The sequence below is a fragment of the Azospirillum sp. A1-3 genome (genome assembly GCF_023806445.1).
GTDB lineage: Bacteria > Pseudomonadota > Alphaproteobacteria > Azospirillales > Azospirillaceae > Azospirillum.
Genome location: NZ_JAMSLU010000006.1, coordinates 1 through 57288, shown reverse-complemented (window position 1 = coordinate 57288; position 57288 = coordinate 1). Strand labels below are relative to the sequence as shown.

Annotated in this window: 48 protein-coding genes (1 of these 48 only partly in view); 24 read left to right on the top strand and 24 right to left on the bottom strand. The window is 68.8% G+C overall.

Annotation, left to right across the window (positions count from 1 at the left end; translation table 11 throughout):
- From livM to ald, 3 genes are all read right to left on the bottom strand, one after another.
- A protein-coding gene (livM, locus tag M5E06_RS28090; RefSeq protein ID WP_252141076.1) for a high-affinity branched-chain amino acid ABC transporter permease LivM crosses the window boundary here: on the bottom strand, positions 1-555 show its 5' end (the start). Its footprint begins 942 nt before the window's first position; only the first 555 of its 1497 coding nucleotides appear in the window; it begins with the start codon at positions 553-555; its stop codon lies beyond the left edge, outside the window.
- 5 nt (positions 556-560) lie between these two features.
- Positions 561-1466, bottom strand: coding sequence for a branched-chain amino acid ABC transporter permease (locus tag M5E06_RS28085; protein WP_085092041.1), 906 nt, complete (start codon positions 1464-1466; stop codon positions 561-563).
- A 764-nt stretch (positions 1467-2230) separates the two neighbouring features.
- Complete coding sequence (gene ald, locus M5E06_RS28080) at positions 2231-3355, bottom strand: alanine dehydrogenase (RefSeq protein ID WP_252141075.1); 1125 nt, start codon at positions 3353-3355, stop codon at positions 2231-2233.
- Between the two features lie 206 nt (positions 3356-3561).
- Here ald and M5E06_RS28075 point away from each other — a divergent pair, with 206 nt between their 5' ends.
- Both M5E06_RS28075 and rnk read left to right on the top strand, forming a co-directional pair.
- A complete protein-coding gene (locus M5E06_RS28075; RefSeq protein WP_252141074.1) occupies positions 3562-4041 on the top strand; it encodes an Lrp/AsnC family transcriptional regulator in 480 nt (159 codons plus the stop codon).
- Between the two features lie 412 nt (positions 4042-4453).
- Entirely contained in the window at positions 4454-4876 is a 423-nt protein-coding gene (gene rnk, locus M5E06_RS28070; RefSeq protein ID WP_252141073.1) for a nucleoside diphosphate kinase regulator, read from the top strand.
- Between the two features lie 125 nt (positions 4877-5001).
- Here the strand turns inward: rnk and M5E06_RS28065 are convergent, their stop codons facing one another.
- The 4 genes from M5E06_RS28065 to M5E06_RS28050 form a co-directional block, all read right to left on the bottom strand.
- A complete protein-coding gene (locus M5E06_RS28065; RefSeq protein WP_252141072.1) occupies positions 5002-6177 on the bottom strand; it encodes a DNA polymerase IV in 1176 nt (391 codons plus the stop codon).
- A gap of 71 nt (positions 6178-6248) precedes the next feature.
- Positions 6249-6569, bottom strand: coding sequence for a hypothetical protein (locus M5E06_RS28060; RefSeq protein ID WP_252141071.1), 321 nt, complete (start codon positions 6567-6569; stop codon positions 6249-6251).
- A gap of 39 nt (positions 6570-6608) precedes the next feature.
- Positions 6609-7346: a response regulator transcription factor gene (locus M5E06_RS28055; protein WP_252141070.1), complete on the bottom strand. Its 738-nt coding sequence runs from the start codon at positions 7344-7346 to the stop codon at positions 6609-6611.
- 53 nt (positions 7347-7399) lie between these two features.
- Positions 7400-10966, bottom strand: coding sequence for a hybrid sensor histidine kinase/response regulator (locus tag M5E06_RS28050; RefSeq protein ID WP_252141069.1), 3567 nt, complete (start codon positions 10964-10966; stop codon positions 7400-7402).
- A 481-nt stretch (positions 10967-11447) separates the two neighbouring features.
- On the opposite strand from M5E06_RS28050, the gene M5E06_RS28045 reads away from it, so the two are divergent.
- On the top strand, positions 11448-11699 hold the full coding sequence (locus tag M5E06_RS28045; RefSeq protein WP_109076207.1) for a hypothetical protein: 252 nt from the start codon (positions 11448-11450) through the stop codon (positions 11697-11699).
- Between the two features lie 95 nt (positions 11700-11794).
- On the opposite strand, the gene M5E06_RS28040 is transcribed toward M5E06_RS28045, so the two are convergent.
- The 3 genes from M5E06_RS28040 to M5E06_RS28030 all read right to left on the bottom strand — a co-directional run bounded on the left by M5E06_RS28040 (position 11795) and on the right by M5E06_RS28030 (position 13296).
- Entirely contained in the window at positions 11795-12085 is a 291-nt protein-coding gene (locus M5E06_RS28040) for a hypothetical protein (RefSeq protein ID WP_109076206.1), read from the bottom strand.
- A 92-nt stretch (positions 12086-12177) separates the two neighbouring features.
- The gene (locus M5E06_RS28035) at positions 12178-12426 is read right to left on the bottom strand and encodes a hypothetical protein (protein WP_109076205.1); all 249 of its coding nucleotides are present in this window, start codon (positions 12424-12426) and stop codon (positions 12178-12180) included.
- Positions 12427-12756: 330 nt separating this feature from the next.
- Positions 12757-13296 (bottom strand): hypothetical protein, encoded by a 540-nt coding sequence (locus M5E06_RS28030; RefSeq protein ID WP_252141068.1) that lies wholly within the window; start codon positions 13294-13296, stop codon positions 12757-12759.
- Between the two features lie 268 nt (positions 13297-13564).
- Between M5E06_RS28030 and M5E06_RS28025 the strand changes: the two genes are divergently transcribed.
- From M5E06_RS28025 to M5E06_RS28015, 3 genes are all read left to right on the top strand, one after another.
- Positions 13565-14209 (top strand): DUF47 domain-containing protein, encoded by a 645-nt coding sequence (locus M5E06_RS28025; RefSeq protein WP_109153690.1) that lies wholly within the window; start codon positions 13565-13567, stop codon positions 14207-14209.
- 10 nt (positions 14210-14219) lie between these two features.
- Entirely contained in the window at positions 14220-15233 is a 1014-nt protein-coding gene (locus M5E06_RS28020; protein ID WP_252141067.1) for an inorganic phosphate transporter, read from the top strand.
- Between the two features lie 131 nt (positions 15234-15364).
- Positions 15365-15700 carry a hypothetical protein gene (locus M5E06_RS28015; protein WP_252141066.1) on the top strand — a complete coding sequence of 112 codons (336 nt, stop codon included), beginning with the start codon at positions 15365-15367 and terminating at the stop codon, positions 15698-15700.
- Positions 15701-15721: 21 nt separating this feature from the next.
- Here the strand turns inward: M5E06_RS28015 and M5E06_RS28010 are convergent, their stop codons facing one another.
- From M5E06_RS28010 to rimO, 5 genes are all read right to left on the bottom strand, one after another.
- On the bottom strand, positions 15722-18484 hold the full coding sequence (locus tag M5E06_RS28010) for a response regulator (RefSeq protein ID WP_252141065.1): 2763 nt from the start codon (positions 18482-18484) through the stop codon (positions 15722-15724).
- Between the two features lie 174 nt (positions 18485-18658).
- A complete protein-coding gene (locus M5E06_RS28005; RefSeq protein WP_042690341.1) occupies positions 18659-18910 on the bottom strand; it encodes a hypothetical protein in 252 nt (83 codons plus the stop codon).
- A gap of 121 nt (positions 18911-19031) precedes the next feature.
- Complete coding sequence (locus tag M5E06_RS28000) at positions 19032-19199, bottom strand: hypothetical protein (RefSeq protein WP_167393469.1); 168 nt, start codon at positions 19197-19199, stop codon at positions 19032-19034.
- An 81-nt stretch (positions 19200-19280) separates the two neighbouring features.
- Entirely contained in the window at positions 19281-19625 is a 345-nt protein-coding gene (locus tag M5E06_RS27995) for an HNH endonuclease (protein ID WP_252141064.1), read from the bottom strand.
- Between the two features lie 22 nt (positions 19626-19647).
- Positions 19648-20967: a 30S ribosomal protein S12 methylthiotransferase RimO gene (gene rimO / locus M5E06_RS27990; protein WP_109076221.1), complete on the bottom strand. Its 1320-nt coding sequence runs from the start codon at positions 20965-20967 to the stop codon at positions 19648-19650.
- A gap of 466 nt (positions 20968-21433) precedes the next feature.
- Here rimO and M5E06_RS27985 point away from each other — a divergent pair, with 466 nt between their 5' ends.
- Positions 21434-21886, top strand: coding sequence for a MarR family winged helix-turn-helix transcriptional regulator (locus M5E06_RS27985; protein ID WP_252141063.1), 453 nt, complete (start codon positions 21434-21436; stop codon positions 21884-21886).
- A gap of 70 nt (positions 21887-21956) precedes the next feature.
- On the opposite strand, the gene M5E06_RS27980 is transcribed toward M5E06_RS27985, so the two are convergent.
- Positions 21957-22916 carry an acetyltransferase domain-containing protein gene (locus tag M5E06_RS27980; RefSeq protein ID WP_252141062.1) on the bottom strand — a complete coding sequence of 320 codons (960 nt, stop codon included), beginning with the start codon at positions 22914-22916 and terminating at the stop codon, positions 21957-21959.
- Positions 22913-23797: a hypothetical protein gene (locus M5E06_RS27975; protein WP_252141061.1), complete on the bottom strand. Its 885-nt coding sequence runs from the start codon at positions 23795-23797 to the stop codon at positions 22913-22915. The genes M5E06_RS27980 and M5E06_RS27975 overlap by 4 nt, the downstream gene beginning before the upstream one ends.
- 148 nt (positions 23798-23945) lie before the next feature.
- Here M5E06_RS27975 and M5E06_RS27970 point away from each other — a divergent pair, with 148 nt between their 5' ends.
- Positions 23946-24536 (top strand): hypothetical protein, encoded by a 591-nt coding sequence (locus M5E06_RS27970; RefSeq protein WP_252141060.1) that lies wholly within the window; start codon positions 23946-23948, stop codon positions 24534-24536.
- Between the two features lie 56 nt (positions 24537-24592).
- Here M5E06_RS27970 and dnaE read toward each other — a convergent pair whose 3' ends face one another.
- On the bottom strand, positions 24593-28084 hold the full coding sequence (gene dnaE, locus M5E06_RS27965; RefSeq protein ID WP_252141059.1) for a DNA polymerase III subunit alpha: 3492 nt from the start codon (positions 28082-28084) through the stop codon (positions 24593-24595).
- A gap of 109 nt (positions 28085-28193) precedes the next feature.
- Between dnaE and M5E06_RS27960 the strand changes: the two genes are divergently transcribed.
- The 7 genes from M5E06_RS27960 to M5E06_RS27930 all read left to right on the top strand — a co-directional run bounded on the left by M5E06_RS27960 (position 28194) and on the right by M5E06_RS27930 (position 35781).
- Positions 28194-28862, top strand: coding sequence for a hypothetical protein (locus M5E06_RS27960; RefSeq protein WP_252141058.1), 669 nt, complete (start codon positions 28194-28196; stop codon positions 28860-28862).
- A 96-nt stretch (positions 28863-28958) separates the two neighbouring features.
- Positions 28959-29840, top strand: coding sequence for an EamA family transporter (locus M5E06_RS27955; RefSeq protein WP_252141057.1), 882 nt, complete (start codon positions 28959-28961; stop codon positions 29838-29840).
- Positions 29841-30055: 215 nt separating this feature from the next.
- Positions 30056-32239, top strand: a complete 2184-nt coding sequence (locus tag M5E06_RS27950) for a hybrid sensor histidine kinase/response regulator family protein (RefSeq protein WP_252141056.1) — start codon at positions 30056-30058, stop codon at positions 32237-32239.
- A gap of 68 nt (positions 32240-32307) precedes the next feature.
- On the top strand, positions 32308-32631 hold the full coding sequence (locus tag M5E06_RS27945) for a YgaP family membrane protein (protein ID WP_252141055.1): 324 nt from the start codon (positions 32308-32310) through the stop codon (positions 32629-32631).
- 195 nt (positions 32632-32826) lie between these two features.
- Complete coding sequence (gene ggt, locus M5E06_RS27940) at positions 32827-34596, top strand: gamma-glutamyltransferase (RefSeq protein WP_109153680.1); 1770 nt, start codon at positions 32827-32829, stop codon at positions 34594-34596.
- A gap of 234 nt (positions 34597-34830) precedes the next feature.
- Positions 34831-35226 (top strand): hypothetical protein, encoded by a 396-nt coding sequence (locus tag M5E06_RS27935; RefSeq protein WP_109153679.1) that lies wholly within the window; start codon positions 34831-34833, stop codon positions 35224-35226.
- 129 nt (positions 35227-35355) lie between these two features.
- Positions 35356-35781 (top strand): RT0821/Lpp0805 family surface protein, encoded by a 426-nt coding sequence (locus tag M5E06_RS27930; protein ID WP_252141054.1) that lies wholly within the window; start codon positions 35356-35358, stop codon positions 35779-35781.
- Positions 35782-35795: 14 nt separating this feature from the next.
- On the opposite strand, the gene M5E06_RS35925 is transcribed toward M5E06_RS27930, so the two are convergent.
- Positions 35796-36857 (bottom strand): HD-GYP domain-containing protein, encoded by a 1062-nt coding sequence (locus M5E06_RS35925; RefSeq protein WP_252141053.1) that lies wholly within the window; start codon positions 36855-36857, stop codon positions 35796-35798.
- On the bottom strand, positions 36854-37369 hold the full coding sequence (locus M5E06_RS27920; RefSeq protein WP_252141052.1) for a response regulator: 516 nt from the start codon (positions 37367-37369) through the stop codon (positions 36854-36856). Before M5E06_RS27920 ends, M5E06_RS35925 begins: the two co-directional genes overlap by 4 nt.
- Before the next feature lie 297 nt (positions 37370-37666).
- On the opposite strand from M5E06_RS27920, the gene M5E06_RS27915 reads away from it, so the two are divergent.
- From M5E06_RS27915 to M5E06_RS27895, 5 genes are all read left to right on the top strand, one after another.
- The gene (locus M5E06_RS27915; RefSeq protein WP_252141051.1) at positions 37667-38389 is read left to right on the top strand and encodes a response regulator transcription factor; all 723 of its coding nucleotides are present in this window, start codon (positions 37667-37669) and stop codon (positions 38387-38389) included.
- 221 nt (positions 38390-38610) lie between these two features.
- Positions 38611-40293 carry a hybrid sensor histidine kinase/response regulator gene (locus M5E06_RS27910; RefSeq protein WP_252141050.1) on the top strand — a complete coding sequence of 561 codons (1683 nt, stop codon included), beginning with the start codon at positions 38611-38613 and terminating at the stop codon, positions 40291-40293.
- The gene (locus tag M5E06_RS27905; protein WP_252141049.1) at positions 40293-43769 is read left to right on the top strand and encodes a PAS domain S-box protein; all 3477 of its coding nucleotides are present in this window, start codon (positions 40293-40295) and stop codon (positions 43767-43769) included. Before M5E06_RS27910 ends, M5E06_RS27905 begins: the two co-directional genes overlap by 1 nt.
- A gap of 198 nt (positions 43770-43967) precedes the next feature.
- The gene (locus M5E06_RS27900; RefSeq protein WP_252141048.1) at positions 43968-46049 is read left to right on the top strand and encodes a methyl-accepting chemotaxis protein; all 2082 of its coding nucleotides are present in this window, start codon (positions 43968-43970) and stop codon (positions 46047-46049) included.
- Between the two features lie 218 nt (positions 46050-46267).
- Positions 46268-47506 carry an MFS transporter gene (locus M5E06_RS27895; protein ID WP_109154662.1) on the top strand — a complete coding sequence of 413 codons (1239 nt, stop codon included), beginning with the start codon at positions 46268-46270 and terminating at the stop codon, positions 47504-47506.
- Positions 47507-47514: 8 nt separating this feature from the next.
- On the opposite strand, the gene M5E06_RS27890 is transcribed toward M5E06_RS27895, so the two are convergent.
- Entirely contained in the window at positions 47515-49395 is a 1881-nt protein-coding gene (locus M5E06_RS27890) for an FHA domain-containing protein (RefSeq protein ID WP_252141047.1), read from the bottom strand.
- Positions 49396-49521: 126 nt separating this feature from the next.
- Here M5E06_RS27890 and M5E06_RS27885 point away from each other — a divergent pair, with 126 nt between their 5' ends.
- From M5E06_RS27885 to M5E06_RS27870, 4 genes are all read left to right on the top strand, one after another.
- Entirely contained in the window at positions 49522-51006 is a 1485-nt protein-coding gene (locus tag M5E06_RS27885) for a D-alanyl-D-alanine carboxypeptidase (RefSeq protein WP_252141046.1), read from the top strand.
- 145 nt (positions 51007-51151) lie between these two features.
- On the top strand, positions 51152-51802 hold the full coding sequence (locus tag M5E06_RS27880; protein ID WP_109154659.1) for a chemotaxis protein: 651 nt from the start codon (positions 51152-51154) through the stop codon (positions 51800-51802).
- Positions 51803-51876: 74 nt separating this feature from the next.
- Positions 51877-52848, top strand: coding sequence for an endonuclease/exonuclease/phosphatase family protein (locus tag M5E06_RS27875; protein ID WP_252141045.1), 972 nt, complete (start codon positions 51877-51879; stop codon positions 52846-52848).
- A 197-nt stretch (positions 52849-53045) separates the two neighbouring features.
- Positions 53046-54185, top strand: a complete 1140-nt coding sequence (locus tag M5E06_RS27870) for an acyltransferase family protein (protein ID WP_252141044.1) — start codon at positions 53046-53048, stop codon at positions 54183-54185.
- On the opposite strand, the gene M5E06_RS27865 is transcribed toward M5E06_RS27870, so the two are convergent.
- From M5E06_RS27865 to hyi, 3 genes are all read right to left on the bottom strand, one after another.
- A complete protein-coding gene (locus M5E06_RS27865; protein ID WP_252141043.1) occupies positions 54157-55434 on the bottom strand; it encodes a glycerate kinase type-2 family protein in 1278 nt (425 codons plus the stop codon). The genes M5E06_RS27870 and M5E06_RS27865 overlap by 29 nt on opposite strands.
- A 104-nt stretch (positions 55435-55538) precedes the next feature.
- Positions 55539-56423: a 2-hydroxy-3-oxopropionate reductase gene (gene glxR, locus M5E06_RS27860; RefSeq protein ID WP_252141042.1), complete on the bottom strand. Its 885-nt coding sequence runs from the start codon at positions 56421-56423 to the stop codon at positions 55539-55541.
- Positions 56424-56458: 35 nt separating this feature from the next.
- A partial coding sequence (hyi, locus tag M5E06_RS27855; RefSeq protein WP_502802016.1) for a hydroxypyruvate isomerase occupies positions 56459-57288 on the bottom strand: 830 nt, incomplete at its 5' end.

Sequence of the window (57288 nt, the reverse complement as noted above, 5' to 3'; positions counted from 1 at the left end):
GATGTCCAGCAGCATGCGGTCGGCCAGCGGCGTCATCGGCAGGATGGCGGCGAAGACCACGGCGACCGGGCCGATGTAGCGGCTGGCGTGCTGCACCTTGGCGGCGATGCGGTCCATCCGCTTGTCGCGGTCGGCCTGGCTCAGCTTGGAGCGGCCGGTGGCCACCGTCATGGCGGCGCGCAGAGCGATGACGCCGCCGCCCAGCACCAGGACCAGCCGCAGCACCTGGGTCGGCATCGGCAGCACCAGCCCGACGCCGGCGCAGATCAGCGCCAGGATCAGCACCGGCATCGCCATGCCCTGGCGGATCAGCCCGAGGCCGAGGCGGCCGAAGAAGACCAGGAGGAGGGAGGCGATCACCTCCTCCGGCCGGGCTTCGATGCCGAGGCCGGTGGGGCGGTCGACGGTGCGCAGGCCGACCAGCGGCACGGTCAGCAGCAGGGCGACGAAGGCGGCGAGGCCGGCGTCCTTGACGGTGGCGGCCCAATCGACGCCGGGGCGCTTGCCGTTGATGTGGTAATGGGGGTGCGATTGCGCGTGGGAAGGGGTGGTCATGGCGCTTACACCTTCTCGATCTCGGGCCGGCCGAGCAGGCCGGTGGGCCGGAAGATCAGGACGAGGACGAGGATGGAGAAGGTGGCGACGTCCTTCCATTCGGAGCCGACATAGCCGGACCAGAAGGCCTCGATCAGGCCGATGACCACGCCGCCGAGCATGGCGCCGGGCAGCGAGCCGACGCCGCCGAGCACCGCGGCGGTGAAGCTTTTCACGCCGGCGAGGAAGCCGATGTAGAAGTCGATGACGCCATAGATCAGCAGAACCATCATGCCGGCGACGGCGGCGAGAGCTGCGCCCATGACGAAGGTCAGCGAGATGACGCGGTCGACGTTGACGCCGAGCAGGCCGGCCATCTTCTTGTCCTGCTCGCAGGCGCGCTGGGCGCGTCCCAGCGAGGTGCGGTTGATCAGGATGGTGAAGCCGACCATCAGGACCAGGGTGATGATGATGGTGGCCAGCCGCACGTAGCTGACGGAGACGGCGCCGTCCATCAGGGTGAGGTTGCCGGGCAGGATGGGCTGCAGCGGCTTGGAGCGGGCGCCCTGGAGGATCTGGATGTAGTTCTGCAGGAAGATCGACATGCCGATGGCGGAGATCAGCGGCGCCAGCCGGGGCGAGGAGCGCAGGGGCCGGTAGGCGATGCGCTCGACCGTCCAGCCATAGACGCTGGTGAACAGCATGGAGGCGACCAGCATGATCAGCAGCGCCAGCGGCACCCAGGTGACGCCGAGCGCACCGATGGCCAGGAAGGTGATCAGCGCCACGAAGGCGCCGATCATGTAAATCTCGCCATGGGCGAAGTTGATCATGCCGATGATGCCGTACACCATCGTGTAGCCGATCGCGATCAGGCCGTAGATCGCCCCAAGCGACAAGCCGTTGATCAATTGCTGTATGAAATAATCCATCAGACAGGCTTCTCCCACTCTCCCAGGACACCGATTAGGCAGGCACGCGAGACTTGGTGCTCAAGACTTGAATTAAGCCGTGTGCGGCAGCGGAGTTCCGATCCGGATGAACGGGGGAGAACATCCAGGACCGAGGCAGGGGACGCTTGGAACCCCGCCGCCGCACCCGGTTCTTGCCGAAGCCCCGCCGGATGCGGGATCCGGCGGGGCTTCGGGCGAATTCGTTATCGGGGACCGCTGCGGGTCTGCGTCTGGCCAGTCTGAATGTGTCGGCTCGGAATCGTCCGGCGGCCCAAGGTCGGGCCTTCCGTCGTCCGGATATGCGACGACAGCGCGGGGGTGCTGTTCCGCACCCGAGCGGCGTTCCGTCGTTCGACCATAGCCAACAGCTCCCACTTGCGCGGCACGGCCGGCGGCCGTGGCGTCCCCACCGGCATCGCTGCCGGACATCCTGTTTGTGAATCTCGGCTCAGATCGGACGGAATGACCGCCCGGTCCGGACCAGTCGGCGAAAGGCGCCGCGCCTTACCCTGTTCAAAACTGTTCTTTGTCTTCGGCCCCGGCACTTAGGTGCCGGTTGCGTATGCTGTCAGTTTTCTTGACACAGACAGGTAATGCAACTTCATCAGTAGGCGCAACACTCTCTTTCCGCGGGCTGAAAAAAACAACAATCATTCTGAACCCATGGAGCTGTTCCGATGAAAATTTCTCGGATTTGTGTGTGCGGGAAACATCGTTCAGATCCTTGTCAACAGCTGTTCACATCATCCGCCGACCAGATCTCGGGGGTCGGTGAAGGGCTGTCCCAGGGCCTCGGCCACCGCCCGATAGGTCAGCCGGCCGGCCTGGACGTTCAGCCCGGCCAGCAGGTGCGGATCCTCGGCCAGCGCCCGTTTCCAGCCCTTGCCGGCCAGCGCCTGGACGAAGGGCAGGGTGGCGTGGTTCAGCGCCTCCGTGCTGGTGCGGGCGACCGCGCCCGGCATGTTGGCGACGCAGTAGTGGACGACACCGTCGACCACATAGGTCGGGTCGGAATGGGTGGTGGCGTGGCTGGTCTCGAAACAGCCGCCCTGGTCGATGGCGACGTCCACCAGCACCGACCCGCGGCGCATGCCGGCCAACTGGTCGCGGCGCACCAGCTTCGGTGCTGCGGCGCCCGGCACCAGCACGGCGCCGACCACCAGATCGGCGTCGGCGACCAGCCGGTCGAGCGTGTCGGCGGAGGCGTAGACCGTCTTCAGCCGCGGCCCGAACAGATCGTCGAGCTGGGCCAGCCGCGGCATCGACCGGTCGGCGATGGTGACGTCGGCGCCCAGCCCCATCGCCATGCGGGCGGCGTTGGTGCCGACCACGCCGCCGCCGATGACCAGCACCTTGCCGGGCAGCACGCCGGGCACGCCGCCGAGCAGAATGCCGGAGCCGCCGTTGCTCTTCTGCAAGGCGACGGCGCCGACCTGGATCGCCATGCGGCCGGCGATCTCCGACATCGGCGCCAGCAGCGGCAGGCGGCCGGCACGGTCGGTGACGGTTTCATAGGCGATGGCGGTGCAGCCGCTTTCCATCAGCAGCCGGGCCTGTTCGGGATCGGGGGCGAGGTGCAGGTAGGTGAACAGCACCTGATCCGGGCGCAGCCTGCGACATTCCGCCGGCTGCGGTTCCTTGACCTTCACGATAAGGTCGGCCTTCGCGAAGACCTCCTCGGCGGAGGCGGCGATCTCGGCCCCCGCCGCGCGGTAGGCTTCGTCGGAAAAGCCGATCTCGGCACCGGCGCCGCTCTGCACCAGCAGGGCATGACCGTCCGCCGCCAGTTCGCGGACCGAGGCCGGCGTCAGCCCGACGCGGTACTCGTGGTTCTTGATTTCCTTGGGAACGCCGATGCGCGTGACCATGCGAGAACTCCCCGATCCAAGCGCCTGACTCAGCCAATCTGGGCCGACCCGATCTGGTATCCGGGGAAACCATCGGTGTGGCGGATTGTCTCAGTAAAGTCACTATACGGCGGGCGGACGGAGAGAATCTCTGCAAAGCCTTGCATGAATCCCCCATAGTGTGGTGGAGCTTTCGCACGATCCGCCACGTTTTCGAATAAAGTTGCATGCACGCCCTGGACGCCCTGGACCACAAGATCCTGCGCCTTCTCCGCAAGGACGGCCGGATGAGCAACGCCAAGCTGGCGGCGGAGGTCGGGCTGTCGCCATCGGCCTGCCTGCGCCGCCTGCACATGCTGGAACATTCCGGCGTGATCCGCGGCTATACCGCCATCATCGAAACGGCGGACGAGGAGCGGTCGGTGACGGTCATCGTCCAGATCACGCTGGAACGGCAGACCGACGACTACCTGCGCCGCTTCGACGCCGCCGTCCGCCGCTGTCCGGAGGTGCGGGAATGCTTTCTGCTGTCGGGCAGTTCCGATTATCTGCTGCGGGTGGTGGCGCAGGACCCGTCCGATTACGACCGCATCTACAAGGACTCGCTGTCGCGCCTGCCGGGCGTGGTGCGTATCCAGTCGAGCTTCGCCATCCGCAGCGTGGTCCGGCCGGGCAGCCTGCCGGCGCTGGAGGAGTCCGCCGACTGACCGTTGAGGGAACGTCTTCCTCTTGCCCAAGAGGGCACGTTCGCTCAGGACGGGCCTGCTTCAGGGAGTGGAAGGGCCGCGTGCCACCGTCGTGATCGTGTAATCCTTGAATTCCGGAGCGAACCTGTCCAAGTTCGGGGAACCATGACACTGCCGCCCCGCCATATCCGTAACCTCCTACGTGCAGGCCGCGTTCACGCAGGCTCGCTCGCCCCGGATCTGGTCGCCTGAGGCAAGGCTCCCGGACCGTCCGGGGCCAACATCGTCTCCGAATCCAAGAGAGCCGCTCGAACCGCATCCATGCGGTCGCGGGTTTATCACGTGCAACCGCTGCATGACCGATGAGGCGCCCACCGGGGGGCGTCGCTTGGCAGTCGGTTGCGCATGCCGAGAAAAGCGAAGGAAGACCTTGATGCGTCCCGCAGACCAGTTTCCGCCCATCGTGCTGACCGCCACCGACCATGACCGCCTCTCGGCTCTGGTAGAGGCGGTTTCCGAGAGGTTGCCCGATGTATACGCGTACCTCACGGTCGAACTGGAGCGCGCTGCGGTGATCGATGCCGGCGAACTCGTGACGACGGTGGTCTCGATGGGCGCGCGCGTGGCGTTCCGGGATGAGGTAACCGGACAGGAGCGGACTGTCACCCTGGTTTATCCGGGTGATGCCGACCTCGCGGCCGGTCGGGTGTCGGTGCTGACCCCTATTGGCGCGGCCCTCATTGGCGTCGCGGAAGGACAGTCGATCACATGGTACACGCGCGAGGGCGAGGCGAAGACCCTTACCGTTTTGGCCGTCGAGCCTCCCATTGCAGGCGGGCGCGCCGTCGCCGCATGATCCGTGGTCGGAAGATTCCATCGCGGTGCACGCCCATCCTCCAGCCTTGCGACGGTGCTCCGGTTCGTGCCGTCTGATGGGAAATACAGCCCTGTGCCAAGGGCGCTGACCTTTCATGATCCCTCTCACCCGAACAGGTCGAGTTCCGGGTCGGGGGCGGTTTCCGGGTGGGTCAGGTCGGTGCAGCCGATGCCGATCAGGCGGAAGGCACGGCCGTCGACCTCGCGCTCCAGGAGGGCGATGCCGGCGGCGAGGATCGCCTCGGCCGACCGGGTCGGCTCCACCCGGCGGGAGCGGGTCAGCTGCTGGAAATCCTTGGTCTTCAGCTTCAGCACCACGCTGCGGCCGAGCAGCCCCTCGCGCTCCAGCCGGCGGGCGACCTTGTCGGCCAGCGGGCGCAATTCCTGTGCCAGGGCGGGCAGGGTGGTGACGTCCCAGTCGAAGGTCTCCTCCGACGAGATGCTCTTGCTCGGCGACTCAGGATGGACCCGGCGGGAATCCTCGCCGCGGGCGTAGCTGTAGAGCACCCGGCCCATGGCGCCGTAGCGCTTGACCAGCCAATGCTCGTCCTTGTCCTGCAGGTCGCCGACGCGGGTGATGCCGTCGGCGAACAGCTTGCGCTCCAGCGCCGGGCCGACGCCCCACAGGATGGTGACCCGCTTGGGCGCCAGGAAGGCCGCCGCCTCCGCCCGGCCCAGCGCGGAAAAGCCGCGCGGCTTGTCGAGGTCGGACGCGATCTTCGCCAGCAGCTTGTTGTAGCTGAGGCCGATGGAGGCGGTGATGCGCAGTTCGCGCTCGAAACGGCGGACGATTTCCACCAGCGCCTGGGCCGGGCTGATGCTGAGGCGCTCCTCCACGCCGGTGAGGTCGAGATAGGCCTCGTCGATGCTGATCGGCTCGACCAGGGGGGTGAAGGCCTCCATGATCGCGCGGGCCTGATGGCCGACCTCTTTGTACTTGGCGATGTTGGGGCGGATGATGGTGGCGTCGGGGCAGCGGTCCAGCGCCTCGCGGATCGTCATGGCGGAGCGGACGCCCGACATCCGCGCGACATAGCAGCAGGCGGCGACCACCCCGCGGTGGTCGTCGCCGCCGACGATCACCGGTCGGCTGGCCAGCTCCGGCCGGTCGCGCTTCTCCACGGTGGCATAGAAGCTGTCGCAGTCGATGTGACCGATGGACAGGCTGTGCAGCTCCGCATGGCGGAACAGCCGCCGGCTGCCGCATTTCGGGCAGCGCGTGACTTCGCCCGGCAGGGCGGCGGCGCAGTCGCGGCAGACGCTGTGCAGGGCGGCGGTCATGGTGGCGGCAGCTTAGCAAAGCGGCATGCGAACCGCCAGCTTATGCGTACAAAGGAAGAACGGGATGGTTGTCAGCGCGACGGCGACTTCGCCCGGTCGCCGGCGGCGATGCGCGAGGCGAGGGCCTGCAAGCTGCCCAGCAGCAGCTTCGCCATTGCCCAGTGGTAGAGGGCCGACCCTGCCAGGACCGCCAACAGCGCGCTCCAACCGCCGATCCAGCCGGCGAGCAGGGAAACGACAAGGGAGGCGGCGGCGGAGACGATCAACGCCACCAGGATCGTCAGCCCGTTGGCGCCGTTGATCCGGCCGAGGATCGCCGCCCGCTCCATCGCCGCGGCACCGAGCAGGACGACCAGCGACAGGGTCAGCGACAGGCTGAGCAGTATGACCATGGTGGCGCTCGGGTTGCAGTCAGTGGAAAGAAACGGGCATCACCGCAGCACATCCCCGCCCACCGCCAGCCGGCCGGCGACGACGGCGGCCTGGGTGCGGCTGACCACGTTCAGTTTGCGCAGGATGCTGGAGACGTGGACCTTCACCGTCTGCTCCGACACGTTCAGCTCGCCGGCGATCTGCTTGTTCAGCTTGCCGTCGACGATCATCGTCAGGATGCGCAGTTGCTGCGGCGACAGCGAGGCGAAGCGGCGGGCGGCATCGGTCTCGTCGGCTTCCGACGAGGCGGCGGACAGCGGCGGCGCCCAGGTTTCGCCCGACAGGATGGCGCGGATGGCGTCGGCCATCGCCGGCATCGACAGCGATTTCGGGATGTAGCCAGAGGCGCCATAGGCGAGCGCCCGGCGGATGGTGTCGGAATCCTGCAGGGCCGACAGGATGGCGACCGGCACGGTCGGGTGATGGGCCAGCATCAGGAACAGGCCGGCGAAGCCGTTGGTGCCGGGCATGTTGAGGTCGAGAAGAACGAGATCGATGTCGTCCGGCCGCCGCCCCACCGCGGTCATCACCGAGTCGAGGTCCGGGCATTCGATCACCCGCACCTCCGGCATCGCCTTGCCCAGCGCGTCGCGCAAGGCGGCCTGGACCAGCGGATGGTCGTCGCCGATGACGATCGTCGTTTCAGTGGTGGATTCAGCGGTCGTTTCAGTGGCCGCTTCTGTAGCCGTCGCCTGTCCGGACGCCGTTGGTTCGCTTACCGCGCTGTCCTCGCCCATGGTTTCCGCACTCCCCCCATTTGCGGCCGCCCGGCTTTTGTCCGGTTCCGGCCTTATCGCTCGGCCACGGCCGCCGTCTGCAGCGCCGCCCCGTTCAGGAAGCGGCGCAACGACGCCGGCTTCACCGGTTTGTAGAGCACGCCGCAGCCGCAACGCTCCGCCTCGGCCCGCACCGCTTCGGAACGGTCGGCGGTCAGCAGCAGCCCCTTGACCGGACGGTCCCACAATTCCCGCAACCGCTCCAGAACCGCAAGCCCCGTCTGGCCGTCACCGACGTGATAATCGACACAGACCACATCGGGAAGCGCCCCGTCGAAGGGAACGAGCGCCGCCAGCGCCCCGGTGACGTCCGACGCCGTCGCCACCCGGCAGCCCCATTGGCCGAGCAGGGCGCGCAGGCCGGCCAGGATCGGCTCCTCGTTGTCGATGCACAGGACCAGCAGCCCGGCGGACAGGGCGGCGGGGGTGGAGACCGGGCGGTCGACCGGGGTGGCGCGCGCCTGCTCCAACGGCACCTCGACCGCAAAGCCGGTGCCGCGCCCGACGGTGGAGCGCAGGGTGACGGGATGGCCGAGCAGCCGGGCGATGCGGTCGACGATGGCGAGGCCGAGGCCGAGACCCTTGTCGGCCGGGTTGCCGCCGCCATTCTCGCCGCCCAGCCGGCGGAACTCCTCGAACACCTCGCGGCGCTTGGCCTCCGGGATGCCGGGGCCGGTGTCCCAGACCTCGATGCGCAGGCGGTCACCATGGACGGGGTCGCGGCGCCGCCGGCAGCCGAGCAGCACCCGGCCCTTGGGCGTGTAGCGGATGGCGTTGGACAGGAAGTTCTGCAGGATGCGGCGCAGAAGCTGCGGGTCCGACCGCACCACCGCGCCGCAGCCGACCACCTTCAGCGTCAGGCCGCGTTCCTGCGCCAGGGCGGAGAACTCCACCCCCAGCCCGCCCAGCAGCTCGTCGAGGGCGAAGCTGCGCATCTGCACCCGGACATTGCCGGCGTCCAGCGAAGAGATGTCGAGCAGCCCGCCCAGCAGCATCTCGGTCGAGCGCAGCGAAGCGGCGGCGTTGTCGATCATGCCGCATTCGGCAGCGCGCTGATCGGGCGTCGGCAGGGCCCCTCGCATGCTCTCCTCCAGCGCTGAGACGAACAGGCGGGCGGCGTTCAGCGGCTGCAGCAGGTCGTGGCTGGCGGCGGCGAGGAAACGGGTCTTGCTGGCGTTGGCCGTCTCGGCCTCCGCCTTCGCCTGCTGGAGAGCGTCGGTGCGCTCCTGTACGCGCTGCTCCAGGCTTTCGTTGGCCTCGCGCAGGGCCTCGGCGGCGCGGTAGCGCTCGGTCACGTCGGTGTAGGTGGAGACGTAGCCGCCTTCCGGCAGCGGGTTGGCGACGATCTCCAGAACCGTGCCGTCGGGGCGGCGGCGCTCGTAGCGGTAGGGCCATTGCTGGTTGGCGGTGTCGCGGTTGGTCAGCAGCGCCGTCATGTCGTGGGCGCTGTACTCGCCGCGCCGCTCGTTGAAGCGGATCAGGTCGGCGAAGGGCACGCCCACCCGCACCATGTCGGCCGGCAGGTCGAGCAGTTGCAGATAGCGCTGGTTCCAGGCGGCGATGCGGTAATCGGCGTCGATCACGCAGATGCCCTGGCCGATGTTCTCCAGCGTCGCCTGGAGCAGTTTCCGGTTGAAGCGCAGGGCCTCCGAGGCCTCGTCCAGCATCGCCATGGCGTCGCCGCGCGACAGCGAGCGGCCCTGCAGCGAGGCGGCCATCACCACCCGCGCCGACGCCGCGCCGATGGCGCCGGCGATCAGCGTCTCGGTGAAGCGGACGGCGTCGAGGTCGGCGGGACCGCCCTCGCCCTTGCGGCCGACCAGGTGAAGCAGGCCGCCTCTGGCGGCGTAGGCGTCGAAGGCGGCGTTGCCGCGCTCCGCCCCGACGAAGCGGATGGCGAGCGCGCGCAGGTCGGCCAGCTTGGCGAGGGCCTGGGGGGTGTCGTCCTCGTCCCGGTCGGCGGTGGCGGTGGTGTAGAAGACGGCCTGGGTGCGCTCCACCGAGCTGGGGCGGGCCAGCAGCGATCCGGCGACGAAGGCGATCAGGTTGGCCAGCAGGCTCCACAGGCTGGCGTGGGAGATGGGGTCCAGCCCGTCGATCCCGAACAGGGCCTGCGGGCGCAGCCAGACGATGCCCCAGGGGCCGAAATCCAGGAAATCGGCCGACACCGGGATGATGCCGCCCATCGACGGCACCAGCAGCGTGTAGACCCACAGCAGAAAGCCGGCGCCCAGCCCCGCCAGCGCCCCCACCCGGTTGGCGCGCGGCCAGTAGAGCCCGCCGAAATAGGCCGGCCCGAACTGCGCCACCGCGACGAAGGACAAGAGGCCGATGACGGTCAGCGGGTAATCGCGATCGACCAGCCGGTGCATGATATAGGCGAGCAGCAGGATCCCCAGCACCGACAGCCGCCGCACCAGCAGCAGCGTGCCGACCATGTCGCGCCGGCCGACGCGGGCGGCGAAGCGGGGGCGGCTGAGCAGCAGCGGCATCACCACGTCGTTGCACAGCATGGTGCTGAGCGACACCGCCGCGACGATGACCATGCCGGTCGCCGCCGACAGGCCGCCGATGAAGGACAGCAGGCTGAAGCCGCCGGCCCCCGCCGCGATGGGCAGGGTGATCATGAAGGTGTCGGGGTTGATGCCATCTCCGAAGGTGATCAGACCGGCCACCGCGATAGGGATCATCAGGGCGCTGAGCGCCAGCAGGTAGGTCGGGTACATCCAGGCGGCGGCGCGCAGATGGCGGGGGCTGTCATTCTCCACCGTCATCACATGGTACATCTGCGGCAGGCAGAGAAAGGCGATGATCGAGATCGCCGTGTTCGACCACCAGGTCGGGTCGGTGAAATCGGGCGACAGCAGCGGGTCGGCCTGCGGCCGGGCGAGCAGGTCGGTGTAGCCGTCGAACATGCCCCAGACGATGAAGGCCGCCACCGCCACGAAGACGGTCAGCTTCACCAGACTTTCGAAGGCGATGGCCAGCATCAGGCCGCGGTGATGCTCGCTGGCGTTGATGTGGCGGACGCCGAACAGGATGGTGAAGACCGCCATCGACAGCGCCACCGCGAAGGCGGTGTCGCCCCAGATCGGCGGCGGCAGGGCGGCCGGGGCGGCCAGCGAGGGGGCGGTCAGCACGTCGAAGCTGGCGGCCACCGCCTTCAGCTGAAGCGCGATGTAGGGCAGAACGCCGACCAGCGCGGTCAGCGTCACCAGCGCCGCCACCGCCTGGCTCTTGCCATAACGGGCGCCGATGAAGTCGGCGATGGAGGTGACGTTCTGCGCCTTGGTGATGGCGATGGTCTTGGTCAGCACCGGCCGCGCCGCCAGCAGCAGGATCATCGGCGCCAGATAGATCGGCAGGAAATCGAAGCCGCTGGCCGACGCCCGCCCGACCGAGCCGTAGAAGCTCCAGCTGGTGTTGTAGATGCACAGCGTCAGCGCATAGAGGATGGCGGCCGTCCGCGGCGACGCCGACAGCAGCCCACCCCCGGCGGTGCGGCGGTCGCCCCACCAGGCGATGGCGAACAGCACCCCCAGATAGGCCGCCGAAACGGCCAGCACCAGCCAACTCTGCACGACCGACGGACCTCTTGCCGGGGGAGGGGAAATGGTGCCTGACCCTATCCCAAGGTTCGACCCGCCAACAACGGCCGGTCTCGCAGTTGCCCAAAAACTGTGCAGCCCTGAACGAAGGTAGGGGGCGCGTATGGTTCGAAGTTCGAACTATTCTGCGCCTGCCGGACGCCGCCGTCCCGGTCGCCGCTGGTGCGACGGCCGGCGTTCCTGCTCCCGACCTTGGGCATCCGCTCAGGGTCCGGGACCGCCGAAGCGGCCGTTTCCGTCTCCTCCCTCGTACGGGGACGGCCGCTTCCGCGCTTCCTGTTTTGGGCCTGGAGCGTGGGGCAAACGGGGGTCCCGGTCGGTTTACTGCGTCGTCCTCGCTGGGAAAGCGCCACGAACGGTCCAATCTATGGCAAGATGGTCCATCGTGAGGGAGACCGGCCGTCGGTGCCGGACCCGGTGCGTGGCCTGAAACGGAAGACGGACGCCCAAGAGAATGCTGATCGACGCCTATTTGGGATTCCGGGTCGGGGACGTGGTCCTTGACCGTGCGGAACTGGCGGCCGGCACCGCCACCATCAAGGAAATCCACGTCGTTCCCTGTGACTGGGCGCATGGCCTGACCGGCATCGCCGTCATGGAGAATGGTGCCGAGCGTTTCATCGTCCAGCTGAAGAAGGTGCGCCCGGCCGAGGAAGAGGTCGAGACCGAAAGCAACGTCCGGCCGCTGCGGCATCGCGCACGCTGAACGGTTCCCGCAATCGCCGAAAACGAAAAGGCCCGCCGCCCCGGATCGGAGCGGCGGGCCTTCGCTTTTGCGGCGGCGGCGGAGTCGCCGGCCGCTCAGTGGCGAAGCTGGACGCGCCCGCCGTTCCTGCGCGCGTCGTCGACGCTGGCGATGACGGGAAGGCCGCGCAGGAAGGCGGCGCCGGTGTCGGTCGCCTCGAACAGGACATGGCCCTGGCGGTCCTGGCCGCGGAAGCGGGCCTCGGTCGCCATGCCGGCATTGCGGACGGCGGCCGACAGTTCGGACACGGCCCTCCAGATGCGGGCACGGTGTTCGGCGGCGCTGGCGCAACCGGTCGCATCCGCGACGGCCAGCGTTACGGTGAAGGAATGAAGCTCGATCGCCATGGTGGCACCACGGAACTTGGAGTGCGGGATTGGAAAACCCGGATCGTTCCGGCCATCGCCGGATACGGTGCCGGCCCTAGGGATCGAGAAACTCAGTCGTAACGGGGAAGCTTCGACAGGACGATGTCGCTGATGAGGCCGCGGAGCTGGCTGACCGGGAGCTGTTCGACCGGAATGCAGACGGCGCGGGCATAGGTCTCGCAAACATGCCAGGCGTGGTCGGGTTCGACCAGGATGTGCCGGGCGAGATCTTGGTCATCGGCGTTCGCCCGACCGGGGAGCGCCTTTTCACAGGCCAGGACGGTTTGAACCATGTCGCTGGCCAGACTGTGCAGATTCATGGATGGCACCTTCCCATGTTCGGGAATTTGTTGGGAACACGAACAGACTAGACCTTCGGACCAGATTCCACAACGGTGCCTATGACGTTCGGCTGTGACAATTCAACGATGGTGCCACATCGCACGTCCCGGCGCCCGTTTCGGCGAAAACGCTTTGACGATGCCGCCGCGGACCGGCCGATACCAGCATGAACATAGGTCGGGGCGAATTATTCCGCCTGTGACCGTTTCGCGGGTCTGACGCGGCAAATTCCGGGCCGGTCCTTCGGCAATCCCCTCTTGCGCCGGGCGCGGTTTTGCCCATGGGGTGGAGGCGGCGATTGCCGCCGGTCAGGTCCGGATCAGGCCGTCCTGCTTCGGCGGGGCCGGGGCCGGGGTTGGAGCCGGAGTCGGGGTGGCGGGCGGCGAAAGCTGCCAATTGTCCAGTGCCCGCCTCAGCGCGTCCAGCCCGGCGCCGGCGGAGGATTTCGCCTCGTCGGCGGCGCGGGTGATGGCGGCGCAGAGCGCGGCGCGGCGTTGCGGGTCGTCGCGGCTTTCCTCCAGCGCGCGGCCGAGATCATCGGTCGTGTCGCCGCCCCTGGCATCGGGCTGCGCCGTCTTCGGGTCGATGCCCAGCAGCGGCAGCAGATACTCCCGCCCCTTCTCGCGCGCCACCGCCACCGCCTTGTCGCCGAACCGCTCCGCCGCCGCCAGACCGGTGTCCCAGGCGCCGAGCGCGGCCGAGACGGTGGGGCTGCAGCGGCCGGCCGTTTCCTCCGGGGGAGGCGCCGCGGGAGGCGCCGTCTGGGCGTGCAGCGGCGCGGCGCTCAGCAGCAGGGCGGCGATGGCTGGCAACGCAAAGCGGCGGAGGGGATTGGTCGGGCACGTCATGCGGGAGGACCTGCGGTCGAAGAGGGGCCTTCGGGAGATTTGGGGAGGCGGCGGGCGGCTTTCCATGGCCCCCCTTATGGGGCGCGGTCCGGCCGGTGCGGTGGCGGGAAAAGCGGCGATATGCCGCGACCTGTGGCGATTTTGCTACCGAATGACGTTTTCATGGCGTTTACATGACATGCTGCCGCTGCACCGCACCGCGAAGCGTGGTAAGAGCAGCCCGAAATCTCACCAGTCCCCTATCCAGATACAGGCGAGTCACCGTCCCATGCTGCTGCGCGCATTCCGTTCGCTGATGCCGAAGGAGGAACGCTTCGTCGACCAGTTCGTCGAGCAGGCCCGTCACATCGTGGCCGCCGCCGCTGCCCTGGAAGCGGTGATGGACGCAGAACCGGACGACCGCACGCAGAAGATCGCGGCGCTGAAGCGGGTGGAGAAGGACGCCGACCGCGTTGCCAAGGATGCAGGGCGCGACCTGCACCGCGCCTTCATCACGCCGTTCGACCGGTCGGACATCCTGTCGCTGATCAACGCGCTGGACGACGCCATCGACCTGATGGACGAGGTGCCGCGCCATGCCGGCCTGTACGGCGTCGAGGTGTTCGACGAGCCGATGCGCCGCTTCGTCGCCCTGATCCGCCAGCAGGCCGACGTGCTGCTGGAACTGATGCCGCTCCTGGGCTCCATCGCCCGCAACGCCGAGCGGATCGACCATCTCTGCGGCCGGCTGTCCGATCTGGAGGACGAGGCCGACGATGTGCTGCGCGACGCGCTGAAGGCGCTGATCGCGGAGAAGCCGGACATGATCGCCTTCCTCGGCCGGCGCGAGCTGTACGAGATGCTGGAGGCGGTTACCGACCGCTGCGACGACGTCGGCGACCTTGTCGCGGGCATCACGCTCGATCAGGTCTGAGGCCGCGTCGATGGAGGCCCTGCAACTCGGTCTGCCGGCGATCGTCCTCATCATTCTGGTGGCGCTCGCCTTCGACTTCATCAACGGCCTGCACGACGCGGCGAACTCCATCGCCACCGTGGTGTCGACCCGCGTGCTGTCGCCCAAGCTGGCGGTCCTGTGGGCGGCCTTCTTCAACTTCATCGCCTTCCTGTTCTTCGGCCTGCATGTCGCCACCACCATCGGCACCGGGCTGGTCGATCCGCTGGTGATGGACCCGGCGGTGATCCTGGCGGCGCTGATCGGCGCCATCGGCTGGAACCTGATCACTTGGTGGCTGGGGCTGCCGTCCTCCTCCTCGCATGCGCTGGTCGGCGGCATCGCCGGGGCCGGCATCGCCAAGGCGGGGTTCGGCGCCATCGTCGCCAGCGGCTTCACCAAGACGGCGGTCGCCATCGTGCTGTCGCCGGGCATCGGCCTGCTGCTGGCGCTGCTGCTGATGCTGGTGGCGTCCTGGGCGCTGCGCCGCGCCGCCCCCTTCACGGTCGACCGGCAGTTCCGCCATCTCCAGCTGGTTTCGGCGGCGCTCTACAGCCTGGGCCATGGCGGCAACGACGCGCAGAAGACGATGGGCATCATCGCCGTGCTGCTGTTCAGCCAGGGCATGCTGGGCGATACCTTCCACGTCCCCTTCTGGGTCATCATCGCCTGTCAGGTGGCGATGGGGATGGGCACGATGATGGGCGGCTGGCGCATCGTCCGCACCATGGGCTCGCGCATCACCGACCTGAAGCCCTATCAGGGCTTCTGCGCCGAGACGGCGGGCGCCATCACCCTGTTCGGCGCGACGTGGCTGGGCATTCCGGTGTCGACCACCCACACCATCACCGGCGCCATCGTCGGCGTCGGCTCCGCCCGCCGCACCTCGGCGGTGCGCTGGGGTCTGGCGGGCCGAATCGTCTGGGCCTGGGTGCTGACGATTCCCGCCTCCGGCATCGTCGCTTGGCTGTCCTACCTGCTGGTCGCCGCCCTGCTGCGCCCGTAAGGGCGCCTTTCCGGGGGGAGAACGCCCGCAGAACGATGGGGCGAACGGATAAGCCCTTCGTGATGCAGCGCGGCCTTGACCCGCAAGGGCGGTAACGGCAGGATCGGTGCGGTGGAGACAGGATACCGGTCATGCCGCATATCGAACGCACCGATCAAGGTGAGCAGTATGTGTTTCCCGGCACCGAACGCCGGACGGTCCCCGGCTTGCCCTATGCGGCGGAAGCCGACGGCCAGCTGACCCTGCATTTCTACGCCCCGCCCGAGAAGTCCGAACGCCGTCCGCGCCCGACCTCGGCGCGCGCGCTGTCGTCCACGCCCCTGCCGGTGACGGCGCTGCCGGCCAACGCGGCGATGCCCCCCGGGATGGCGCAGGCGCAGACGGCGCCGGCGGCGACCGACTCCGCGCCGCAGAGCCTGTTCGGCCGCCGGCTCGCCCATTTCCCGCGGGTGTTCGACCAGCCCTGAGTGGCGTCGGGCTGAGCGGCGTCAGGCGGTGCCGGTGCGGCTCCGCGTGGCGTCGAGCATGCGGGCGACCTGACGCAGCAGAATTTCGCGGTCATAGGGCTTGCCGACATGCCCGTTCATCCCGGCCTCGCCGCATTCGCGCCGTTCCTCCTGGGATGAACCGGCGGTCAGCGCCAGGATCGGCAGGTCGCCGCGCGGCGGCGGCATCGCGCGGATGGCGCGGCTCGCCTCCAGCCCATCCATGCCCGGCATCTGCACGTCCATCAGCACGAGGTCGTAGTCGCCGGCCTCCACCGCCTCCACCGCCGCGGCACCGTCGGCCACCAGATCGATGGCGTAACCGCTGTCGCGGAACAGGGCGGCCAGCAATTCGCGGTTGATCGCCAAATCCTCGGCGATCAGCAGGCGCGGCGGTCCGGGGGAGCGTTTGGCGGGACGGTCGGTCGGGGGTGGGGAGGGCGGACCGGCGGCCGTCGCCGGACGTGCGGAGCCGCCTTGCCGGGCGGCGACGCGGGCGAGCTGCCGGCGCAGGTCGTCGATGGCGAAGGGCTTGGCGATCATCGCGACGTCGGGACCGAAGGCGGACGGGGTGCCGGCGGCATGGGCGGCGAAGCCGGAGGCCAGCAGCACCGGCAGGCCGGGGCGCATGCGGGCGGCGTGCCGTGCCAGCTCCGTCCCGTCCATGCCCGGCGGCATGACGACGTCGCTCAGCAGCAGGTCCAGCGGCTCAGGCCCGTCCAGCACCACCAGCGCCTCGTTGGCGTTGGCCGCCGCGATCACCCGATGCCCCCAGCCGCGCAGCAGCCCGGCCACCATGTCGCGCACCGTCGGGTCGTCGTCGACCAGCAGGACCGACAGCGGCCCGGAGGACGGCGCCCAGGACGGAACGGGAGCCGGACTGGGAGGCGGCGCGGCAAAATTCAGGGCGGTATCCGGGGTAAGGTCCGGAACAGAATCGGGGGTGGCGGCGGGCCCGACCGGCGGCGTCCTGGACGCCCTGGGGGCCGGCTCCGCCGGCAGCAGGCGGCTCGCCGGCAGGCGCACCGTCACCGTGGTGCCGACGCCCAGCGTGCTGCGCAGAGAAAGGGTGCCGCCATGCAGTTCGACCAGCCGTTTGGTCAGCGGCAGGCCCAGTCCGGTGCCCTCCGCCTCGCGACTGGCGGCGTTCCCGGCACGGGCGAAGGGCTCCAGCACGCGGTCGAGATCCTCGGCCGGGATGCCAAGTCCGGTGTCGATGACGCGGATCACCGGCATGCCGTCGTCCAGGGCGGCGGACAGGGTCACCGACCCGCCCGACGGCGTGTATTTCACCGCGTTGGCGATCAGGTTCAGCAGGATCTGGCGGATGCGGCGGTCGTCGCCGTGCAGGTTGAGCACCGCCGGTTCCACCACCGCCGATAGAAGCACGCCGGCATGCTCGGCCCGCGGGGTCAGCATGCGGACGGCGAAATCGGCGGCATCCTCCAGGTCGCAAGGTCCTTCCTCGAGCGTCAGCGCCCCGGCTTCCGCCCGCGCGTGGTCGAGGATCTCGTTGATCAATTCCAGCACATGCTGGCCGGAATCGCGGACATTGGCGGCATATTGCCGATAGGAGGGCGTGCCGACCGGCCCTTCCGCCTCGCGGGCGATCAGGTCGGAGAAGCCGATCACCGCGTTCAGCGGCGTGCGCAACTCGTGGCTCAGGCCGGCCAGGAACTCGCTCTTGTCGTGGTTGGCGGCCTCGGCGGCCCGGCGTGCGGTCTCCGCCATGTCGCGGGCCTTGTCCAGCTCGGCTGCGAGTCGCGCTGTCTCGTCGCGCTCGGCGCTGGTCCGCTCCACGGCGCTGCGCGCCTCGGCCAGCGCCACCTGCGCCTTGCGCTCGCGGTCGAGGTAGCGCAGGCCCCAACCCAGCATCGCCAGGATCGCCAGCAGCCCGACGATCGTCTCCAGCACCGTGTGCAGGGTGCGGGTGCGCCAATCGGCCATCGCCTCGTCCCGGCCGATGCCGGTCAGCACCACCAGACCATAATCGCGCACCGTCCGGTAGGCGGCGATGCGCGACACCCCGTCCAGCACCGACTGCAGCAGCAATTGGCCTTCCGGCGCCTCGCGCAACTTGGATTGGAACACCAGCCCGCCGGCCACCGATTTGCCGGCCGACTCCAGGGGAGCCGGGCGGCGGGCGATGACCTCGCCGGCCGGGCCGTAGACGCCGATCAGCGGATCGAACTCGACGCCAAGCAGGGCGTAGAAATCGGTCAGCGAGTCCACCCGGATCGTTGCCGACGCCATTCCGACGAAACGCCCTTCATCGTCATACAGGGGACGCGAGACCGGGAAGACCGGCGGCTGACCGCCGCTGCGGACGGTTTGCGCCGCACCGACATGCAGGCGCGTGCCGCCGCGCAGGGCCTCCAGCCCGGCCGGATCGGCGAAGTCGGCGATGCGGTTGGGAAAGCTGGCCGATTCCAGAACGGTCCGGCCATCGGCGTCATAGATCCAGATGGCGTCGGCGCCCTCGACCTGGGCGGCATATTCGCGCAGCCGGGTCCAATGCTTCAGGTCGCGGACCTTCTGCGGGCCGCCGGCTTCCGCCACCATCGCCGCGGTCTGGTCGAGCGCAACGTCGGCCGTGCGCACCGTGCGGTGGACATGGTCGTCGACCAGCCGGGCCATGTCCCGGACCATGGCGAAGCGGCGCTGCAGCGTGTCCTGGTAATCGTGGTAGATCCGGTGGCCCGCATTGCCCGCCAACGCGGCCAGCACCACGACCATCACCAGCGCGCCCCGTAGGAAGCGTCCCACGAATCCCCCTTCTTATGCCGCCCTCATGTGCCACCTTATGGTGACCATGCACGGTGCGGCCCGAACAATGCTTCAGGCTCAAACTATCACGAATCCGGGCGGTCGGATGCCGGATTCGACCGGGCGGCCCCTTGGGGTTTGTCCTGATGGTCCGCCGGTTTTCGGAAGGATCGGTCAGGCTTCCTGAACGGTTTCGATCTCCGACAGATCGGACAGGCGGCGGGCCAGACGTTCGGTGCAGCGGACTTCGAGGATGCCGAAGCCGGCGTTGGGGGCGATGGTGTGCAGGTCGCCGGCCATGCCGTTCTCGCTGGCCAACCGCCGCACCCGCTCCACCATCGCGTCGCGCTCCGGCCGTCCCGGACGCAAACCCGGCAGCGGGCGGGTGAAGTGGAGCTTGTAGCGCTTGAAGATCGAAGGGGCCATCAGGTCACGGGTGCGAAGTGGGGGCGGTCACTGGGGAAAATAGGGTCCCTGGATGCCGTCCCCCGGATCTCGCACAGGCCGGCGGTGCGATGCCAGCCCGAAAAGGCTCTATTCCGGCCGCTTACTTTTTGGGTTCGACGTTTTCGGCACCGGCGCGGGTGCCGCCGAAACGGTCGGCGCCCTTGGCGTCGGGGGCGTCCGGCTTCTTGTGGTTGCCGGTGTTCTGCTCGCCCTCGGTGTGGCGGACGGTCTGTTCGGTGTGGGGCTGCTTGTTCTGCTGGCCGGTCATCGGTTGAGTCTCCCTTATATAAGGTGTCCCCCCCTTAACCGGATCGGCCGGCATTGGTTTCGGTCGTGGTTGCGGTTGACCTCAGCTTTGCCGGGCAATCGCCTGCGCCACCGCCATCCACCGCTCCTCCTCCGCCCACCCGTCCGCATCGCGGAGCGCGCGCAACGGGGGCCAGACGCCGAGCCGGCTGGAGCGGCGCAGCGCGAAGAAGCGGTCGAGTTCCTCTCCGGTCGGCAGCCGGTCTTCCTTGCGCTGGTTGCAGCGGCGGTGCGCCAGCACGACGTTGGCCGGATCGTCGATCCCGCCGTATGCCTGGGGGATCAGGTGGTCGAAGGTCGCCTTCGCCCCCACCGGCCCGTCGCAGAAGAAGCAGCGCCCGCCCTGCTGGACGTCCATCAGTCTGGTATCGTCCGGCGTGACGGGCATGGCGCTCTCCAGTCCGGTTGGATTACAGGTCGCGTTCGACGCTGCCCCACAGGTCGTATTCGTCGGCATGCTCGATGGTGACGTCGACCATGTCGCCGGGCTTCAGGCCGGTCTCGCCGTTCAGGAAGACGTTGCCGTCGATCTCCGGCGCGTCGGCGTAGGAGCGACCGATGGCACCCTCCTCGTCGACCTCGTCGATCAGCACGCCCAGCGTATAGCCGACCTTCTGCTGGAGCCGCTCGGCGCTGATCGCCTTCTGCGTCTCCATGAAGCGCTCCCAACGCTCCTGCTTGACCTCTTCCGGGACGGCGCCGGGCAGGTCGTTGGCGGTGGCGCCCTCAACCGGCTCGTACTTGAAGCAGCCGACGCGGTCGAGCTGGGCCTCCTTCAGCCAGTCCAGCATGAACTGGAAGTCCTCCTCCGTCTCGCCGGGGAAGCCGGTGATGAAGGTGGAGCGCAGGACCAGATGCGGGCACTCGTCACGCCATTTGCGGATGCGGTCCAGCTGCTTTTCCTGGGCGGCCGGGCGGCGCATCGCCTTCAGCACGGTGGGCGAGGCATGCTGGAACGGGATGTCGAGATAGGGGAGGATCTTGCCCTCCGCCATCAGCGGGATGACCTCGTCCACATGCGGATAGGGGTAGACGTAATGCAGTCGGACCCACAGGTCGAAGTTCGCCAGTTCGTTGCACAGGTCGAAGAAGCGGGTGCGGACCTCGCGGTCGTACCATTTCTCCGTCTTGTACTTCACGTCGACGCCGTAGGCGCTGGTGTCCTGCGAGATGACCAGCAGTTCCTTGACGCCGGCGACCGCCAGCTTCTCCGCCTCGCGCAGGACCGAATGGATCGGCCGGCTGACCAGATCGCCGCGAAGGCTGGGGATGATGCAGAAGCTGCAGCGGTTGTTGCAGCCCTCGGAAATCTTCAGATACGCGTAGTGGCGCGGGGTCAGCCGCAGCCCTTCCGGCGGCACCAGATCGGTGAAGGGGTTATGCGTCGGCGGCACGGCGTCATGCACCGCGCTGACCACCTGTTCATACTGGTGCGGACCGGTGACGGCCAGCACGTCGGGGTGGATTTGCCGGATCATGTCCGATTCCACGCCCATACAGCCGGTGACGATGACCCGCCCGTTCTCCTTGATCGCCTCGCCGATGGCGTCCAGCGACTCCTTCTTGGCGCTGTCGAGGAAGCCGCAGGTGTTGACCAGCACGACGTCCGCGCCGTCGTAGCTGGGGGAGATCTCGTACCCCTCCGCGCGCAGGCGCGTGAGGATGCGCTCTGAATCGACGAGCGCCTTGGGGCAGCCGAGGCTGACGATGCCGACCTTCGGGGCGCCCATGGTCTGGGCGGCGGCCGGCGATGCGGACTTCGGAACGGGGGATGTGGTCATCGCGCGCGTATACCGCCGAATCGAAAATTACGCCAGTGAAACATGGCGACGAAGCGAGTCGGCATGGCCGATATGCCGATTCCGCCTGAGTTTGCTTGGCTTCCGGGAACTCGGCTTCTCTTGCCGGGCTCAAAGCGATGCGACAATTTGCAACAAAAAGATGAAGTGTTCGATGTTTCGTTTTTTGTTCGACCGCGCTAATATATGTGGTGGTGTCATGATCGACGTGGCTGCCGCCTTACCGCGATAGCTGCCTGCCTTTTGATACGCCCATCGTATAGCCACTAAACTTTATAGAGTGGAACAAATGGACTTTGCAAAAGTGCGCGGCGTTGCTGCGGGCCGGATGGCGATGCGGAACAACGCGGCATCCATCGGCGCCGGCGCCACGGGAGCCGGATCCATCGGAGCGGCCATGGACTTCACCGAAGCGGATCATGCCGGCGGCGCGTCGCCGCAGGCCATCGCCGACGTCATGCTTCAGATCGCCCACATTGCCGACAGCCTGGGCTATACCCACGGATTGAAGCCGTCGCAGTGGACGGCGCTGCGCTACTTCGCCGGCGCCAACAACAGCCAGCGCACGGTGTCGGCCTTCGCCGACTTCCACGCCACCACCCGCGGGGCCGCCTCGCAGATGGTGGAGGTGCTGGTGGGCAAGGAGCTGCTGGTCCGCGTGCCGGTTCCGGAGGACCGCCGCGTCACCCAGCTGCACCCGACGCCGAAGGCGCTGGAACTGCTGCGCCACGACCCGCTGAACGACTTCGCCGGCGTCATCGCCGCACTGCCGGGCGACGACCAGTACAAGCTGGCCGAGACGCTGACCAGCCTGCTGCGCGGCCTGCTGGAAAAGCGGCAGTCGGTCTGATTCAGGGCCGGCTGATTCTGGGCAGTCTGATTCTGGGCCGTCGTAACCGGGGCCGCTCCGACCGCAGCCGTCAGGGCTTGCGGCAGGCGGCGACCGCGGCCTCCAGCCCGCGCTGATCGCGCTCGCTGAGGCGGTTGGCGACGAACCCCTCCCACACCCCGATCCGCGCCAGTTCCGACTGCACGCAGCGGCAATTGGCGGTGCAGGTCGCCGACGCCACCCCGGCGCGCTCGCAACTCGACACGCATGCCGCCTGGAAATCGCGTGCGGCAGGCGTCTCCACCGGCGACAGCTGCGCCGCGGCCCAGGCGATGCCGAACAACAGCGGCTGGTGCAGCAGATAGACCGCAAGGCTGTGCCGCCCGGCCAAGGCCAGCAGCCGCCCGGCGCCGCTGGTCACCTCGACGCCCTCGCCCATCGCCGGCCACAGCCGCGCCAGCCCGATCCCGGCCAGAACGCCGCCGATCCAGGGCAGCAGCGGCACGAAGTCGTTGGAATCCGGCGCCACCGTGGTCAGCCCGATCCAGCGCAGCCAGGGGCTGTCGAACAGCGGGAGGCCTTGCGTCGTCCCGATCAGCACCGCGGCAGCCGCCGTCGCCAGGGTCACGGCGGCCGGCAGGCGGACGAAGGCGAGGCCGATGACGCTCGCCACCGCGATGTGGTGCAGCACGCCGAAGAAGATCGGGCTGTCGGGGAACAGGGCGTAGGACGCCGCCGAAACCGCCGCGGCCCCCGCCGCCACCCGTCCCAGCCGGCGCAGGAAGCGCCCCGGATCGAGCCCGTCGCGGGTCGCCAGCACCAGACCGATGCCGGCCAGCAGCAGAAAGCTCGACAGGATCACGGTGCGCGCCGCCAGCCACAGTGGATCGCCCAGCAGGTCGAAGCGGGCGAGCCCGAAATAGGTGGCGTCCCAGCTGCCGTGATAGGCCGCCATCGCAACCAGCGCCAGCCCGCGCGCCACGTCGATGGCCGGACGGCGGGAGCCCCGCGCGAGGTCCTGTTGTGCCGGCGCGATGCCGATTGCCGTCATGATCCGGTCATCCCCACGCCGAAAATCCATCCCTCTTGCCGCCTTGCGGTGTCGTCCAGTCCCGGCGGCGTCCAGGCTGCCGCCTTTGCCGCGAGCCAGCGCAGGCCGGCGGCCGACACCAGCGCGTCGCTGTCATGGTCGCTGACCATACCGGACCGCTGCAAAGGGTGCGAGCCCAGCCGGCGCAGAGCCTCGTCCATTTCGCCGCCGTCGCGGATCTTGCGTTGGCCGAAGCCGGTGTGTTTCAGGAACAGGCGCGGGTAGATCTCCACCATCACGCTTTGCCCCGGCACCGGATCCTCGAAGGGCCAGACCGCCAGCCGGCCGGGCAGGGCGGCGCGCAGGGCGCGCAGCACCCGCATGCCGGCCAGGGCGCCCTTGCCGACCTGCTTTGACCCGATCAGCTTGTAGGGGCTCTGCGGGTGGCCCAGACCGTCGGCGCGGCAGGCCCATTCGGTGGCGCGGTGCGGGTCCTCGTACCAGTCCGGCTGCGGCCCGACATGCCAGAAACCGACGCCGTGCACCGGGTGGCTGGCGAAGGGGCCGCCGCCGAAGTCGGGCTCCGCCGCGCAGACCTCCTCCACCGCGTCCCACAGGTCGAACGCCGTCGCTTCCCGGCCGGGGAAGCCGCGCGCCGCCACCGCGAAGGGCAGGGAGAAGGCGCAGTCGATGCCAACAAGCGCCGGTTCTCGTGGCAGTTCCGCGCGCAGCCAGTCGAACACCGCCGTCCGCGACCACCAGCCGCCGGGGCCTTCGACCAGCCGGGGGGCGTCGTCGCCCGCCGCGCACTCCGCCACCGCGATGCCGGCGTAGCGCTTGGCCAGCGCGCCGGACCAGTCGATGGCGATGAAGCGGCGATGCGACGATGAATGGCCGCTCATGGGGGTATGGGGCATGGGTTGGGCGGATGACTGACGGGGCGGAGTTATGGTCCAGGATCTCTTGTTTTAGGATAGAATGTCAATTGCACCTCTTTAATTGCGTGTGTAAATCGTTGAGGAAAACATCGATTCTCACAGGGGGGCGCGAATGGCCGATGTGCTTGACGATTTGATCGCGGATCCGATGGCGTTCCTCAGCAAGAACGTCATTCAAAACTATAACAGTCCGGCCAGCGGGCTTTGCGATGCGTCGGTGGCGGCCACGATGGACGACAGCATTCGTTCCGCCGACGGCCATTCGATGGGGAATCTCACGTACCTCACCCTGAACCCGACCGCGGCCAAAACGGCCAAAGTCGCTTGGTTGAAGTATAACGACAACATGACGACGACGCTCGACGTCGGCTTCTGGACTTCGGCGAAGGTCATCATGACCGACCTGCTGACGGGTTGCTCCGTCGGGATCAAGCGTTTCAGGCTGGGCGGTCTCCGCATCGCCCACTCCAATCTGAAAACCGGCGGCCAGATCAATGTGGCAGCCAATGCGACCGCCCTGACGGGATTCGACATCCAGCTTCACAAGGCGGGATACATCACCGGCACGAACGACAGTCTGGGTGCCGAGTGCTGCCTTGTCTATGGCGTGGCCGGCACCTTCAGCTGGACATTCTATGCCCAGATCCTGCGGAATTATTCCGGCGGCAACGGCGAGGTGCACAGGGTCGTCAAGCTTGGATGAGGGAGCGATGCCGGCGGGATCGGCTGTTTCCTGGCCATTCCCGCTGCCTGCGTGGTTCACAACTCCGCCACTTCCACCACGCCGGGCACCGCCTTCAGGGCGGAGCGGCTCTGCGCGGTGATGGTGTAGCTGCCGGGCAGCTCGATCTCGATCTCCTTCAGCGGGTCGACCTCAACCAGCACGTTGATGCGGCTCTTGCCGCGTGACAGCCGGTCGAGCGTGGCGCGCAGATGCTCGATCGGGCCGGTTTCGCGCAGCACCACGCGCAGGCCAGCGCTGACCGAGGCGACCGCCTCCTCCAGCGGCTTGATCTCCTGGCAGGTCAGGCGGACCTCTTCGCCGTTCAGCTGGGCGTCCACCGTCATCAACACCGGGCGGCCGGGCTCCAGCAGGTCGCGGTTGGCGGCCAGCACTTCGGAGAACAGCGTCACCTCATAGCCGCCGGTGGCGTCAGACAGCTCGACGAAGGCGAAGCGGTTGCCGGACTTGGCGGTCTTCTCCTTCTTCGAGACAACGATGCCCGCCATCTTGTAGCGGGTGGAGCCGCCCTTCGCGATGGCGGTCTGAAGTTCGGCCGAGCGCACCACCTTCATGCGGCCGAGCGGGCCGGAATAGGCGTCCAGCGGGTGGGCCGACAGGTAGAAGCCGATGGCGCCGAACTCGTGCTTCAGCTTTTCCAGCGGCTCCCAGTCCTTGACCTTGGGCATCTCGGGTTCGGGCAAGCCGCCGCCACCGCCGCCGAAGAGGTTGCCGATGCCGCTGTCGCGCTCCGCCGCCTCCGCCTGGGCATAGCGGATGATGGTCTCCAGCGCGGCATGGACCTGGGCGCGGTTGGGGTTCAGCCCGTCGAAGGCGCCGGCGCAGGCGAGATTCTCAAGCTGGCGCTTGTTGATGGTCTTCAAATCCAGCCGGCGGGCGAAGTCGAACAGGCTCTTGAACGGGCCGTTCTTCCGCCGCTCCTCCACCACCGCGCGCATGGCGGGTTGGCCGACGCCCTTGACGGCGGCCAGCGCATAACGCACCGCCTTGGTCCCGTCGGCCAGCTGCTCCACCCCGAAGATGGAGTCGGATTTGTTGATGTCCGGCGTCAGCAGCCTGATGCGCAGCCGGGCGAGTTCCTGGCGGAAGACGTTCAGCTTGTCGGTGTTGCCGAGGTCGAGCGTCATCGACGCCGCCATGAACTCCACCGGGTGGTTCGCCTTGAGATAGGCGGTGTGGTAGGCGACCAGGGCGTAGGCGGCGGCGTGGGACTTGTTGAAGCCGTAGCCGGCGAACTTCATGACCTGATCGAAGATCATGCTGGCCAGATCGGCCTTCACGCCGCGCGCCTCGGCGCCGTCGCAGAAGATCTTGCGCTGGTTGTCCATCTCCTCCTTGATCTTCTTGCCCATGGCGCGGCGCAGAAGATCGGCGCCGCCCAGCGAATAGCCGGACAGCACCTGGGCGATCTGCATGACCTGTTCCTGGTAGATCATGATCCCGAAGGTCTCCTTCAGGATGCCTTCCAGGCTGTCATGCATGTAGTCGGCTTTTTCCTCGCCGTTCTTCACCCGGATGTATTTCGGGATGTTGTCCATCGGGCCGGGACGATAGAGCGACACCAGCGCGATGATGTCCTCCAGCCGGTTCGGCTTCAGCCGGCGCAGAACGTCGCGCATGCCCGAGCTTTCCAGCTGGAACACGCCGGTCGCCTCGGCGCGGCTGAGCAGCTGGTAGCTCTTCTCGTCGTCCAGCGGGACGGTGGTCAGGTCCGGCTTCTCGGGGATCAGATCCACCGCCGTCTTCAGCACGGTCAGCGTCTTCAATCCCAGGAAGTCGAACTTCACCAGACCGGCCTGTTCGACATACTTCATGTTGAACTGGGTGACCGGCATGTCGGAGCGCGGGTCTCGGTAGAGCGGAACCAGCTCCTGCAACGGCCGGTCGCCGATCACCACACCGGCGGCGTGGGTCGAGGCGTGGCGGTAGAGCCCCTCCAGCTTCAGCGCGATGTCGATCAGGTGGCGCACGGTGTCGTCGCTGTCGCGCGCCTGCCGCAGCATCTCCTCGCTGTCCAGCGCCTGCTGCAACGTCACCGGGTTGGCCGGGTTGTTCGGCACCATCTTGCAGATCTTGTCGACCTGCCCGTAGGGCATCTGCAGCACGCGACCAACGTCGCGCAGCACGGCGCGGGCCTGGAGCTTACCGAAGGTGATGATCTGGGCGACGCGGTCGTAGCCGTACTTGTTCTGGACGTAGCGGATGACCTCTTCGCGGCGGTCCTGACAGAAGTCGATGTCGAAGTCGGGCATCGACACGCGTTCGGGGTTCAGGAAGCGCTCGAACAGCAGACCGAAGCGCAGCGGGTCGAGGTCGGTGATGGTCAGCGCCCAGGCGACGACGGAGCCGGCACCCGACCCGCGGCCCGGACCGACGGGAATGTCCTGGTTCTTCGCCCATTTGATGAAGTCCGACACGATCAGGAAATAGCCGGGGAACTTCATCTTGACGATGACGTCCAGCTCGAACTCCAGCCGCTCGAAATAGGTCTTGCGGGTCTCCTCGCGCTGTTCCGGCGTCATGTCGGGCGTGAAGACGACCTTCTCCAGCCGCATCTCCAGGCCGGCGCGCGACTGGGCCCGCAGCTCGTCATCCTCGGTGCGGCCGCCTTCGCAGGCGAACGGCGGCAGGATCGGCTTGATCGGCTTCAACAGGAAGGAGCAGCGCCGGGCAATGGCGACCGTGTTGTCCACCGCCTCCGGCAGATCGGCGAACAGCAGCCGCATCTCCTCCGCCGACTTGAAGCGGTGGTCGGGGGTCAGGCGGCGGCGGTCCTCCTGGCTGAGATAGGCGCCCTCGGCGATGCACATCAGCGCGTCGTGCGCCTCGTACATGTCCTCGGTGGCGAAATAGCAATCGTTGGTGGCGACCAGTGGCAGGTCGTGTGCATAGGCGAGGTCGATCAGCGCCGGCTCGACGGCGTTCTCCACCGTGGCGAAATGGCCGCGCCCGCCCTCGTGCCGTTGCAGCTCGACATAGAGGCGGCCGGGGAACAGGCGCTTCAGCTTCTCCAGAACCTCCAGCGCCAGATCCTTCTGCCCCTCGTGCAGCAGCCGGCCGATGGAGCCGCCGGGGCCGCCGGTCAGCGCGATCAGCCCGGCGGACCGCCCCTCCAGCGCGTCCAGCGTCACCTGCGGGCCGGCCAGCGGGTCCGACTCCAGGAAGGCCTTGGACACCAGCGCGGTCAGGTTGCGGTATCCCTCCTCGTTCTGGCAGAGCAGGACGATCTGGTCGGGGGTGGCCGCCGCCTTGCCGGGCAGGCCGGGCTTCGTCTGGGCCGGGCCGACGCGGGTGATGCCCAGCACGGTGCCGATGATCGGCTGAACGCCGGCATCCGACGCCGCCAGCGCGAATTCCAGCGCGCCGAACAGGTTGCCGGTGTCGGTGACCGCGACGGCCGGCATCTGCTGTTTCAGGCAGAGCTTGACCAGCTCCTTCACCTTGATCGCACCTTCCGACAGCGAATAGGCGGAATGGACGCGCAGGTGGATGAAGTCGGCGTGGGGCATGGCAACCGGAGATTTGCTGCGAGAGAGGCCCCTGGTTCTAGCACAGGCCGGAGGCTTCCCGCGACCGTCGCGCTGGCGCATGCGAACGTGGTATGGAAGTCGCCGCATCATGACCAGGGATGGGGAGGACGCCGCGATGGATCGGCCGCACCTTGCACCCGTCGCCCGACTGCGGCCGGCCTTCATGGACCGCCGCGCCGTCCGGGTGGCGACGCCTTTTGCCCTGCTGGCCGGCTTGACGCTGGCGCTCGCCGCCTGCGAGACCGTGCCGCCGCAGCCGGCCTCGCCGCCGCCCGCCGCCGGGCTGGAGGATGGGCCGGCCAAGCCCTTCGGTTCCGGCAAGGGCTGGACCGTCACCGTCCACACGCCGCCGAGCGGCAAGCGCTTCTGCGTCGCCGAGCGCGGAATCCCGGTCGGGCAGAACGCCGCGCCGCGCCTGAGCTTCCGAACCGCCTCGGTCGAATCGGGGTTCATCCTGTCGGGCTTCACCCCGTCGGACAGCGGGGCCGTGGTGAAGCCCGGCGAACGCTATGACCTGACGGTCAGCGCCGACATGGGACCGCGCCTGTCGCTGAGCGCCCGCGGCCTGCCCAACGGCAGCCTCTATGTCGCCGTGCCGACCAAGGGCTTTCTGGAGGAGATGGAGCCGCTGGCCCGCGCCCACCGCGTCAGCTTCCGCAGCAGCGGGCTGGGGGAACTCGGCACGATGCTGCTGGGGGGATCGTCCTGGGCGATCAACGCGTCGGACGAATGCCGGATCCTGCACGCGGATTCGTGATGCCTGCCCTTGGTTGCGGGGCGCAGGTCAGCCACGCGGCAAGCGCGCCCTGCCGCCGATTGACCGCCCCCGCAGTGCCCGTTTAGCCTCCCGATCATGCGTGCTTCCCACATCCTGCTCGCCGTGGCGGTCGCCGCCGTCTGGGGCTTCAACTTCGTCGCGATCAAGGTCGGATTGCGCGATTTCCCGCCGCTGCTCTTCTCCTGCCTGCGCTTCGCGCTGGCGGCGCTGCCGGTGGTGGTGGTGGGCTGGGGCAAGGGGCCGCCGGTGGCGTGGCGCTATGTGATCGGCATCGGCGTGATGCTGGGCGTGGTGAAGTTCCCGCTGCTGTTCCTCGGCATCGACGTCGGCATGCCGGCGGGGCTCGCCTCGCTGGTGCTGCAGGCGCAGGCCTTCTTCACCGCCATCTTCGCCGCCTTCGTGCTGGGCGACCGGCCGGGGCTGCGGCAGATCGGCGGCATGGTGGTCGCCTTCGCCGGCGTCGGGCTGATCGCGCTGGAGATGCCGGCAGGCGATTCGCTGCTCGGCCTTGGGCTGACGCTGGCGGCGGCGGCGGCCTGGGGCGTGTCGAACATCGTGATGAAGCAGGCCAAGGCGCCCGACCTGTTCAGCCTGATGGTCTGGGTCAGCCTGATCCCGCCCTTGCCGCTGCTGGCGATGTCGCTGGCGCTGGAAGGGCCGGACCGCATCGTCCATGCCTTCACCACCCTGACGCTGGTCGGGGTCGGCTCGCTGGTCTACATCGCGGCGGCGGCGACGCTGTTCGGCTTCGCCGCCTGGGGCTTCCTGATGCGGCATTACCCGGCCAGCCTGGTCGCCCCCTTCTCGCTGCTGGTGCCGATCTTCGGCATGAGTTCCAGCGCGCTTCTGCTGGGCGAGACCTTCACCACGGCGAAGCTGGCCGGCGGGCTGCTGGTCTTCGCCGGGCTGGCGCTGTCGGTTCTGAAGCTGCCGTCCCCGGTGCGGGCGCGGGCCTGACCGCGCGTACCCGCCGCGGGGCAGCGGTCCGGAGTCTGAAATCGTCAAGGTCCTATTAACCTTGACAAGCTTGACGCAGCGTTATGGCCTTTGGATCATTCCGGTCGATCGGTGCGTCACCAAACCATAGGCAAGCTTTGATCTCTCCCGAAAGGACCGCGCAGCCGGCCAGTGGCACACCGGGTGGCACGCCGGTTCCGCCGGCCTATCATTGGTTGGCCCATCTGCGCGCCAGCCGGCCGCTGCGCATCCTGCTGCTGATCGGCGGGCTGTCGGTTGCCGTGCTGCTGACGGCGACGATCCACTACATCGTCAGCATGCGCGAGCGCGAACTGGCGGGGGCGGAGCGCGAGCTGTCCACCCTGAACCTGTCGCTGGCGGAACAGACGGCCAGCGCGACGCAGAGCGTCGATCTGGTCCTGACCACGATCATCGACCAGATGAAGGCGGACGGCATCGCCACGCCCGCAGACTATGTCCGCCGGATGGGCGGGCGCGACACCTACCAGATGCTGCGGGCGCGGATCTCCGGACTTCCGCAACTGGACGCGGTGACGATGATCGCCGCCGACGGCCACCTGATCAACTTCTCGCGCTATTACCCGATTCCGCCGGTCAACGTGTCCGACCGGGATTATTTCGCCTATCTGCGCGACCATGATACCGACGAGCCCTTCATCAGCGAACCGGTGCGCAACCGCGGCAACGGCAGCTGGACCATCTATCTGGCCCGCCGGATCAGCGGCCCGGACGGCAGTTTCGTCGGGCTGGTGCTGGGCGCCATCGAGCTGAGCTATTTCGAGCGGATCTACAAGGCACTGCAGCCGGATAGCGACGGAAGCATCAGCCTGTGGCGGCGCGACGGCATCCTGCTGGCGCGCCATCCGGTGTTGCCGGACATCGGCCGGGCGGTGGGGCCGCGCCGTTTCCTGCAGGTGCTGGAGCGTGCGAGGTCCGGCGTCTATCTCTCTCCCGGGCTGGATGACGGCGCCCGTCTGGTGGCGACGCGGGCGCTGGCCGACTACCCGCTGGTCGTCAACGTCACCCGCAAGCTGGATGCCGTGCTGAGCGAGTGGCGCATCCAGGCCTGGACCATCGGCGCCGCCGGCGCCGCCGGCATCGCCGCGCTGCTGCTGTCGCTGTGGGCGCTGGCCCGCCAGTTCAGCGCGTACGAGGCGGCAACCTGGGCGATGGACGCCGCCCGCCGCGCGGTGGAGGGGCGGGAGCAGGCCGAGCACGCCCTGCGCCAGAGCCAGAAGATGGAGGCGATCGGCCAGCTGACCGGCGGCGTCGCCCATGATTTCAACAACCTGCTGCAGGCCATTGGCATCAACCTGCATGTCATCGACAGCCGCACCGAAGACGAGCGCATCGCCGGACCGGCGCGGCTGGCCCTGCAGGCGGTGGAGCGCGGGGCGACCCTGACCCAGCATCTGCTGGCCTTCTCGCGCCGGCAGCAGCTTCGCCCGGTCCCGGTCGACGTCGCGGCGCTGGTGGAGCGGGTCAGCCGCCTGCTCGCCCGCACGCTGGGCCAGTCGGTGCAGATCGAGACGGAGCTCGCTCCCGACCTGTGGCCGGCGATGATCGACCCGACCCAGCTGGAAATGGCGGTGCTGAACCTGGCGCTGAACGCCCGCGACGCCATGCCCGGCGGCGGCACGCTGTGGATCCTGGCCGGCAACCGGTCGGTCGGCGCCGGGCCCGTGCTCGGGATGGCGGCCGGCGACTATGTCGTGCTGCGGGTGCGCGACACCGGCACCGGCATGCCGGCCGAGGTGCAGGCCCGCGCCTTCGAACCCTTCTTCACCACCAAGGAGGTCGGGCGCGGCACCGGGCTGGGCCTCAGCATGGTGCATGGGCTGGCGACCCAGTCCGGCGGCGGGGTGGAGCTGGACAGCCGGCAGGGGCTGGGCACCACGGTGACGCTCTATCTGCCGCGCGCGCGTCAGGAGGCGGATACGCCCTCCGCCGGAGTCGCGGCTCCCCCGGCGCCGGAGGCGGAGAAGGCGGACGCGGCCGACGTCGGCGAGGGCTGCGCCGTCCTGCTGGTGGATGACGAGGAACTGGTGCGCAGCGCCACCGCCGGCTATCTGGAACAGGCGGGCTTCGCGGTGCGCGAGGCGGCCGACGCGGCGGCGGCCCTCTCGCTGCTCGACCACGGCTTCCGGCCGGACGTGATCGTCACCGACCACATGATGCCGGGAATGACAGGGCTGGAGATGGCCCGCACCCTGCGCGCCCGTCACGATGCGACGCCGATCCTGATGGTCACCGGCTATGCCGAGGATCTGACCTCCACCGCCGCGGCGCAGGAGGTGGAGCTGACCGTACTGTCCAAGCCGATCGAGCCATCCCGGCTGGTCCGCTCCATCCGCGACATGGCGGTGGTGGAGGGCTGAAGGGAACAGGACGGGACGTCTCGGCGTTGGAAGGGGCGGTTCTCGTCCATTCCAGCTCCGGAGCAGCCATGAACGCCCAATCCACGATCCGCGACGCCTACGACAGCGTATTCGAAGGTCACACCAACATGGGCATGGGCGAGCGCATCGTCTCGACCGGTCTCGGCCTCGCCGTCGCGGCGGGCGGCCTGCGCAAGGGCGCCAGCATCCCCGGCGCCATCATGGGGCTGGTCGGCGCCGCCCTGGTCGCCCGCGGCATGAGCGGCCATTGCCCGGTCAAGGAACGCCTGTCCGGCCACCAGCATGACCGGCTGGGCCATGACGGCCGCCAAGGCGGCTCCTATGGCGAGTCGGGGCATGTCGGCCGTTCGCGCATGGCGGAGACCTACTGACCGGCCGCACGCCGGATCGGATCCGTTCACCGTCTGTCGCATTCCATTCACGGGAATGCGTGACGCCATTAACCCTGATGGTGAATTGTTGGGCAGACCAGCGACGGGGTGAAGACCGGGGAAGGCGGGTGTGACATCCTGCCTTCCCCCGGGCTGCGGCCCCCGACCTGACGTCCCGCTCAGGAGATTCACCGCATGTGGTTCCCCGCTATTCGATCCCGTTCCGCCGTTGCGGCGTTGGCGGCGCTCTGCGTCGGTTCGGCACTCGTGCTGCCGGTGCCGGCGCTCGCCCAGAAGGCCACCTCCGCACCGGCCTCGGTCCGCTACGACATCGGCTACGACATCTTCTATCCCGTCCGCGGCCAGAACGGGATGGTCGCCTCCGAACACCGGCTGGCGACCGAGATCGGCGTCGACATCCTGAAGCGCGGCGGCAACGCGGTCGATGCGGCGGTGGCCGTCGGCTTCGCCCTGGCGGTGGTGCTGCCGAACGCCGGCAATGTCGGCGGCGGCGGCTTCATGGTCGTCCATGATGCCAAGAGCGGCAAGGACGTCGCCATCGACTTCCGCGAGATGGCCCCGGCCAAGGCCTTCCGCGACATGTATCTCGACCAGCAGGGCAAGGTGGTCCCCGACCGCTCGCTCTACACTCATCTGGCGGTCGGCATCCCCGGCACCGTCGCCGGGCTGGCCCATGCGCTGGAAAAATACGGCACGATGAAGCTGGCCGACGTGATGGCTCCGGCGATCAAGCTGGCGCGCGAGGGCTACACCGTCACCCCGCAGCTGGCCGGCCTGCTAGAGGTCGAGCGCGACCATCTGGCGGCGTGGGACGCCACCAAATCCATCTTCTTCAAGGACGGTAGGCCGCTGACCGCCGGCGAGACGCTGGCCAACCCCGACCTCGCCAACTCGCTGGAGATGATCGCCCAGCAGGGGGCGAAGGCCTTCTATGAAGGCGCCATCGCCGAGAAGATCGCGGCGGAGATGGCCAAACACGGCGGCTACATCACCAAGGAGGACTTGAAGGCCTACAAGGTGGTGGAGCGCGAGCCGGTCAGCGGCACCTACCGCGGCTATACGGTCAAGTCGATGCCGCCGCCCAGCTCCGGCGGGACGCACATCATCCAGATGCTGAACATCCTGGAGCGCTGGCCGCTGAAGGACTACGGCCCCGACAGCGCCAAGGCGATCCACCTGATGGCGGAGGCGATGAAGCTCGCCTATGCCGACCGTTCCGAATATCTGGGCGATCCCGACTTCACCAAGGTGCCGGTGAAGGGCCTGACCTCGCGCAAATACGCCGACGAGCTGGCGGCGAAGATCGATCCGGAGAAGGCGACCCCGGCCAGCAGCATCAAGCCCGGCAAGCCGGCCCCCTACGAGAGCGACCAGACCACCCATTTCTCGGTGGCGGACAGCCAGGGCAATGTGGTCAGCACCACCTACACGCTGAACCTCAACTTCGGCAGCGGCATCGTCGCCGAGGGCACCGGCATCCTGCTGAACAACGAGATGGACGATTTCTCGGCCAAGCCGGGCGTTCCCAACGCCTTCGGTCTGGTCGGCGGCGACGCCAACGCCGTCCAGCCCTACAAGCGGCCGCTCAGCTCGATGTCGCCGACCATCGTGCTGAAGGACGGCAAGCCCTGGCTGGTCACCGGCAGCCCCGGCGGCAGCCGCATCATCACCACCACGATGGAGACGGTGATCGACCACATCGACTTCAACATGAACCCGGCCGAGGCCGCCGCCCTGCCGCGCGTCCATCACCAGTGGACCCCCGACGAACTGCGGGTGGAGAAGGGGCTCAGCCCCGACACCGTGCGTCTGCTGGAAGGGATGGGCCACAAGGTGGCGGTGAAGCCGACGATGGGCCGCACCCAGACCATCCAGCTGCGCGACGACGGGCTGTACGGCTATTCCGACCCGCGCAACCCCGACGGCATGACGCTCGGATATTGATGGCGGATATTGACGGCGGATACTGAGGGAGAGGAGCGACGAGGCGCCCGGCGCAGGCCGGGCGTCACATTCCCGTGTACAAAGAAAAAGCGGCGTGCTTTGGTAACCTTTGATCCGCCGTGCCGGGCGGCGCGGGGCCCGAGGGCTCATGCCCGTTTGGGAAAGGCAACGGAACAGTTGGATTAAGGCGGGCCTGTCGGTTAGCCTTTGCAGGAGTAAACCGGAGCATTTGCCGTGGACAAGGCCTTGGTCGAGAAGAACCGCGAGTGGACCTATCAGCGTGAAGGAAAGCAGCCCGTCACCATCCGGGTCGCCGATTTCGAGCGCGAGGGGAAGCGCATCGTCGCCTTCCTGGAACAGACCGACATTGCCAAAGCGGCCGGGTCGCCCCAGCCGGCCGTGAATGATTGGCCCCGCATCGCCGAAGTCTATGCGCAGGAACAGGGCGTGTCGCTGAGCGACATCTATTGGTACGAGCTGCACCCGCGCCGCTTCGCCAATGGCCGGCCCAATGTGTCGGAATACCGCCCCGGCATGGCCGAATGGCGGTTCGAGACCAGCATCCCGCTCGCCCGTGCCATCGTGGAGCAGCTGGGCTTCGACCCCGACAATCTGCCGCTCGACATCTGATCGTCCTGCATACCGCCCTCGACGGAGTCCCGCGCGCAGCCCCTGTGATGCGCCGCGGGACAGGTGTATGATGCCTGCCGGAGCCACGCGACTGGCGGGACCGCGGCCTCGCGTCGTGGCGGGAGACAGATGATGAAGACGGTGCGGAGGGCGGTCGCCCTGGGTGCTGTGATGCTGGCGGCCGTCGCCGCCGCTGCGGTGATGTCGGTTCCGGGAGCGGCGCAGGCGCGCACGTCGGTGTCGGTCGGCATCGGCATTGGGCCGGTTTTCCCAGGCTACGGCTATTACCGCCCCTACCATTATTATGCCCCGCCCCCGCCGGTGGTGCAGTATTACGCGCCGCCGCCGGTCGTCTATGCGCCTCCGCCGCCCGTCCGTTACTACGAGCCGCCGCCGGCCGCGGTCGGCGTCGACCCGGCCGGTCCGGTCTATTATTCGCGCAGTGGTCAGCAATGCCGCGAATACCAGAGCCGCGCCATGGTCGGCGGCCGGTCGCAGCCGGTCTACGGCACCGCCTGTCTCCAGCCCGACGGCACCTGGCGCATCGTCAACTGAGGGCGGCCTTCGGCTCAGACGTCGAGCGGGACCGGATGCGGCAGTTCGTCGGCGTTCTCGTGGTGGATCCTGCAGACCTCGTCCCAGCGCGACAGGAAGGCGTCGAGCAGGGACGGGTCGAAATGCCGGCCACGGTTCTGGACCATGTAGGCGCGCGCCTCCTCCAGCGTCCATGACCGCTTGTAGGGGCGGGTGGAGGTCAGGGCGTCGAACACGTCGGCGATGGCTACGATGCGGCCGGACAGCGGGATCGCGGTCCCGGCCGCGCCGTTGGGATAGCCGCTGCCGTCAAATTTCTCATGGTGGCTGAGCGCGATTTCCGCCGCCAGACGCAGGAGCGGGATGTCGCTGTTGGCCAGGATGCGATGACCCATGGCGGCATGCTGGCGCATCAGCGTCATCTCTTCGGCGGTCAGCCGTCCCGGCTTCAGCAGGATCATGTCGGGAATGCCGATCTTGCCGATGTCGTGCATCGGCGCCGCCTTCTTCAGCTCCTGGGCATAGGCGGCGCCGCAGCCGGCCGCTTCGGCGATCAGCCGGGAATAGAGCGCCATCCGCTCGATATGGGCGCCGGTTTCGGGGTCGCGGTATTCGGAGGCGCGCGACAGGCGGTTGACCAGTTCCTCCCCCTGGCGCTGGAGGGCGGCGGTCACCCGCTCCACCTCGTTGGCCAGCAGGGCGGCGCGGTCGCGCAGCAGGGCGCGGCTCTGGCGCAGGGCCAGCAGGTTGCGCAGCCGCGCCTGCACCTCCGGCACGACGACCGGCTTGGTCAGGAAATCGTTGCAGCCCTCGTCCAGCGCCCGCACGCGGATGTCGACCGCCGTGTTGGCGGTGACCATCACCACCGGGACAGTGTCCAGCCGCGCATCGTCGCGGATGTGGCGCAGCAGCTCCATGCCGTCCATGTCCGGCATCATCTGGTCCAGAAGGATCAGGTCGGGCTCGTTCCCGCGCAGCCACTCGACGGCGTCGAGCGGGCTTTCCATCGTGACCGGGTCGACATCGTCCAGCCGGCGGACGATGGCGGCCATGATGAACAGGTTGGTGCGGTCGTCATCGACGATGAGGATGTTCACCCTGCGGTCTCCGCCTCGTGTTTCCCGGTCTTATGTTCGCCGGTCTTGTGTTCGGCACTCTCGCCCTCTGCCGCCTTGCGGGCGTCGATCAGCCGGCCGGCTTCGGCGAGCAGGGCCTTCAGATCGATTGGTTTCTCGAACGCCGCCTCGGCGCCCAGCAGCCGGGCCATCCCCGGCAGTTCCATCCGCAGGCGCAGGCTGCCGCCGGTCACCGCGATCAGGGGCGGGCGCGATTTCTGCTCCTTCAGCCGCAGGATCACCTCGTACCCGTCAGCCTCCGGCATGATGATGTCGGTCACCACCAGATCGACCGGATGGACGGCCATGATGGCCAGCGCGGCATTGCCGTTCTCCGCCTCCAGCACGCGGTAGCCGGCGCGGAGGAAGGCGATGCGCGCCATCTCGCGGAAATCGGGATCGTCGTCGACCAGCAGGACGGAACCGGCGGAAGCGGCGGCGGGAGCGGGTTTGGGAGCGGGTTTGGGCCGCAGCTCGTAAAGGGTCATGTCCATGGTCGCCGCTTCCGTCTTCCGCCGCACGCCGGCGGGTTGTGCCGGATGGAATTCGCTAAGCCTCACCATAGACGTCCACCGGCGCGCGCACCCGCTGTGTCTGGGATAGCGGAGGCGGGAAATGGGATAGTGGGGATATTATCCCGCGACCGGGAAAATAACCGCGCCGGACGCGGCGGCGGACTATGACCAACGTGAAATACGGCAAAGCCACGAAAACTTAAGATTTCGGCCGGCATAACAGGGAGTGTTGATACCGTTTGACGAGTGTTGGCCGAGGGCGGCGGAGGCTGGTTGATGAAGATCTTGGTGGCAGACGACCATCCCCTGTTCCGGGACGCGCTCGAGCTGTCGATCCGTCAGGCATGGCCGGATGCGGAGGTCGGCTGCATCGGTTCGTTATTGGAACTGCCCGTCTTGCGGAATCCGGACGACGACGCCCCCGCCGCGGTCTTCCGGTACGACCTCATCGTCCTCGACTGGCGCATGCCGGGCGCGGAGGAGAGCGATCCGATCAGCGTGCTGCGCCGGTCGGGGGTCCAGGGGCCGGTCGCCGTCGTGACCGGGGCGGAGGATGCGCTGACCGCGCTGGAGGTGCTGCGCTGCGGCGCCGAAGCCTTCCTGCCGAAGACCACGCCGCGCCGCATCCTGGCCCAGGCCCTGCGTCTGGTGGCGGACGGCGGCAGCTTCGTGCCGAAATGCGTGGCGCTCGACCTGATGCACATGACCGACCTGTCGCTCGACATCGATGAGGCGGAGGAGGGCGATGGACCGTCCCCGGAGGGGGAGGGGGCGCCGTCGTCCCCCCTGACCGAGCGGGAACAGCAGGTGCTGTCGATGCTCGCCACCGGTGCCACCAACAAGGAGATCGGGCGGCACCTCAGCCTTCAGGAGGTGACGGTCAAGCTGCACACCCGCCGCATCCTGCGGAAGCTGGGGGCACGCAACCGCACCGACGCCGTGCGCCGCGCCCAGCAGGCCGGCCTGCTGTCGCGCAGCCTGAACGAAGCGTCGACCTGACCCGCCGCCCGTACGGGCTGCGGTGGATGAGCGGCATGGTGGTATGGAGGGTCGCATAGGGGGCGGCATAGGGGTGGTCCCAGCAGCATGATCCCATCCTTTCTGCTATGGTCACCTCCTGTTCGCTCCGCTGCTCCGGTCGTCCATCTCCGTCCGGCGCCGCAGGGGCGGACGCAACCGCAATACGGCCGCATTCCGAGTCGCTGCAACCCGAGTCGCTGATGAGCCCATCCGACCATTCCCTGTCCGGCCCGCTCGCGGCCCGAACCGTTCCGGCGGTTTCGGCCGGCGTTTCCGGCAGCGGCATGGCGGCGCCGGCGCCCGCGCTCGCCGCGCTGGCCGGAGCGGCGGTGCTTCTGCTCTCCGCGCTCGACCCCCTGCGCGAGGCGTTGCCCTGGCTGCTTCCCCTGATGGCGGCCGGCAGCGGTGCGGCGGGCGGGCTGGCGCTTCTGTCGATCCGGAGCGCGCGCCGCCTTGCGGTCGGAGACGAAAGGCCGCAGGCCCATCCCGCACCGGCTCCCTCCGCATCGGCCGACAGGCCGGACGTGCCGGTGGCGGATAGCTCCGCCGCGATTGCGGCACTTCATGAGGCACTTCAGGAGGCGCTGCGGGAATGCGGCCGACAGGCCAACCAGCGGCTGCGCAGCCAGCAGATCGCGGCGATGGATGCCCGGGCCGACCTTGCCGGCGCCATCGTCCATGACATGAACAACGCGCTGGGCGCGGTTGCCGGCTATGCCGACTTCCTCGTCTGCGACCTGCCGGAGGGCTCGGCCCAGGCCAACTATGCGGGCCGGGTCGTCGCCGCCGTCGACCGCACCCGCTCCGGCCTCCGCCGGCTGGTGGCGGAAGCCAGGACGGAGCCGGTCAATCTGAAGCCCGAACTGGCCGGGATGGTCCTGGACGAGGCCGCGACGCTCCTGCGCTCGGTGCCGGCGCCGCCGGGCAGCCTTTCCATCCGTCATGACGCCGGTACGCCCGATCCCATCTGCAACGCCGGCCTGCTGGCGCGGACGCTGGCCGGACTGGCGGTGGAGATCCTCGCCGCCACCGGCAGGGGCGGCGACGCCCGGCTCTGCCTGCGCGCCTTCTTCCCGGCGGACGCGGACGATCCGGATGCCGATGCCGCCGCGGCCGGCTGGACCGTCCGCCCGCTGCTGACGCCGCTGCCGGGTCCGCACGCCCTGTTCGAACTGCGGGTCGACGGCCCGCCGCTGGCGGACGAGGTTCTGGCGGGGCTGGCCGATCCCCTGCTGGCCGCCCGCAGCTGCTACCGCCGTGGCCAGACGGCCGGGAAGGAGGACGCCCATTGGCCGGCGGCCCTGCAGACGGCGCGGCGCCACGACGGCGGCCTCAGCCTGCTGACCCACCCGGCGGAGGGCATGGCGGTGCGGCTCTACATCCCCGCCGCATCGCCGGCTCAGTCCCAGTTCCCGGCTCCGGCGGCGTCCTTCCCGCGCGTGGCGAAAGCCCCGGCGCGGCACCTCGTCGCGCCGACATACAAGATCCTGGTGGTGGATGCCGATCCGGCGTCCGGCGACCGGTTCCAGGCCGGGCTGGAGCGGCAGGGGTTCGAGGTTTCGGTCTGCGAGGATCTCCGCGAAGCGCTGGAGGTCGTCACCGACGAGCCGGGCTTCTTCGATGCGGTGGTGATCGGGCCGGGACTGAGCGCGCTTCCGGCGGGCAAGGCGCTGGCCGGCCGCCTGAAAGCGCTGCGGGCGGATCTGCCCTGCGTCCTCTACGCCGCGGCGGGCCCTGCTTCCGCGGGGCTGGGGGCCGAGGCCGGCGGTCCGGCCGACCTGCTGCTGCCGCTGCCGGTCGATCTGCCGCGGCTGGCGCGCGGGGTGGCGGCACTCGCCGCGGGCGGTCCGCGGCACGCGGACGATGCGGGAGAGCGGCGCTGATGGGCGGGCGCTTTCATCTGCAAGGCTTCATCGCCGCCATCTGGACGGCGACCCTGGTGATCGCCGCCGGGCTATGGGCGACCGCCCTGGCGCTCGCCCATTACGACAATGCAGAGGCGATGGCGCGGGCGGAGCGCGACAGCGGCAACCTCGCCCGCGTCGTCGCCGAGCAGGCGACCCGGACCATGGCCGAAGCCGACCAGATCCTGCTGTTCCTGATCGACGACTTCCACGAGCATGGCGACAGCTGGAACTCCGGCCTGACCCGCATGCTGCGCCAGGCGGTGGAGCGCTCGGGCATCCTGCTCCAGCTGGCGGTGATCGACGGGCATGGCGACCTCATCCACACCAGCGTGGAGGATGCGCCGGCCCGTGTCCATCTGGCCGACCGCGAGCATTTCCGCGTCCACGTCAACAACCCGAATGCCGGGCTGTTCATCGGCAAGCCGGTGTTCGGCCGGGCGTCCGGCAAATGGTCGATCCAGCTGACGCGGCGCGTCGAAAACAGCGACGGAAGCTTCGCCGGGGTGCTGGTCGCGTCGATCGACCCCTTCTATTTCAGCCGCTCGCTGGAGGAGCTGGACGTCGGCCCCAACGGGGCGGTGGCGATCATCGGCACCGACGGCATCCTGCGCGCCCGTTTGCAGATGAACGACCGCATCGTCGGCCGGGATGTCGGCGAATCGCCGGTTCTGCTGATGGCGCGCCGCCAGCCCACCGGGTTCATGCGCGTCGCCAGCGTGATCGACGGCATTCCGCGCCTCCAGTCCTTCCGGACCCTGACGGCCTATCCGCTGATCGTCATCGCCGCCTTCGACGAGGCGTCCTTCCTGGCCGACACCAGAACGCGGCAGCGGCTCTATCTGCTGGCGGCGGCGGCCTGCAGCCTCGTGCTGGTCGGCATGGCGCTGCTGGCGACGCGGCAGACGGCGCGGCTCGCCGCACTGGCCCGCCGGTTGGCCCAGAGCGAGGAACGCTTCCGCGATCAGGCGGAGACCGCCTCCGACTGGTTCTGGGAGATGGACGCCGACCTGCGATTCTCCCATCTGGCCGGGCCGCTGGTGCCGCACGTCGCCAACGGCACGCTGCCCATCGGATTGCGGCGGGAGGATGTCGCCCTGCGCGAGCCGGGGGATGCCGCCAGGTGGGAGCGGCACCGCCAGTTGATGGAGCGGCGGGAGCCGTTCCGCAATTTCCGCTACCGGGTGATGACGGCGGCGGGCTTGCGCTATTTCAGCGTCAGCGGCCGTCCGATCTTCGACCAGGACGGCCATTTCCGCGGCTATCGCGGCTCCGCCACCGACGTCACCGAGCGGGAGATGGCCGCCAACCGGCTGGCCTCCAGCGAAGCGCGCTATCGCGCCATGTTCGAGGCGGTCGGCCAGCCGATCGTCACCATCGACGAGCATGGGACCGTCGACGCCTTCAACCGCGCGGCGGAGCGGCTGTTCGGCTACCGCGCCGCCGACGTGGTGGGCGGGCCGATGACCCGGCTGATGCCGAGCGCGGTCGGCGCGGTGCATGACGGGCTGCTGGCCACCTACCGCGGGAGCGACGCCGCGGTCCCGCGGTCGGAAGTGCGGGAGCTGACCGGCCGCCGCAAGGACGGCAGCGAGTTCCCGCTGGAGGTGACGCTGGCCGGCTGGCGCGAGGGCGACCGCCGCTATGTCACCGGTGCCCTGCGCGACGTCACCGCCCAGCGCGAGATCGAGGCCAGCCTGCGCCGCGCCAAGGAGGCGGCCGATCAGGCCAACCGCGCCAAGGGCGAGTTCCTGGCGACGATGAGCCACGAGATCCGCACGCCGATGAACGGGGTTCTGGGCGCGCTGGCCCTGGTGGACGGGCCGAACCTGAACGACGACCAGCGCCAGTTGCTGGACGTCGCCAACCGGTCGGGCAACGCGCTGCTGCAGATCATCGACGACATCCTCGACCTGTCCAAGCTGGAGGCCGGCAAGGCGGAGGTCGAGCCGGTCGATTTCGAACTGCGCGCCGTGCTGGGCGACAGCATCGACCTGCTGGAGCCGGCCGCCTGCGGGCGCGGCCTGATCCTGACGCGGGAGGTGGCGCCCGCCGTGCCCGACCGTGTGCGCGCCGACCTGCGCCGCATCCGGCAGGTGCTGGTCAATCTGGTCGGCAACGCGCTGAAATTCACCCACCGCGGCGGCGTCGCCGTGCGGGTCGGGCAGGAGGGGGAGTTGTCGGCGGACGGCACCTTCTTCCTGCGGTTCGAGGTGGCCGACACCGGGATCGGCATCCCGGAGGACGTGCAGCCGACCCTGTTCCGCCGCTTCACCCAGGCCGACAGCTCCACCACCCGGCGCTTCGGCGGCACCGGCCTGGGGCTGGCGATCAGCCGCGAACTGGTGACGCTGATGGGCGGGCAAATCGGCGTGACCAGCGCCGAGGGCAAGGGCAGCACCTTCTGGTTCACCGTCCGCTGCGAACCCGCCGCCGATCCATCGGCCGGCGTGCTCTCCGTGCCCTGCGGGCCGGAAGCGGTGCCGGCGGAGGGCGGGGCGACCCCGTTGCCGTCGGCAGCGTCGGCGAGCCTGCATGTGCTGGTGGCCGAGGACAACGAGATCAACCGCGACATCGTCGTCACCATGCTGCGCCGCGCCGGCCATCGCGTGACCGCGGTGGAGGACGGGCTGCAGGCGGTGCGGCTGGTGGAGGAGGGCGGCTTCGACCTCGTCCTGATGGACGTGCAGATGCCGGTGATGGACGGCGTCACCGCCACCCGGCACATCCGTGCCATGCCGGGCGAGGTGTCCCGCCTGCCGATCGTCGCGCTGACCGGCAACGTCATGCCCAGCCACCGCGCCGAATATCTCGCCGCCGGCATGACCGCCTATCTGACGAAGCCCATCGTGTCGGCCGACCTGTATGACGTGCTGAGGACGGCCGCCGCGCCGCGGGCGGCGGAGGCTGGGGCGGGCGCCGGACCGGACCACACTGCGCCGCCGCAAGGGGAGCCGGAGCAGTCCTCCCCGGCGCGGACCGCCACCCTGCCGCCGCCCGTCCCGCCACCCGCGCCATCCTCCGCGCCGTCGCCCAGCGCCCCGTCGCCCGGCGCCAGGGACCCGGAGCATTGGCGCACGGCGCCGCTGCTGGATGCCCAGCAGGCCGACTCGCTGCGCTCGGTGATCGGCGACGAGGCCTGGATCCAGACGGTGGCGGCCTTCCGGCGGACAGTGGACGACAGCGTGGCCGCAATTCGCGATGGGGCCGGACCGGGAGGGGCGCCCCTGGTCCGTATGGCCCACACGCTGAAGGGAACCGCGGCCAACATCGGCGCCGTGCGGCTCAGCCGTCTGGCCTCGCTGCTGGAACAGCGGGTGCAGAGCCTTGGCGGCTGCCCCGTCGGCGATCCGCTGGCCGAAGCGCTCGGCCCCGTCGCCGATGCCACGCTGGAGGCGCTGTCGTCCCATAGCCAACCGGCGGCCGGCAGCGAAGCCGAACATGCGACGGTATGAGGACATGAAACATCTTGCCGGCGATTGCTTTGTTTCTCGCGGACGGTGAAGTAATTTCCCAAGGAAAACAGCGACCTGCGGTCGCAGATTTTTGGGATTTCCAGTGTTTCCGATGACGAAATGATTTGGAAGGTCTAGAGTGCGTGGTGGTCGGCCGACGCCGATCATTCGTACTCTTAACAAATGAAGTCTTCAAACATGATCGCAGCCGGCAACATTCTCCACGTCATCTCGATCCGGGCGAAGGTTGTGGCGGTCGCGGTGTTCGTCTTCGCCGCGGTCGGCCTGTCCTCGGTCCTCACCATGCGCGACATGGGGCGGCAGACCGATCGCCTGTCCGACGTCCAGCGCGAGACGCACGAGGTGGTCGGCAGCATCATTCCCCTGGTGTCGCTGGTTGGCGAGATCCGGTTCGACGTGGCGCAGACGCAGCAGTGGCTGACCGACGTGTCGGCCACCCGCGGGCTGGACGGGATGAACGACGGGCCGGAAAAGGCGGCGGATTACGCCCGCCGGTTCGCGGAGCACACGGCCAAGGCCACCGAACTGGCGCGGTCGCTGAAGCTGCCGCAGGTGGTGGCGGAGATCGAGCGCACCCACAAGGCCTTCGGCCCCTATTACGAGATGGGCCGGCGCATGGCGCAGGCCTATGTCGATGGCGGCCCGGCGGCCGGCAACCCGATCATGGCCCAGTTCGATCAGGTCGCCGACTCGATGGGCGACAGCCTGGAGGCGCTGGGCGCCAGCGTGGTCGCCGTCAGTTCGGACCGGCTGACGGAACTGACCGCGGACATCGAGGCAGTGCGCGAGTCGGCGGACGGGCTGCGCCGGACCCTGATCGGCGCCGGGCTGGCCATCCTGCTGATGGCGGCGATCTGCGTCGTCTTCCTGGAAGCGGCGATGATCCGCCCGATGGAGCGGCTGCGCCGCGCCATGGTGGCGCTGGCCGGCGGCAACCTGGAGGTCGAGGTCGGCCTGACCGAGCGCCGGGACGAGATCGGTCACATGGCCGACACCGTCCGCGTGTTCCAGGAGGGCGCGCAGGAGAATGCGCGCCTGCGCGTCGCGCAGGAGGAGACCCGCCGCCGCGCCGAGGAGGAGCGGCGCCAGGCGCTGGAGTCGATGGCGGAGAAGGTGGAGCGCGAGACCCGCGTCGCCGTCGACCATGTGGCCGAACGCACCAGCCGCATGAGCAGCAATGCCGGCGCCATGGCGGAATCAGCGGTGCAGGTCAGCGACAATGCCCAGAACGTCGCCGCCGCCGCCCAGCAGGCGCTGAGCAATGCCGAGACCGTCGCCGCCGCGACGGAGGAGCTGTCGGCCTCCATCGGCGACATCGGCATGCAGGTGTCCGCCGCCACGCGGGTGACCGGCCGCGCGGTGGAACGGGCCGGGCTGGCGCGGTCCACCATCGAACGGCTATCGGCCTCGGTCGAGCGGATCGGCGCGGTCGCCCTGCTGATCGGCGACATCGCCAGCCAGACCAACCTTTTGGCGCTGAACGCCACCATCGAGGCGGCGCGGGCCGGCGAGGCCGGGCGCGGATTCGCCGTCGTGGCGAACGAGGTGAAGAACCTCGCCAGCCAGACCGCGCGGTCGACCGAGGAGATCGGCTCGCTGATCGCCGAGGTGGAATCGGTGACGGCATCGGCAGTCGGCGCCGTCGGCGAGGTGTCGGAAACCATCGACGAGGTGGCTGGAATCTCGTCCTCCATCGCCGCCGCGGTGGAGGAGCAGGCGGCGGCGACCCAGGAGATCGCCCGCTCCGTCAGCCAGACCAGCGACGCGGCGAAGGAGGTGTCGGTGCGCATCGGCCGTGTCTCCGCCGAGGCCGACGCGACCCAGAGCCGCGCCGGAGAGGTGCGGACGGTCGCCGTCGACGTGGCCGGCGGCATCGACGCCCTGCGCAATGTGCTGATCCGCGTCGTCCGCACCGCCACCGCCGATGTCGACCGCCGCCAGCGCCCGCGCTTCGCCCTGTCGGTCGGCTGCGTGCTGGAGGGGGCCGGCGCCGCCCCGATGCGCGCCACCATCGCCAACCTGTCGGCGGGTGGCGCCATGCTGACCGGCGTGCCGGACCAGTTGATCGGCGGCGTGACCGGCCGGGCGATGACCCTGCGCATCGACGGGGTGGCCCGCCCGCTGACCGCCCGGATCAAGTCCAGCGAGCGCGACCGGCTGCATGTGAAGTTCGACCTGTCCGAGGCCGATCAGGAGGCGTTCGACCGCGAGGTGGAGCGCCTGACGCGCGGCCTGACGCCGATGGCGGCAGTGGCGTAAATGGTGATGGCGAGCGGCCCGGGCCGGCCGCTCGGTCGGGAAGAAATGGCCGCCAGCCATGCCTGCCGCTCATCTCGCACCTGCGGAAATGACGGCCTGCGGCGGATTGCCTCAGCGGGGGTCCGGCAAATATCCTGACCTCGTCCCGGTCGCTTTCCGTCCCTCCCTGCCGCCGGGCCTTTCCCGTCCCCATCCTGCGCGACAGCGGAGTAACGACCATGGCTTCTGCCGGCCATAACGGCGACATGCGTGCCGGGGCACAGCTGGCCTCGGCCCATCCCGGGCTGGTGCTGCTGGCGCTCGCCATGGGCGGTTTCGCCATCGGAACGACCGAATTCGCGACGATGAGCCTGCTGCCCTATTTCGCCCAGGGCCTGGGCATCGACGAGCCGACCGCCGGACACGTCATCAGCGCCTATGCGCTGGGCGTGGTGGTGGGGGCGCCGGTGATCGCGGTGCTGGCGGCGCGGATCGCGCGGCGGACCCTGCTGATCGGGCTGATGGCGGTCTTCGCCGCCGCCAACGTGGCCAGCGCCTTTTCGCCCTCCTATGGCTGGATGCTGGTCTTCCGCTTCCTGAGCGGGCTGCCGCACGGCGCCTATTTCGGCGTCGCGGCCCTGGTCGCCGCCTCGCTGGTGCCGCCGCAGCGCCGGGCGCAGGCAGTGGCGCGGACCATGCTGGGGCTGACGGTGGCGACCATCGTCGGCGTGCCGATGGCCAACTGGATCGGGCAGGTGCTGGGCTGGCGCTGGGGCTTCGGCGTCGTCGGGTTGCTCGCCCTGCTGACGGTGCTGCTGGTCTGGATCTTCGCCCCCAATGACCGGCCGCACCCGGAATCCAGCCCGCTGCGGGAGCTGGGGGCGCTGAAGCGGCGGCAGGTTTGGCTGACGCTGGGCATCGGCGCCATCGGCTTCGGCGGCATGTTCGCCGTCTACACCTATGTCGCCTCGACCCTGATGGAGGTGACGCAGGTGTCGCCGGCGGCGGTGCCGGTGGTGCTGGCGGTGTTCGGAGCCGGCATGACCGTCGGCACGCTGGTCAGCGCCTGGGCCGCCGACCGCGCCCTGATGCCGACCGTCGCCGTCATCCTGCTGTGGAGCGCCGGGTCGCTGGCGCTCTATCCCTTCGCCGCCGGCAATGTCTGGCTGGTGTCGGTGGTCGTCTTCATGATCGGCTGCGGCGGCGGGCTGGGCACGCCCCTGCAGGCCCGGCTGATGGATGTGGCGGAGGATGCGCAGACGCTGGCCGCCGCGCTGAACCACAGCGCCTTCAACGCCGCCAACGCGCTGGGCCCCTGGCTGGGCGGCATGGCGATCGCGGCGGGGTGGGGCTGGACCTCCACCGGCTGGGTCGGTGCCGCGCTGGCGCTGGGCGGTCTTGCGGTGTGGGCGGTGGCGATGCTGGATGACCGGGCTTCGGAGTCCCGGCTGGTGGCCGAAGCCTGCGCCGGCGACTGAACGGCGGTTCAGCGTCCCGCCAAATCCCAGGCGATGCGCGCCGGATGTTCGCCGAGGTCGAGGGAGCCGATGACGATCTCCCCCCGGCCGGACAGCGGCGCCACGTCGCCCAGCTTCAGCAGCCGCTGCTCGCCGTCCTGCGGCACCAGACGGGTGCCGTTGCGGCTGAGATCCTCCAGCGTGAAGGCGCCGTCGCGCAGCCGCACCACCGCATGCCGGCGCGAGGCGGAGGCATGGTCGAGCACGATCCCGCAGTCGGCGGAACGGCCGATCACGACGTCTTCGCCCGCATCGCGCAGAGCCACCGTCCGGCCCTGGTAGCTGAGCGTCAGGCGGGGGGCCGGCGCCGGCGGAGCCTGCATGTCGACGGTCATGTCCGTCGGCCGGGCGATTGGCGGGGCTGGCAGGCGCTGGCCCGCCACAATGCCGCTGTCGGTCACCGACACGCGCCGGTCGTCGGGGATGGTGGCGATCTTGGCGATCAGCCCGTCCGCCAGCGCCCGCGGGATGCCGGCGGCGCGCAGGCGGCGGCCCAGCCCTTCGCGCACCTCCTGGATGGATGCGCCGGGGGCGGCCAGTTCCGCCGCGGACTTCACCCGATTGAACTCGTCGGCGACGCGCTGGATGACGACGCTGATCTTCTTGTGGCCGTAGGGGCTGGCGCCGAGGTCGAGCAGGTAGCCGAGCCGCCCCGCCGCCGTGTTGAAGCGGCCAGCCAGCCGCATCATCGTCTCTTCGAAGGGCAGGTCGCTGCCGCCGGCCGCCCAGACGGTCTTGCCGCGGCGGGTCAGCGATTCCGCCATCGCCGGGCCGCCCATATAGCCGTCGAAGGCGATCATGCCGTCGACGATGGCGGAGAAGGCGCGGGCATCGCTGGCCGCCCCGGTGCGGGTCAGCGGGGTCAGCCCGTCCAGCCCGCCGCGGACGCGATGCAGCAGCGCCTCGCGCGTCCGGGCGAAGCCGAGCCCCGTCCCGTCGGAGGCCAGGGTGTTGGACAGGGCCAGAAGCGGTTCGGTGTGGGGCAGCCGGTCGTCCAGGTCGCCGCGCAGCGCCGCCAGCAGCGCCAGGATGGCGGAGGCGAGGTCGGGCGAATAGCCGATCAGGGCGCGGATCGGCTCCCGCCCGTCGACGATCTCCGCCGCGAATTCGTCGACCAGCCGGGTGCTCTCGCCGTCCTCCTCCTGGTGCAGGCGCAGGACGGCGGTCAGCTTGGCCCCCCATTCGCGGTGCGGTTCCAACAGGGTGCCGAAGGCATGGGTGACGATGCGGTCGCGCTCCTCCACCGGGCGGTCGACGGCGGCCAGCAGTAGGCTGGAAACCCCGCCGCGCATCAGCGCCTGGTCGAAGGGGGCCAGCGTCTCCGATTTTTGGGCGAGATCCTTCAGCGCTGCGAACAGGCGGCTGAGCTGGTCGTAGCGCTCATGCGGCTTCAACCCCAGCATCGGCGCCTGGAGGGTGGCGAGCCGGCTGATCGAGGGGTTGAACAGCAGCGCCTCGCGCTCGAAGTAGCGCAACGGATAGTAGCGGTGAAGCTGCTCCGACGGAATGACGCCCTGGTCGTCCCAGTAACCGCGCAGCAATCGCAGCAGGGTCATCCGGCTGTCGAAGGAGAAGACCTGCAGCACGTCGGTGCAGAGGTTGGCACTCTCGATCGGCGAAATGGTCGTCAGCTTGGCGCCGCCGGAGGAGGACTTCTGGAAGATCGTCTCCTCCCGTCCGGTGCCGGTGACCTTCACCACGCGCACCACCGGGAACTTGGCAAGGCGCAACAGGAAGTTGGCGCGTTCCGTCGCCGACTTCTCGTCGTCGAAGACGCCGTCGATGTTAGGCTTGCCGCCCTGTTCGACCACCACCTCGAAGCGCGCTTCGCGCCGTTTGGACATCGCCATAGCGTCCCCCCTTGACCATGCCCCGATCCGGCATGGTGTCCGGCTACGTCCCCATCCGCTATTTCCAGCGATTTTTCACCAAAATACTTTATGAACCTTAACATCAGAAGCGGAAAGACCCTGACCTTGACCGCCAGCCAACAATCGGACTCCAACCGGTCGCGGCCGTCGCCGCGGCCATTGCTCGGCCGCCGCCCGTTCCTCGGCCTGTTCGGGGCGCTGGCCCTGCCGGGTGGCGGGGCCTGGGCGGCAGGGCAGTCGAAAACCACCAATGGTTTAGAAAGTGGTTCGCTCGGGTATTTCCTGTTCGATCCCGACAGTGGCCGGGCGCTGGAGGAGCGGGCGGCGGACACCGCCTTCATCCCGGCGTCGGTGGCGAAGCTGCCGACGGTGGCGGCGGCGCTGGCGCTGCTGGGGCCGGACCATCGCTTCGCCACCCGCCTGCTGGGGACCGGGCCGCTGGAGGGTGGGGTGTTGCGCGGCGACCTGATCCTGCAGGGCGGCGGCGATCCGGCCCTGGCGACCGAAGGGCTGCTGCAGCTGTTGGGCGCGCTTGGCGCCGCCGGTTTGCGGCGGGTGGAGGGGCGGTTCCTGTACGACACCGCGCTGCTGCCCGAACTGGCGGAGATCGATTCGGGACAGCCCTGGGCCGCGCCCTACAACACCGGGGTCGGGGCGCTGTCGCTGAACTACAACCGGGCTCTGCTGAGCTGGCGGCGCGGCGGCACTCCTGCCGGGCCGGACGCGCTGACGGTGGCCGATGCCGGGCGGCAGCCGCTGGACAGCGTCACGGTCCGGCCGTTGGCCGCCGGTGGAGGCTTTCCGCTGCTGCCGGACGGGGTGGATCGCTGGCTGATGGCGCCACCCTCCTCCGGCGACGCGGGGGCCGCCTGGGTGCCGGTGGCGCGGCCGGGACTGGCCGCCGCCACCCTGTTCCGCCGGCTGGCCGCCGATGCCGGCATCGCCCTGCCGGCGCCCGTTGTCGGAAGCGGAGCGGCTGGGGCGCCATCCGGGGCGGCTGCTCTGGCGGTGCTGGACAGCCTGCCGCTGGCGGAGCTGGCGCGCGGCCTGCTGCGCCATTCCAACAATTTGTCGGCCGAGGTGATCGGGCTGGCGGCGTCGAGCCGGCTGGCGCCGTCAGCCACCACCCTGGACCGGTCGGCGGGGCTGCTGCAGCGCTGGTTGACTCGGCAGCCGATCGGGGCGGTGAACTGGAACGGTAGCTGGAACGGTCTGCGGCTGGCCAACCATTCCGGGCTGGGCACCGGGTCGCGCGCCACGCCGCGGCAGATGGCGGCGCTGCTGCGGGCCGGCGGACCCGCCCTGTGGGACCTGCTGCCGGGGGAGGAGGACGGCAAGGCGCTGCCCCCCGGCGTCCATGCCAAATCGGGCACGCTGGCCTACGTCAAGGGGCTGGCCGGGCTGCTGACGGCGGCCAGCGGCCGGAGGCTGGGCTTCGTCCTGTTCATCGCCGACCCCGCCCGCCGGGCGGCGATGGATGCCGCGCTCGACCGCCGGGTGACCGCGACACCTGCGGAGGCGCGCGCCTGGGCCGCCGGTGCCGGCCGGTTGCAGGGCGAGATTCTGGAGCGGTGGGTTTCCACCTATTGACTGACATAGGTCATAGGCGGGAAGATAGCGCCTTCGCTAAAATGCAGATCAAAGTTGAATCGGCCTCAAGCGGCCTGCAACGGATTGATCGCCGTCCCGGCCGACCCATATCCGTGCACACCCGGCAGAGAGAACCCCAGATCCGATGATGACAGACCGTTCCTGCACCTCTACCGCGCGCAACGTCCTGCGCCGCCGGCTGGAACGTCAGGACGTCGCCGCCAACCGCTATCACGACCGGCGGCTGGGGGCGGAGGTCGTCAACATCGTCGTCGGCGGCTGCGTCGTCACGGATGACCCGAACGTCGTCATCACCACCACGCTGGGCTCCTGTGTCGCCGCCTGCCTGTATGATCCGGTGGCGGAGATCGGCGGGATGAACCATTTCCTGCTGCCCGACGCCGGGGGCGACACGCTGTCGCTGTCGTCGCGCTATGGCGCGACGGCGATGGAGCAGCTGATCAACCGGCTGCTGACCGTCACCGGCCGGCGCGACCGGCTGCGCGCCAAGCTGTTCGGCGGGGCCAACGTCAACCTGACCACGCTGCGCACCGCGAACATCGGCCAGCGCAACGTCGAATTCGTGATGGAGTATCTGGCGACGGAGGGGATCCCCACCGTCAGTTGGGACGTCGGCGGCGCCAGCCCGCGCGCCGTGCGCTTCTTCCCCACCACGGGGCGCAGCCAGCGCCGGCTGATCGGCGACGAGACACTGCACGACATCGCCCGCAACGAATCGTCCTACATCGAGCATCTGCGCAAGTCGCGGATCGAAGGCGACGTCGAGCTGTTCTGATAAGCTCGACCGGCGGCGTTTCGCCAGCTATGGGCTGCGCCGCCGACACCCGCCGTCCTTCCGCGGAGCCCTTCATGGCCGACACGCTGTTCCGGATCGCCACCTTCAACCTGGAAAACCTGGACGACGATGCCGACGAGCCGCCCTTCGAGGCGCGGATCGCCACGCTGCGCCCGCAGTTGGAGCGGCTGGAGGCAGACATCCTCTGCCTGCAGGAGGTCGACGCCCAGCATCCGGTGAAGAGCGAGCCGCGGACCCTGCGCGCGCTGGCCCGCCTGCTGGAGGGCACGCGCTATGCCGATTACCATGTCACCGCAGGCGACGCCCCGTCGCCGGCCGACCGCCACAACCCGGTGATCGTCAGCCGCTGGCCGATCCGGGCGGCGCGGCTGCTGCGCCATCATCTGGTGCCGCCGGCCCGCGTGCGCCTCGCCACCGCCGACCCGGCGGCGGACACGGAGACGGAGGTCGGCTGGGACCGGCCGCTGCTGCATGCCGAGGTGGAGATGCCGGATGGCCGCATCCTGCATGTCTTCGACCTGCATCTGCGCGCGCCCATCGCCGCGCCGGTGCCGGGGCAGAAGGCCGGCGCCCAGACCTGGAAGACGGCGTCCGGCTGGGCGGAGGGCTTCTATCTCGCCTCGATCAAGCGGGCGGGGCAGGCGCTGGAGACTCGGATGGCGGTGGACCGGCTGTTCGACGCCGATCCCGACGCGCTGATCGTGGTGGCCGGCGACTGCAACGCCGACCTGGAGCAGACCGCGGTCCGCATCATCCGCGCCGCCTCCGACTTCACCGGCAACCCCGAACTGGCCGGCCGCGTGCTGGAGCCGCTGGAGGAGGCGATCCCGGAGGAGCGGCGCTACACCGTGCTGCATGCCGGCACGGCGGTGCTGCTGGACCATCTGATGACCTCGCCGCGCCTGACCGAACGGCTGCGCGACATCGCCATCCACAACGAGGATCTGACCGACGAGGTCGACCACGCCGACGAGCCCTCGCCCGTCAGCTACCACGCGCCGGTGGTGGCGACCTTCTCGCTGTAGGACGGGGGCCGGGGCTGCTTTCCATTTCCATCGGGACGGCTTTGTGACGTGACGGGCTGTGGGTTGTTCTTTTCCTGATTTCATGGATTCCCGGAGGGAATCCTGATATTTCCACGCCGAATCTCTGCCGTTACAAACAACGGAATTCATTAGTGTTCAGATTAATTCTTGATAATTAAAGGGTGCGGAGGATTGATTTGCGGGAAAATTCAAGAACTCCTTGTCTGGATGGGTTGCGAGCTGTCGCGATTATTTTGGTGATTTCAAATCATTTGGTGCACTCTTCCGATATGTGGATTTTCAATAATCCGCTGTCTTTCGTGTTTTCAAATGGGGTTCTTGGCGTTTTTCTGTTCTTCGTGGTCAGCGGTTTTATCATAACCCGCATGCTACTTGCGGAACATGAAGAATATGGGGAAATCAGGATTGGTGCTTTCTATTGGCGCCGAGCGATTCGAATTGTTCCTGTTCTCTACGTATATATTTTGTCCGTTGCCCTGCTCGAGTCATACACTGGGATTGGCGTGAGCGCGGGAAGCATCGTCAGCGCCGCCACGTTTCTCCAGAATGTTTCGCCTTGGGCGGATGCCTGGCCGTTCGAGCATGTCTGGTCGCTGAGCGTCGAGGAACAATTCTATCTGCTTTGGCCTCTGGCGCTGTCCGCCGCCCTGCGGCGCGGCCGGGGGACCGCCATCCTCCTTGCCATCGTCCTGATCGTCGTGGCGACCGCATCGCGGATGGGGCTGTTCGTCTTCGCCCATAGCAGTTTCCTGGAACGCCGCGTCGGCGTTCTATCGATCTGCCGGATGGATGCGCTGATGTTCGGATGTCTGGCGGCCTTGACGATGGGAATGCCGCTTTTCGAGCGCGTTTATCGCTGGGCCACCAGGGCGGTTTGGCTGTTGCCCGTGGTCCCTGTCCTGGTCTCCGGCTTGCTGGCCAGTGCCTTTGGGAATTATTACACCCTGTCGGTCGGGCAGGCGGTCGATGGGGCCTGCATCGTGTTTTTCATGACCTGGCTTTTGCGGAACCCGAAAAGCAGGACCCATGCCATCCTGAACGGCAGGATCATGGTGCATATCGGGCTGGTGTCGTACAGCCTCTATATCTGGCAGACCTATTTCCTGCATCGGCTGAACGATGGCTGGTCCGGTTCCTTTCCGATCAACCTTCTGGTCATCCTGCTGCTGGCCGAGGCGTCCTATTGGGGAATCGAACGGCCGGTCAGGGCGCTCCGCCTGCGTATCGAGAACGCCCGGGGGCGGACGGTGCTGTCGACGCTGACGCTTGCACCGTCCCCTCGTGCCGTCAGCTCGGGTCTATCACGATCACCCTGAAGTCGTTGACGTTGGTCCGCGTCGGGCCGGTGATGACCAGATCGCCCAGCGCCTTGAAGAAGCTGTAGCCGTCGTTGTTGGCGAGGAAGGCCTTGGCGTCGAGACCCATCTCCTCGGCGCGGGCCAGCGTGTCGGGACGCAGGATGGCGCCGGCATTGTCCTCCGTCCCGTCGATGCCGTCGGTGTCGAAGGCGGCGGCCCAGATGCCGGGCTGGCCGTCCAACGCCACCGCCAGCGCCAGCAGGAACTCGACGTTGCGGCCGCCGCGGCCCTGGCCGCGCACCGTCACCGTGGTCTCGCCGCCGGACAGGATCACGGCGGGAACCGGGGCCGGCTGGCCATGGCGGACGACCTGCCGGGCGATGCCGGCATGGACCTTGGCGACCTCGCGCGATTCGCCCTCGATGGCGTCGCCGAGGATGACCGGGATGTAGCCGCGGTCGCGGGCCAGGGCTGCAGCGGCTTCCAGCGCGTCCTGCGGGGTGGCGATGATTGTGGTCTCGGCGCCGGACAGCCGGGGGTCGCCGGGCTTCGGCGTCTCGTCCCCGGCGGCCTCCAGGAAGGCGGCGACGGCGGGCGGCGGGGTGATGCCGTATTTCGCCAGGATGGCGCGGGCGTCGGCGAAGCTGGTCGGGTCGGGGACGGTCGGGCCGCTGGCGATTACCGACGGGTCGTCGCCCGGCACGTCGGAAACCAGCAGCGAGACGACGCGGGCCGGGTGGGCCATGGCGGCGAGCCGGCCGCCCTTTACCGCCGACAGGTGCTTGCGCACGCAGTTCATCTCGCCGATGTCGGCACCGCTCTTCAGCAGCGCCTTGGCGACGGCGCGCTTATCCTCCAGCGTGATGCCGGGCGCCGGCAGGGCCAGCAGGGCGGAGCCGCCGCCGGAGATCAGGCAGAGCACGAGATCGTCGGCGGTCAGCCCCTGCACCATGTCGACGATGCGGCGGGCGGCCTCCTGCCCGGCGTCGTCGGGCACCGGGTGGCTGGCCTGCACCACCTCGATCCGCTCGGTCGGCAGGTCGTGGTCGTAGCGGGTGACGACGAGGCCGGTCAGCGGCCCCGGCCAATGGTCCTCCACCGTCTTCGCCATGGCCGCCGCCGCCTTGCCGGCGCCGATGACCACCGTGCGGCCCTTCGGCGGCTGCGGCAGGGCCGCCGGCAGCCGGGTCTCGGCGGTCACCGCGGTGAGGGCCGCCTGGAACAGGTCATGGAGCAGGGCGTCGGCATTCGTGGCGGTGGTGGTCATGGTCGCTCGGGCGTCGTGGGGTGCGGGGCGGGTAGAATGCACACAAATGAGAGGTGGGCCAATGGTTTGGGTGGGGCGCCATCCGTTGACGGCGCCCCAATCCCTTACTTCGACCCAACCTCGTGCCCGGCCAACAGTTCCAGCGCGCGGAGCATGCCGGAGTGGTCCCAGGCCGAGCCGCCCTGCGCTGCGCAGGCGTTGAACAGCTGCTGGCAGCTGGCGGTGTGCGGCAGCGACAGGTTCAGCGCCTTGGCGCCGCTCAGCGCCAGGTTCAGGTCCTTCTGGTGCAGCTCGATGCGGAAGCCGGGGGCGAAGTTGCGGTTGATCATCCGCTCGCCATGGACCTCCAGGATGCGAGAGGAGGCGAAGCCGCCCATCAGCGCCTGACGGACCTTGGCCGGATCGGCGCCGGCCTTCGACGCGAACAGCAGGGCTTCCGCCACCGCCTCGATGGTCAGCGCGACGATGATCTGGTTGGCGACCTTGGTGGTCTGGCCGTCGCCGTTGCCGCCGACCAGCGTGACGTTCTTGCCCATCTTGTCGAACAGCGGCTTGACCGTGTCGAAGGCGTCCTGCGGGCCGCCGACCATGATGGTCAGCGAGGCGGCCTTGGCCCCGACCTCGCCGCCCGACACCGGGGCGTCGAGATAGGCGCAGCCCAGGTCATTGATGCGCTTGGCGTATTCCTTGGTCTCGATCGGCGAGATCGAGGACATGTCGACCACGATCTTGCCCGACGACAGGCCGGCGGCGACGCCGTTCTCGCCGAACAGGGCGGCGCCGACATGGGGTGTGTCGGGCACCATGGTGATGATGACCTCGGCCGCCGCCGCGACCTCCGCGCCGCTCGGGCAGGGGATGGCGCCCTTGGACGTCAGCTCGGCCGGGACCGGCTTGATGTCGTGGACGTAGAGCGTATGACCGGCGTCCAGCAGGTGCCCCGCCATCGGGGTGCCCATGATGCCGAGACCGATGAATCCGACCTTCATGACTGTGGTCCTTTCTCGCGTGATTTGGGGGCGTCTCAGACGTGCGCCGGTTCGGTCTTGTAGGGGGCGAACCAGCCGAGCCCCTCGTTCGTCGTCGTTTTCGGCTTGTATTCGCAGCCGACCCAGCCGCGGTAGCCGATGGCGTCCAGATGCTTGAACAGGAAGGGATAATTGATCTCGCCGGTGCCGGGCTCATTGCGGCCGGGATTGTCGGCCAGCTGAACATGAGCGATGCGGGCGAGGTTGGCCTCGATCGTGCGGGCCAGATCGCCTTCCATGATCTGCATGTGGTAGATGTCGTACTGCACGTACAGATTGTTGGAGCCGACCTTGTCGATCAGGTCCAGCGCCTGTTTCGTGCGGGTCAGGTAGAAGCCGGGGATGTCGCGGGTGTTGATCGGCTCGACCAGCAGCTTGATCCCGGCGCCGGCCAACGCGTCGGCGGCATAGGCGAGGTTGCCGACCAGCGTGCTTTCGGCCGCGGCGGCGTCGCCACCCCCGGCGTTCCCTTGGGGCAGGATGCCGACGAGGCAGTTGACCTGTTTGCAGCCCAGCGTGCCGGCATAGTCGATGGCGCGGGCGACGCCGTCGCGGAATTCCTGCACGCGGTCGGGCATGATGGCGATGCCGCGCTCCCCACCGCCCCAGTTGCCGGCCGGCAGGTTGTGCAGGACCTGGGTCAGCCCATGTCGGCGCAGCTTCTCGGCCAGCGCGTCGGCGGGGAAATCATAGGGGAACAGGTACTCGACCCCACGGAAGCCGGCATCGGCCGCCGCGGCGAATCGGTCGAGAAAGGGATGCTCATTGTAGAGCATCGTCAGGTTGGCGGCGAATTGCACCATGACCGAACTCCCGGTTACGCGAA

Coding starts and splice junctions, on each gene's coding strand:
- M5E06_RS28085 (WP_085092041.1), bottom strand. CDS start 1,466: ATGGATTATTTCATACAGCAATTGATCAACGGCTTGTCGCTTGGGGCG.
- ald (WP_252141075.1), bottom strand. CDS start 3,355: ATGGTCACGCGCATCGGCGTTCCCAAGGAAATCAAGAACCACGAGTAC.
- M5E06_RS28075 (WP_252141074.1), top strand. CDS start 3,562: ATGCACGCCCTGGACGCCCTGGACCACAAGATCCTGCGCCTTCTCCGC.
- rnk (WP_252141073.1), top strand. CDS start 4,454: ATGCGTCCCGCAGACCAGTTTCCGCCCATCGTGCTGACCGCCACCGAC.
- M5E06_RS28065 (WP_252141072.1), bottom strand. CDS start 6,177: ATGACCGCCGCCCTGCACAGCGTCTGCCGCGACTGCGCCGCCGCCCTG.
- M5E06_RS28060 (WP_252141071.1), bottom strand. CDS start 6,569: ATGGTCATACTGCTCAGCCTGTCGCTGACCCTGTCGCTGGTCGTCCTG.
- M5E06_RS28055 (WP_252141070.1), bottom strand. CDS start 7,346: ATGGGCGAGGACAGCGCGGTAAGCGAACCAACGGCGTCCGGACAGGCG.
- M5E06_RS28045 (WP_109076207.1), top strand. CDS start 11,448: ATGCTGATCGACGCCTATTTGGGATTCCGGGTCGGGGACGTGGTCCTT.
- M5E06_RS28040 (WP_109076206.1), bottom strand. CDS start 12,085: ATGGCGATCGAGCTTCATTCCTTCACCGTAACGCTGGCCGTCGCGGAT.
- M5E06_RS28035 (WP_109076205.1), bottom strand. CDS start 12,426: ATGAATCTGCACAGTCTGGCCAGCGACATGGTTCAAACCGTCCTGGCC.
- M5E06_RS28030 (WP_252141068.1), bottom strand. CDS start 13,296: ATGACGTGCCCGACCAATCCCCTCCGCCGCTTTGCGTTGCCAGCCATC.
- M5E06_RS28025 (WP_109153690.1), top strand. CDS start 13,565: ATGCTGCTGCGCGCATTCCGTTCGCTGATGCCGAAGGAGGAACGCTTC.
- M5E06_RS28020 (WP_252141067.1), top strand. CDS start 14,220: ATGGAGGCCCTGCAACTCGGTCTGCCGGCGATCGTCCTCATCATTCTG.
- M5E06_RS28015 (WP_252141066.1), top strand. CDS start 15,365: ATGCCGCATATCGAACGCACCGATCAAGGTGAGCAGTATGTGTTTCCC.
- M5E06_RS28005 (WP_042690341.1), bottom strand. CDS start 18,910: ATGGCCCCTTCGATCTTCAAGCGCTACAAGCTCCACTTCACCCGCCCG.
- M5E06_RS28000 (WP_167393469.1), bottom strand. CDS start 19,199: ATGACCGGCCAGCAGAACAAGCAGCCCCACACCGAACAGACCGTCCGC.
- M5E06_RS27995 (WP_252141064.1), bottom strand. CDS start 19,625: ATGCCCGTCACGCCGGACGATACCAGACTGATGGACGTCCAGCAGGGC.
- rimO (WP_109076221.1), bottom strand. CDS start 20,967: ATGGGCGCCCCGAAGGTCGGCATCGTCAGCCTCGGCTGCCCCAAGGCG.
- M5E06_RS27985 (WP_252141063.1), top strand. CDS start 21,434: ATGGACTTCACCGAAGCGGATCATGCCGGCGGCGCGTCGCCGCAGGCC.
- M5E06_RS27980 (WP_252141062.1), bottom strand. CDS start 22,916: ATGACGGCAATCGGCATCGCGCCGGCACAACAGGACCTCGCGCGGGGC.
- M5E06_RS27975 (WP_252141061.1), bottom strand. CDS start 23,797: ATGAGCGGCCATTCATCGTCGCATCGCCGCTTCATCGCCATCGACTGG.
- M5E06_RS27970 (WP_252141060.1), top strand. CDS start 23,946: ATGGCCGATGTGCTTGACGATTTGATCGCGGATCCGATGGCGTTCCTC.
- dnaE (WP_252141059.1), bottom strand. CDS start 28,084: ATGCCCCACGCCGACTTCATCCACCTGCGCGTCCATTCCGCCTATTCG.
- M5E06_RS27960 (WP_252141058.1), top strand. CDS start 28,194: ATGACCAGGGATGGGGAGGACGCCGCGATGGATCGGCCGCACCTTGCA.
- M5E06_RS27955 (WP_252141057.1), top strand. CDS start 28,959: ATGCGTGCTTCCCACATCCTGCTCGCCGTGGCGGTCGCCGCCGTCTGG.
- M5E06_RS27945 (WP_252141055.1), top strand. CDS start 32,308: ATGAACGCCCAATCCACGATCCGCGACGCCTACGACAGCGTATTCGAA.
- ggt (WP_109153680.1), top strand. CDS start 32,827: ATGTGGTTCCCCGCTATTCGATCCCGTTCCGCCGTTGCGGCGTTGGCG.
- M5E06_RS27930 (WP_252141054.1), top strand. CDS start 35,356: ATGATGAAGACGGTGCGGAGGGCGGTCGCCCTGGGTGCTGTGATGCTG.
- M5E06_RS27920 (WP_252141052.1), bottom strand. CDS start 37,369: ATGGACATGACCCTTTACGAGCTGCGGCCCAAACCCGCTCCCAAACCC.
- M5E06_RS27915 (WP_252141051.1), top strand. CDS start 37,667: ATGAAGATCTTGGTGGCAGACGACCATCCCCTGTTCCGGGACGCGCTC.
- M5E06_RS27910 (WP_252141050.1), top strand. CDS start 38,611: ATGAGCCCATCCGACCATTCCCTGTCCGGCCCGCTCGCGGCCCGAACC.
- M5E06_RS27905 (WP_252141049.1), top strand. CDS start 40,293: ATGGGCGGGCGCTTTCATCTGCAAGGCTTCATCGCCGCCATCTGGACG.
- M5E06_RS27900 (WP_252141048.1), top strand. CDS start 43,968: ATGATCGCAGCCGGCAACATTCTCCACGTCATCTCGATCCGGGCGAAG.
- M5E06_RS27895 (WP_109154662.1), top strand. CDS start 46,268: ATGGCTTCTGCCGGCCATAACGGCGACATGCGTGCCGGGGCACAGCTG.
- M5E06_RS27890 (WP_252141047.1), bottom strand. CDS start 49,395: ATGGCGATGTCCAAACGGCGCGAAGCGCGCTTCGAGGTGGTGGTCGAA.
- M5E06_RS27880 (WP_109154659.1), top strand. CDS start 51,152: ATGATGACAGACCGTTCCTGCACCTCTACCGCGCGCAACGTCCTGCGC.
- M5E06_RS27875 (WP_252141045.1), top strand. CDS start 51,877: ATGGCCGACACGCTGTTCCGGATCGCCACCTTCAACCTGGAAAACCTG.
- M5E06_RS27865 (WP_252141043.1), bottom strand. CDS start 55,434: ATGACCACCACCGCCACGAATGCCGACGCCCTGCTCCATGACCTGTTC.
- glxR (WP_252141042.1), bottom strand. CDS start 56,423: ATGAAGGTCGGATTCATCGGTCTCGGCATCATGGGCACCCCGATGGCG.